47 protein-coding genes, 1 tRNA gene and 1 pseudogene (2 of these 49 cut by a window edge) are annotated in these 57,074 nt (G+C 71.1%); 21 read left to right on the top strand and 28 right to left on the bottom strand.

Annotated elements, in window-relative coordinates:
* The 3 genes from mfd to ACFY0U_RS13125 all read right to left on the bottom strand — a co-directional run.
* Positions 1 to 1,527, bottom strand: partial view of a transcription-repair coupling factor gene (mfd, locus tag ACFY0U_RS13115; protein ID WP_388634477.1) — the beginning only. The gene continues 2,004 nt to the left of window position 1, outside the view; 1,527 of the gene's 3,531 nt are visible here — the first part of the coding sequence; the start codon lies at positions 1,525 to 1,527; the stop codon falls past the left edge of the window.
* Between the two features lie 711 nt (positions 1,528 to 2,238).
* Entirely contained in the window at positions 2,239 to 4,803 is a 2,565-nt protein-coding gene (locus ACFY0U_RS13120; protein WP_388634480.1) for an ABC transporter permease, read from the bottom strand.
* Positions 4,800 to 5,588 carry an ABC transporter ATP-binding protein gene (locus ACFY0U_RS13125; RefSeq protein WP_046257571.1) on the bottom strand — a complete coding sequence of 263 codons (789 nt, stop codon included), beginning with the start codon at positions 5,586 to 5,588 and terminating at the stop codon, positions 4,800 to 4,802. Before ACFY0U_RS13125 ends, ACFY0U_RS13120 begins: the two co-directional genes overlap by 4 nt.
* A 409-nt stretch (positions 5,589 to 5,997) precedes the next feature.
* On the opposite strand from ACFY0U_RS13125, the gene ACFY0U_RS13130 reads away from it, so the two are divergent.
* Positions 5,998 to 7,503, top strand: a complete 1,506-nt coding sequence (locus ACFY0U_RS13130; RefSeq protein WP_388634484.1) for an MFS transporter — start codon at positions 5,998 to 6,000, stop codon at positions 7,501 to 7,503.
* 19 nt (positions 7,504 to 7,522) lie between these two features.
* On the top strand, positions 7,523 to 8,023 hold the full coding sequence (locus ACFY0U_RS13135; protein ID WP_388634487.1) for a GNAT family N-acetyltransferase: 501 nt from the start codon (positions 7,523 to 7,525) through the stop codon (positions 8,021 to 8,023).
* A gap of 30 nt (positions 8,024 to 8,053) precedes the next feature.
* Here ACFY0U_RS13135 and ACFY0U_RS13140 read toward each other — a convergent pair whose 3' ends face one another.
* The gene (locus ACFY0U_RS13140; protein WP_388634490.1) at positions 8,054 to 8,443 is read right to left on the bottom strand and encodes a hypothetical protein; all 390 of its coding nucleotides are present in this window, start codon (positions 8,441 to 8,443) and stop codon (positions 8,054 to 8,056) included.
* 205 nt (positions 8,444 to 8,648) lie between these two features.
* On the opposite strand from ACFY0U_RS13140, the gene ACFY0U_RS13145 reads away from it, so the two are divergent.
* From ACFY0U_RS13145 to ACFY0U_RS13155, 3 genes are all read left to right on the top strand, one after another.
* On the top strand, positions 8,649 to 11,042 hold the full coding sequence (locus ACFY0U_RS13145) for a hypothetical protein (protein ID WP_388634493.1): 2,394 nt from the start codon (positions 8,649 to 8,651) through the stop codon (positions 11,040 to 11,042).
* A gap of 198 nt (positions 11,043 to 11,240) precedes the next feature.
* Positions 11,241 to 11,651 (top strand): DUF485 domain-containing protein, encoded by a 411-nt coding sequence (locus ACFY0U_RS13150; protein ID WP_388634496.1) that lies wholly within the window; start codon positions 11,241 to 11,243, stop codon positions 11,649 to 11,651.
* Positions 11,648 to 13,267 (top strand): cation acetate symporter, encoded by a 1,620-nt coding sequence (locus ACFY0U_RS13155; protein ID WP_388634500.1) that lies wholly within the window; start codon positions 11,648 to 11,650, stop codon positions 13,265 to 13,267. Before ACFY0U_RS13150 ends, ACFY0U_RS13155 begins: the two co-directional genes overlap by 4 nt.
* A 221-nt stretch (positions 13,268 to 13,488) precedes the next feature.
* Here ACFY0U_RS13155 and ACFY0U_RS13160 read toward each other — a convergent pair whose 3' ends face one another.
* The 4 genes from ACFY0U_RS13160 to ACFY0U_RS13175 all read right to left on the bottom strand — a co-directional run bounded on the left by ACFY0U_RS13160 (position 13,489) and on the right by ACFY0U_RS13175 (position 18,897).
* Entirely contained in the window at positions 13,489 to 14,373 is an 885-nt protein-coding gene (locus ACFY0U_RS13160; protein ID WP_388634503.1) for a cellulose-binding protein, read from the bottom strand.
* A gap of 136 nt (positions 14,374 to 14,509) precedes the next feature.
* Entirely contained in the window at positions 14,510 to 14,971 is a 462-nt protein-coding gene (locus ACFY0U_RS13165; RefSeq protein WP_388634506.1) for a carboxymuconolactone decarboxylase family protein, read from the bottom strand.
* A gap of 177 nt (positions 14,972 to 15,148) precedes the next feature.
* On the bottom strand, positions 15,149 to 17,899 hold the full coding sequence (locus ACFY0U_RS13170) for an SUKH-4 family immunity protein (RefSeq protein WP_388634509.1): 2,751 nt from the start codon (positions 17,897 to 17,899) through the stop codon (positions 15,149 to 15,151).
* An 8-nt stretch (positions 17,900 to 17,907) separates the two neighbouring features.
* A complete protein-coding gene (locus tag ACFY0U_RS13175; RefSeq protein ID WP_388634512.1) occupies positions 17,908 to 18,897 on the bottom strand; it encodes an SMI1/KNR4 family protein in 990 nt (329 codons plus the stop codon).
* 312 nt (positions 18,898 to 19,209) lie between these two features.
* Here ACFY0U_RS13175 and ACFY0U_RS13180 point away from each other — a divergent pair, with 312 nt between their 5' ends.
* Together ACFY0U_RS13180 and ACFY0U_RS13185 are read left to right on the top strand one after the other, a co-directional pair.
* Positions 19,210 to 19,761, top strand: a complete 552-nt coding sequence (locus ACFY0U_RS13180; protein ID WP_388634515.1) for a YwqJ-related putative deaminase — start codon at positions 19,210 to 19,212, stop codon at positions 19,759 to 19,761.
* An 80-nt stretch (positions 19,762 to 19,841) separates the two neighbouring features.
* Complete coding sequence (locus ACFY0U_RS13185) at positions 19,842 to 20,372, top strand: SUKH-3 domain-containing protein (RefSeq protein WP_388634517.1); 531 nt, start codon at positions 19,842 to 19,844, stop codon at positions 20,370 to 20,372.
* Between the two features lie 83 nt (positions 20,373 to 20,455).
* On the opposite strand, the gene ACFY0U_RS13190 is transcribed toward ACFY0U_RS13185, so the two are convergent.
* On the bottom strand, positions 20,456 to 21,766 hold the full coding sequence (locus tag ACFY0U_RS13190; protein ID WP_388634519.1) for a sensor histidine kinase: 1,311 nt from the start codon (positions 21,764 to 21,766) through the stop codon (positions 20,456 to 20,458).
* A gap of 257 nt (positions 21,767 to 22,023) precedes the next feature.
* Here ACFY0U_RS13190 and ACFY0U_RS13195 point away from each other — a divergent pair.
* From ACFY0U_RS13195 to ACFY0U_RS13225, 7 genes are all read left to right on the top strand, one after another.
* Positions 22,024 to 22,095 (top strand) — tRNA-Gln (locus tag ACFY0U_RS13195).
* A gap of 122 nt (positions 22,096 to 22,217) precedes the next feature.
* Positions 22,218 to 23,666 carry a bifunctional UDP-N-acetylglucosamine diphosphorylase/glucosamine-1-phosphate N-acetyltransferase GlmU gene (glmU, locus tag ACFY0U_RS13200; RefSeq protein ID WP_388634522.1) on the top strand — a complete coding sequence of 483 codons (1,449 nt, stop codon included), beginning with the start codon at positions 22,218 to 22,220 and terminating at the stop codon, positions 23,664 to 23,666.
* 133 nt (positions 23,667 to 23,799) lie between these two features.
* A complete protein-coding gene (locus ACFY0U_RS13205) occupies positions 23,800 to 24,780 on the top strand; it encodes a ribose-phosphate diphosphokinase (RefSeq protein WP_388634526.1) in 981 nt (326 codons plus the stop codon).
* Positions 24,781 to 24,984: 204 nt separating this feature from the next.
* Positions 24,985 to 25,569: a 50S ribosomal protein L25/general stress protein Ctc gene (locus ACFY0U_RS13210; protein WP_388634529.1), complete on the top strand. Its 585-nt coding sequence runs from the start codon at positions 24,985 to 24,987 to the stop codon at positions 25,567 to 25,569.
* A gap of 85 nt (positions 25,570 to 25,654) precedes the next feature.
* Complete coding sequence (pth, locus tag ACFY0U_RS13215; RefSeq protein WP_388634532.1) at positions 25,655 to 26,257, top strand: aminoacyl-tRNA hydrolase; 603 nt, start codon at positions 25,655 to 25,657, stop codon at positions 26,255 to 26,257.
* 52 nt (positions 26,258 to 26,309) lie between these two features.
* Positions 26,310 to 26,825 carry a hypothetical protein gene (locus ACFY0U_RS13220; protein ID WP_388634535.1) on the top strand — a complete coding sequence of 172 codons (516 nt, stop codon included), beginning with the start codon at positions 26,310 to 26,312 and terminating at the stop codon, positions 26,823 to 26,825.
* A 134-nt stretch (positions 26,826 to 26,959) separates the two neighbouring features.
* Complete coding sequence (locus tag ACFY0U_RS13225) at positions 26,960 to 27,619, top strand: LPXTG cell wall anchor domain-containing protein (RefSeq protein ID WP_388634537.1); 660 nt, start codon at positions 26,960 to 26,962, stop codon at positions 27,617 to 27,619.
* A gap of 60 nt (positions 27,620 to 27,679) precedes the next feature.
* Here the strand turns inward: ACFY0U_RS13225 and ppc are convergent, their stop codons facing one another.
* A complete protein-coding gene (gene ppc, locus ACFY0U_RS13230; protein WP_388634539.1) occupies positions 27,680 to 30,421 on the bottom strand; it encodes a phosphoenolpyruvate carboxylase in 2,742 nt (913 codons plus the stop codon).
* 303 nt (positions 30,422 to 30,724) lie between these two features.
* Between ppc and ACFY0U_RS13235 the strand changes: the two genes are divergently transcribed.
* Positions 30,725 to 31,735, top strand: a complete 1,011-nt coding sequence (locus tag ACFY0U_RS13235) for an acyl-CoA desaturase (RefSeq protein ID WP_388634541.1) — start codon at positions 30,725 to 30,727, stop codon at positions 31,733 to 31,735.
* Positions 31,732 to 32,409: a TetR family transcriptional regulator gene (locus tag ACFY0U_RS13240; RefSeq protein WP_388634543.1), complete on the top strand. Its 678-nt coding sequence runs from the start codon at positions 31,732 to 31,734 to the stop codon at positions 32,407 to 32,409. Before ACFY0U_RS13235 ends, ACFY0U_RS13240 begins: the two co-directional genes overlap by 4 nt.
* Before the next feature lie 21 nt (positions 32,410 to 32,430).
* Here the strand turns inward: ACFY0U_RS13240 and ACFY0U_RS13245 are convergent, their stop codons facing one another.
* The 3 genes from ACFY0U_RS13245 to ACFY0U_RS13255 form a co-directional block, all read right to left on the bottom strand.
* The gene (locus ACFY0U_RS13245; RefSeq protein ID WP_388634546.1) at positions 32,431 to 32,604 is read right to left on the bottom strand and encodes a CsbD family protein; all 174 of its coding nucleotides are present in this window, start codon (positions 32,602 to 32,604) and stop codon (positions 32,431 to 32,433) included.
* A 65-nt stretch (positions 32,605 to 32,669) separates the two neighbouring features.
* Positions 32,670 to 33,056, bottom strand: a complete 387-nt coding sequence (locus ACFY0U_RS13250) for a VOC family protein (protein WP_388634549.1) — start codon at positions 33,054 to 33,056, stop codon at positions 32,670 to 32,672.
* Complete coding sequence (locus ACFY0U_RS13255; RefSeq protein WP_388634551.1) at positions 33,056 to 33,853, bottom strand: trans-aconitate 2-methyltransferase; 798 nt, start codon at positions 33,851 to 33,853, stop codon at positions 33,056 to 33,058. Before ACFY0U_RS13255 ends, ACFY0U_RS13250 begins: the two co-directional genes overlap by 1 nt.
* 88 nt (positions 33,854 to 33,941) lie before the next feature.
* Between ACFY0U_RS13255 and tamR the strand changes: the two genes are divergently transcribed.
* Positions 33,942 to 34,439, top strand: a complete 498-nt coding sequence (gene tamR / locus ACFY0U_RS13260; RefSeq protein ID WP_266891343.1) for a MarR family transcriptional regulator TamR — start codon at positions 33,942 to 33,944, stop codon at positions 34,437 to 34,439.
* Here tamR and ACFY0U_RS13265 read toward each other — a convergent pair.
* A complete protein-coding gene (locus ACFY0U_RS13265; protein ID WP_388634553.1) occupies positions 34,398 to 35,165 on the bottom strand; it encodes a LuxR C-terminal-related transcriptional regulator in 768 nt (255 codons plus the stop codon). The two genes, tamR and ACFY0U_RS13265, sit on opposite strands and share 42 nt — an antisense overlap.
* Before the next feature lie 259 nt (positions 35,166 to 35,424).
* Here ACFY0U_RS13265 and ACFY0U_RS13270 point away from each other — a divergent pair, with 259 nt between their 5' ends.
* Positions 35,425 to 35,880, top strand: coding sequence for a GNAT family N-acetyltransferase (locus tag ACFY0U_RS13270; protein WP_388634556.1), 456 nt, complete (start codon positions 35,425 to 35,427; stop codon positions 35,878 to 35,880).
* On the opposite strand, the gene ACFY0U_RS13275 is transcribed toward ACFY0U_RS13270, so the two are convergent.
* From ACFY0U_RS13275 to galT, 4 genes are all read right to left on the bottom strand, one after another.
* Entirely contained in the window at positions 35,877 to 36,554 is a 678-nt protein-coding gene (locus ACFY0U_RS13275) for a hypothetical protein (RefSeq protein WP_388634559.1), read from the bottom strand. The two genes, ACFY0U_RS13270 and ACFY0U_RS13275, sit on opposite strands and share 4 nt — an antisense overlap.
* A 201-nt stretch (positions 36,555 to 36,755) precedes the next feature.
* The gene (gene galK / locus ACFY0U_RS13280; protein WP_388634562.1) at positions 36,756 to 37,907 is read right to left on the bottom strand and encodes a galactokinase; all 1,152 of its coding nucleotides are present in this window, start codon (positions 37,905 to 37,907) and stop codon (positions 36,756 to 36,758) included.
* Positions 37,907 to 38,875 (bottom strand): UDP-glucose 4-epimerase GalE, encoded by a 969-nt coding sequence (galE, locus tag ACFY0U_RS13285; RefSeq protein ID WP_388634565.1) that lies wholly within the window; start codon positions 38,873 to 38,875, stop codon positions 37,907 to 37,909. Before galE ends, galK begins: the two co-directional genes overlap by 1 nt.
* Positions 38,872 to 39,933: a galactose-1-phosphate uridylyltransferase gene (galT, locus tag ACFY0U_RS13290; RefSeq protein ID WP_388634567.1), complete on the bottom strand. Its 1,062-nt coding sequence runs from the start codon at positions 39,931 to 39,933 to the stop codon at positions 38,872 to 38,874. The genes galE and galT overlap by 4 nt, the downstream gene beginning before the upstream one ends.
* 111 nt (positions 39,934 to 40,044) lie before the next feature.
* Here galT and ACFY0U_RS13295 point away from each other — a divergent pair, with 111 nt between their 5' ends.
* Positions 40,045 to 41,733 carry a sodium:solute symporter family protein gene (locus ACFY0U_RS13295; RefSeq protein WP_388634570.1) on the top strand — a complete coding sequence of 563 codons (1,689 nt, stop codon included), beginning with the start codon at positions 40,045 to 40,047 and terminating at the stop codon, positions 41,731 to 41,733.
* 29 nt (positions 41,734 to 41,762) lie between these two features.
* Positions 41,763 to 42,086 (top strand): hypothetical protein, encoded by a 324-nt coding sequence (locus ACFY0U_RS13300; protein ID WP_388634573.1) that lies wholly within the window; start codon positions 41,763 to 41,765, stop codon positions 42,084 to 42,086.
* Positions 42,087 to 42,153: 67 nt separating this feature from the next.
* On the opposite strand, the gene ACFY0U_RS13305 is transcribed toward ACFY0U_RS13300, so the two are convergent.
* From ACFY0U_RS13305 to ACFY0U_RS13320, 4 genes are all read right to left on the bottom strand, one after another.
* Positions 42,154 to 42,861, bottom strand: a complete 708-nt coding sequence (locus ACFY0U_RS13305; RefSeq protein WP_388634576.1) for a LuxR C-terminal-related transcriptional regulator — start codon at positions 42,859 to 42,861, stop codon at positions 42,154 to 42,156.
* A 297-nt stretch (positions 42,862 to 43,158) separates the two neighbouring features.
* Positions 43,159 to 44,988 carry a PQQ-binding-like beta-propeller repeat protein gene (locus tag ACFY0U_RS13310; RefSeq protein WP_388634579.1) on the bottom strand — a complete coding sequence of 610 codons (1,830 nt, stop codon included), beginning with the start codon at positions 44,986 to 44,988 and terminating at the stop codon, positions 43,159 to 43,161.
* Between the two features lie 55 nt (positions 44,989 to 45,043).
* Positions 45,044 to 46,804, bottom strand: a complete 1,761-nt coding sequence (locus ACFY0U_RS13315; protein ID WP_388634582.1) for a PQQ-binding-like beta-propeller repeat protein — start codon at positions 46,802 to 46,804, stop codon at positions 45,044 to 45,046.
* A 236-nt stretch (positions 46,805 to 47,040) separates the two neighbouring features.
* The gene (locus tag ACFY0U_RS13320) at positions 47,041 to 48,843 is read right to left on the bottom strand and encodes an ABC-F family ATP-binding cassette domain-containing protein (protein ID WP_388634585.1); all 1,803 of its coding nucleotides are present in this window, start codon (positions 48,841 to 48,843) and stop codon (positions 47,041 to 47,043) included.
* Between the two features lie 139 nt (positions 48,844 to 48,982).
* On the opposite strand from ACFY0U_RS13320, the pseudogene ACFY0U_RS13325 reads away from it, so the two are divergent.
* A pseudogene (locus tag ACFY0U_RS13325) lies at positions 48,983 to 50,245 on the top strand (S8 family peptidase); the annotation flags it as partial.
* A gap of 68 nt (positions 50,246 to 50,313) precedes the next feature.
* On the opposite strand, the gene ACFY0U_RS13330 reads toward ACFY0U_RS13325, so the two are convergent.
* The 6 genes from ACFY0U_RS13330 to ACFY0U_RS13355 all read right to left on the bottom strand — a co-directional run.
* Positions 50,314 to 51,411, bottom strand: coding sequence for a peptidoglycan recognition family protein (locus ACFY0U_RS13330; protein ID WP_388634588.1), 1,098 nt, complete (start codon positions 51,409 to 51,411; stop codon positions 50,314 to 50,316).
* 174 nt (positions 51,412 to 51,585) lie between these two features.
* Entirely contained in the window at positions 51,586 to 53,571 is a 1,986-nt protein-coding gene (locus ACFY0U_RS13335) for a nitrate- and nitrite sensing domain-containing protein (protein WP_388634591.1), read from the bottom strand.
* Positions 53,572 to 53,696: 125 nt separating this feature from the next.
* Entirely contained in the window at positions 53,697 to 54,476 is a 780-nt protein-coding gene (locus tag ACFY0U_RS13340) for an MHYT domain-containing protein (protein ID WP_388634593.1), read from the bottom strand.
* A gap of 253 nt (positions 54,477 to 54,729) precedes the next feature.
* A complete protein-coding gene (locus tag ACFY0U_RS13345) occupies positions 54,730 to 55,632 on the bottom strand; it encodes a 4-(cytidine 5'-diphospho)-2-C-methyl-D-erythritol kinase (RefSeq protein WP_388634595.1) in 903 nt (300 codons plus the stop codon).
* The gene (gene rsmA / locus ACFY0U_RS13350) at positions 55,629 to 56,522 is read right to left on the bottom strand and encodes a 16S rRNA (adenine(1518)-N(6)/adenine(1519)-N(6))-dimethyltransferase RsmA (RefSeq protein ID WP_388634597.1); all 894 of its coding nucleotides are present in this window, start codon (positions 56,520 to 56,522) and stop codon (positions 55,629 to 55,631) included. Before rsmA ends, ACFY0U_RS13345 begins: the two co-directional genes overlap by 4 nt.
* A gap of 52 nt (positions 56,523 to 56,574) precedes the next feature.
* Positions 56,575 to 57,074, bottom strand: partial view of a ubiquitin-like domain-containing protein gene (locus ACFY0U_RS13355; RefSeq protein ID WP_388634599.1) — the final stretch only. The gene runs 844 nt beyond the window's last position; the window shows 500 of its 1,344 coding nt (coding positions 845–1,344); its start codon lies beyond the right edge, outside the window — the gene reads right to left on this strand; the stop codon is at positions 56,575 to 56,577.

Genomic DNA, 57,074 nt, shown 5'->3' on the forward strand with positions numbered 1-57,074 from the left:
CTGCTCGTGGACGATGTAGTCGCCCGCCTCCAGGCTCAGCGGGTCGATCGTCTTGCGGCGCCTGGCGGGCATCCGGGCGCCGTCCTTGCCGGCCGCCTTCTGGCCGGTCAGGTCGGTCTCGGTGAGCACGGCGAGCTTCAGCGACGGGTCGACGAAGCCGTAGTCGATCGAGCCGCACGCCACATGCACGACGGACGGGGCGATCGCCCCCAGCTCCGACTCCAGGCGCGCGGCGATGCCCTCGCCGCCCAGCACCTCGACCGTACGGGCCGCCGGGCCGTGCGCCTCGGTCACGAAGACCGTGCGCCAGCCGTCGGCGAGCCAGCCCTTGGTGTCGGCGAGGGCCTTCGCGGTGTCGCCGCGGTAGGTCTCGGGGGCGTGCATGCCGAGCTTGAGGGTGTCCGCCTCCAGCTCCAGGTCCGCGGCGAACGGCGACACCGACCACCACATCATGTCCAGCTCGCGCGCCCGGTCCCGGACGTCCGCGATCGACCACAGGGAGGCCGCGCCGACGTCGATCGGCGCCTCGCCGCCGCCCGCCGTGGCCGCCCAGGAGGCTTGCAGGAACTCCTGCGACGTCGCCACGAGATCCGCGGCACGCGTGCGTACCCGCTCCGGATCGCATACGACGGCCATGGCGCCCTTCGGGAGTACGTCGACCAGGAGCTCCATGTCGTCGACGAGGACCGGCGCGAGGGACTCCATGCCCTCCACGGCGATCCCCTCGGCGATCTTGCCAAGCAGTTCGCCCAGCTCCGGGTGCTGTTCGGCGAGGGCACGCGCACGCGCGCGTACGTCGTCGGTGAGGAGCAGCTCGCGGCAGGGCGGGGCCCACAGGCCGTGCTCGGCGACCTCCAGGGAGCGCTGGTCGGCGACCTTGAAGTAGCGGATCTCCTCTACGTCGTCGCCCCAGAACTCGATGCGGAGGGGGTGCTCCTCCGTGGGCGGGAAGACGTCCAGGATGCCGCCTCGTACGGCGAACTCGCCGCGCTTCTCGACGAGCTCCACGCGCGCGTAGGCGGCGGCGCCGAGGGCGTCGACGATGGCGTTCAGGTCCGCGGTCTGGCCGGTGCGCAGGGCCACCGGTTCCAGGTCGCCCAGGCCCTTGACCTGCGGCTGGAGCACGGAGCGCACCGGGGCCACGACCACCGACACCGGGCCCGTCTCGGGGTCGTCCGGGCGGGGGTGGGCCAGGCGGCGCAGGACGGCGAGGCGGCGGCCGACGGTGTCGCTGCGGGGGCTGAGGCGTTCGTGCGGGAGGGTCTCCCACGAGGGGTACTCGACGATGCCCTCCTGCGGGAGCAGGGAGCGCAGGGCGGCGGCCAGGTCCTCTGCCTCGCGTCCGGTCGCCGTGACGGCGAGGACGGGGCGGCCGGACTCCCGGGCGAGTGCGGCGATGGCGAAGGGGCGGGCTGCCGGGGGGCCGACCAGGTCGACGTGCATGCGGTTGCCGTCTGCGGCCGCGGTGATCGCTTCCGCGAGGGCGGTGTCCTTGACGACGGCGTCGAGCAGACCGTGCAGGCTCATTCGGGGCGGCTTTCGTCCGGGGGTGGGCAACGCGAATCGCCCGACGCGGTGACCGGCCGGGGGGTATCCAGCGTACGTCGCTGCGGTCGCCGGTGCCGGGGCTGTGGATAACGCCGGTTCTCTCCGCACCCGCCGCCCGCGCCGGTCCCAGGCGGTTTTCGCCCCCGCCGCCCTTACCCGTTCCCATCCTCCAGGGGCGCCGCCCCTTCGACCCCGGTCCCTGGGGGCTGCGCCCCCAGACCCCCGCTGTCGGCCCTGAAGGGGCCTCGTCCTCAAACGCCGGACGGGCTGAAAGACAGGGTGGGTGGGGGATCGGGACGGCAACCCTCAGCCTCGGCCTCGCACACCGGACTCGCTGAAAGACACGGACCGGCGTCGAGAGGCGCAGCCCCCGCGGGCGGGTGGGGGATCGGGACGGCAAGCCCTCGCCCGCGAACGCCGGACGGGCTGAGAGCAGTGGGCCGGCCTTGAAGGGCTCAGCCCCCTGCGGGCGGGTGGGGATGGGGACGGAAGACCCTCGTCCTCAAGCGCCGGACGGGTTCGCCTCGGCGGGTCGGTGGTTGGGAGACGGAGCCTCCCCACGGGCTCGAAGAGACGCGAGCGCTCCCTCTGAAGCGCTCCGGACGGCAGTCCCCCGCGCAAAAAACACCCGGCGCCGAGAAGTCCCCCGTGACTTCTCGGCGCCGGGCCCTGCTCCCCCGTTCGATATGGCTATTCGGTCGCGATGGCGTTGAGGACGTTCATGCGGCCCGCGCGGAAGGCCGGGATGAGGGCCGCGAAGAGGCCGACGAAGGCCGAGCCGATGAAGACGCCGATGATGGTGGGCCAGGGGATGTCGAGGACGTTGAGGCCCTCCATGGCGAGGAGCTTCTGGGCGGTGGCGCCCCAGCCCATGCCGAGGCCGAGGCCGAGGAGGGCGCCGAAGAGGGCGATGACCACCGACTCCATGCGGATCATGCGGCGCAGCTGGCGGCGGGAGAGGCCGATGGCGCGCATGAGGCCGATCTCGCGGGTGCGTTCCACCACCGAGAGGGCCAGGGTGTTCACCACGCCCAGGATCGCCACGATGATCGCGAGGCCCAGCAGACCGTAGACCATGTTGAGGAGCTGGCCGACCTGGTCCTTCAGCTCTTCCTTGTAGTCGGTCTGGTCGCGGACCTGGTACTGCGGGTAGTCGTGGAGCGCGTCCTTGAGGGCGGCGTAGGCCTGCTTCTCCTGGCCGTCCCTGGCCTTGGCGAACATGATCGAGTTCGGCGGGATCTGGTCGGCGGGGACGTACTCCTTCATCGTCTCGATGCTGAGGTAGCGCGCCCCCTGGTCCAGCGCCCCGCTGTCGTCGGTGATGGCCGCGACCTTGAGCTTCGCCGTGTCGCCGCCCTTGAAGGCGACGGTGATGGTGTCGCCGACGTGGACGCCGTGGTCCTTGGCGTAGTCGGAGCCGACCGACATGGCGTTCCGGCCGTACGCGGCGGACAGGGTGCCCTCCGTCGTCGGGCGCCGCAGGTCCTGGGCGTACGTCGGGTCCGCCGCGGTGACGCCCTTGGTGTCCTTCTTGCCGTCGGGCGAGGTCAGGGTCGCCTCGAGTTCCTTGTACGACGTGACGTGCGCCAAGTCCGGGCTCTGCTCCATCGCCTTCTGGGCCTGCGGAACGATCCGCTGGCCGCCCTGGACGATGAAGTCCGCGCCGACCGACTTGTCGAGCTCGCTGGTGGCCGAGGCGACCATCGAGGAGCCGACCACCGAGAGGCAGGCCACCAGGGCGAGGCCGATCATCAGGGCGGCGCCGGTGGCACCGGTACGACGGGGGTTGCGCAGGGCGTTGCGCTCGGCCATGCGGCCGACCGGGCCGAAGGCCCGCAGGATCAGCGCGCTGATGACCCGTACGACCCCGCCCGCGAGGAGCGGGCCGATGACGACGAAGCCGATCAGGGTCAGCACCACGCCGCCGGCCAGCAGCAGCGAGCCGTCCTTCGCGGTGTCGGCGGTGGCGGCCGCGTAGAGGGCGTAGCCGCCGGCGCCGGTCAGGACCAGTCCGATGACGCCCCGCACCAGGCCCGCCTTGCCGTCGGCCGGCGTACCGGCGTCGCGCAGTGCGGCCATCGGGGAGACCTTGCCGGCCCGGCGGGCGGGCAGGTAGGCGGCGAGGACGGTGACCACGACACCGAGGATCATGCCGACCACCGGGGTGGTCGCCTTGACCGTGAGGTCCTCGGTGGAGAGGTTCATGCCGGCCATGCCCATGAGCTTCATCAGCCCGATGGCGATACCGACACCCGCGCCGACGCCGAGGATCGAGCCCACGAAGCCGAGGAGCAGGGATTCGACCAGCACCGAGCGGTTGACCTGCTTGCGGGAGGAGCCGATGGCCCGCATGAGGCCGATCTCCCGGGTCCGCTGGGCGACCAGCATGGAGAAGGTGTTGATGATCAGGAAGATGCCGACCAGGAACGCGATCCCGGCGAAGCCGAGCATGGCGTACTTGATGACGTTCATGAACTCGCCGACGCCCTCACGGTTCTCGTCGGCGTTCTCCTTGGCCGTCTGGATCTTGTACGTGCCGTCCAGGGCCTTCGTGACGTTCGTCTTGAGCTGGGTGTCGCTGACGCCGGCCGCGGCGGTGGCGTAGACCTGGGTGAACCGGCCCTCGGCGCCCAGGAGTTCGCGCTGTGCGGTGGCGGTGTCGAAGTAGACGATCGCGGCACCGGGGTTGGTGATCTTGAAGGTGGCGATGCCGACGATCTTCGCCTTGAAGTCACCGATGACGGAGATGGTGCGCAGCTCGTCGCCGATCTTCAGGTCGTGCTTGTCGGCGGTGTCGGCGTCGACCATCGTCTCGGTGGGCCCGCGCGGCGCGTGTCCGGAGGTGATCTCCATCGAACGCAGGTCGCTCTTCGTCCAGTTGCCCGCGATGGTGGGAGCGCCGGTCGAGGAGCCCATGTTCTTGTTGTCGCTGTTGACGACGGTCACGTTCATCGAACTGACCGCGCCCTCGGCGGACTTGACGCCGTCCGCCTTGGCCACCTGCTGAACCGTGGTGGCCGGCAGCGACTCGGGCTTGCCGTTCTGCGGGGTGTCGTCGCTCTCGGCCCCCTTCGGGGAGACCGTGACGTCGGACGCGGTGGTCGAGAAGAGCTTGTCGAACGTCGTGTTCATGGTGTCGGTGAAGACGAGCGTGCCGCACACGAACGCCACCGACAGCAGGACCGCCACGGCCGACAGGGCCATGCGTCCCTTGTGCGCGAAGAAGTTGCGCATCGAGGTCTTGAGGACGGTCATGACGTCCGTCCCCGGGCGTCGAAGTCCTTCATACGGTCCAGGACGGCGTCCGCGGTCGGCTTGTACATCTCGTCGACGATCCGGCCGTCGGCGAGGTACAGCACACGGTCGGCGTACGAGGCCGCGACCGGGTCGTGCGTGACCATCACGATGGTCTGCCCGAGCTCGGTCACCGACCTGCGCAGGAAGCCCAGCACCTCGGCGCCGGCCCGGGAGTCGAGGTTGCCGGTCGGCTCGTCACCGAAGATGATCTCGGGCCGCGCGGCCAGCGCCCGGGCCACGGCGACGCGCTGCTGCTGACCGCCGGAGAGCTGGGTGGGCCGGTGCTTGAGCCGGTCGCTCAGCCCGACGGTGTCGACGACCCGCCCCAGCCACGCCTTGTCCGGCTTGCGGCCCGCGATGTCCATGGGGAGCGTGATGTTCTCTATGGCGTTCAGCGTGGGCAGCAGGTTGAACGCCTGGAAGATGAACCCGATCCGGTCCCGGCGCAGTTGGGTGAGCTTCTTGTCCTTCAGCCCGGTGATCTCGGTGTCGTCCAGGTAGATCTGCCCGGAGGTCACGGTGTCGAGTCCGGCGAGGCAGTGCATGAGCGTGGACTTGCCGGAGCCCGAAGGCCCCATGATCGCGGTGAACTGCCCGCGTGCGATGTCCACGTCCACATGGTCGAGGGCGACGACACGGGTCTCGCCGGACCCGTACGCCTTGACGACCTGCCGCGCCCGCGCGGCAACGGCCGTAGTCCCTCCAGTGCCCCCGTGCCTGGTGATGGTCACAGCCGATGTCACGGTATGTCTCCTATGTCGGTCAGCGAGTGGCGCGCACCGATCCCTGTCGATCCGTGCCGGGTCGTACGTGCTGCTGTGTCGATGAGTCTGCTGGCAGCGAGGGGTCCGGCGCGCTGGTGCTGAGCGCCGTCTTCTGGTGGGGAAAACCCCACCCCCGCTGCTGCGGTACACCGCCCCCGAGCGGCGTAAAGCCAGGTTAAGGACGGGCCGGGTGCCCTCACGTCCTCCGGCGGTACGACCCCTCCCCCAGCCGTAGTACGGAGGTACCCCTAGGGGCGATCCACCCGCGGGTGGAGGCGATCTAGGGGTCCGCTCCACCCTCCGACCCGCTCAGGCTGCACCCTGCCGCGACGTGAGGGTCAAGTGAGAGGGTGTTGCGCGGCAGATAGATGCAGGGGGAAGGGATCTCATGGGCCAGGGCGGCACGGAGACACAGCCCGCGGCGACGGCCGGCGACCCGAGGGACTCGCGCCGCCGCGGCGCCGTCGTCGCCGCGCTGATGCTCGCCATGGCCCTGGCGGCCCTCGACTCGACGATCGTCTCCACGGCCGTCCCGCAGATCGTCGGGGACCTGGGCGGCTTCTCCGTCTTCTCGTGGCTCTTCTCCGGCTATCTGCTGGCCGTGACGGTGACCCTCCCGGTCTACGGCAAGCTCTCCGACACCTTCGGCCGCAAACCGGTGCTGATCGCGGGCGCGGCGCTCTTCCTCCTGGGCTCCCTGCTCTGCGCGGTCGCCTGGAACATGGGCTCGCTGATCGCGTTCCGCATCGTCCAGGGCCTGGGCGGCGGCGCCCTCCAGGGCACGGTCCAGACCCTGGCCGCCGACCTCTACCCCCTGAAGGAACGCCCGAAGATCCAGTCGAAGCTGTCCACGGTGTGGGCGGTGTCCGCGGTCGCCGGACCAGGCGTGGGCGGCCTCCTGGTGGCGTACGCGGACTGGCGCTGGATCTTCCTGGTCAACCTGCCGGTGGGCGCCCTCGCCCTCTGGCTCATAGTCCGCTACCTGCACGAGCCGAAACGGGAGGCCCCCGAGCGCCGCCCCCGTGTCGACTGGGCGGGCGCGCTGGCGGTGTTCGCCTGCGGAGGTGTCCTGCTGACGGCGCTGGTGCAGGGCGGGGTGGCCTGGCCGTGGCTGTCGGCCCCGTCAATGGCGTTGTTCGGTACGGGACTTGCCCTGGTCGCGGTGGTGGTCCTGGTCGAACGCCGGGCGGCCGAGCCGATCATCCCGGGCTGGGTGTGGCGCCGCCGCACGATCGCCGCGGTCAATCTGGCCCTGGGCGCGCTGGGCCTGCTGATGGTGGCCCCGACGGTCTTCCTCCCGACGTACGCCCAGTCCGTCCTCGGCCTGGCGCCGGTGGCAGCCGGCTTCGTCCTGACGATCTGGACCCTGAGCTGGCCGGTGTCGGCGGCCCTCAGCCAGCACGTGTACCGCCGCATCGGCTTCCGCAACACGGCGATGCTGGGCATGGGAGCGGCGGCGCTGATCCTCGCCGCCTTCCCCTTCCTCCCCTACCCCGGCCAGGCCTGGCAGCCGACCCTCCTGATGCTGGCCCTGGGCGCCGCGCTGGGACTCTTCCAACTCCCGCTGATCGTCGGCGTGCAGTCGACGGTGGTCTGGTCGGAGCGCGGCACGACCACGGCGTCGGTCCTCTTCTGCCGCCAGACCGGCCAGACGATCGGCGCCGCCCTCTTCGGCGCGGTGGCCAACGGCGTGCTGTCGGCACGGCTCGGCGACGCGAGCGACCTGGACTCCGTGACCCGGACCCTGGATTCGGGCGCCGGTTCGGAGCCACTGCGCCGGGCGATCGCGGACGCGGTGCACGCGGTGTACCTGGGCGCGGCGGGCGCGGCGGCACTGGCGTTCCTCGTGCTCCTGCTGCTGGCACCACGGAAATTCCCGGTGATCACGGAGTGAGATGCGTACGGTGCCGGACATGGCGGACCTGAGACTGGAACGACTGCGACCGGACCACGCGCGGGCCGTGCTGGCCTTCGAGCGGGAGAACCGGGAGTACTTCGCCCGCTCGATCCCGGATCGCGGCGACGCCTACTTCACCCCGGAGGGCTTCGCCGACCGCCACCGCGCCCTGCTGGACGAGCAGGAATCCGGCGACTGCCACTTCCACGTCCTGCTGGACGCGGAGGGCTCACTGCTCGGCCGCGTCAACCTCATGGATGTGGCGGACGGCTCGGCGGAGTTGGGGTACCGCATCGGCGAACGGGCCGCGGGACGAGGGGTCGCCACGGCGGCGGTCGGCGAGCTGTGCCGGATGGCGGGAACGTCGTACGGCCTGACCTCCCTGACCGCGAAGACGACGGCGGACAACACCGCGTCCCGAACCGTCCTCGAACGCAATGCCTTCGTGCTCACCGAACGCATCACCCTGATGGAACGCCCAGGAGTGCGCTACGCGCGCGTGCTCCTCGATCGCTGAGGACAGGGGGAGCACCCGGCCGGCGGACTCTCACCGCTCCCGGTCGAACCAGGCCGTCGACTCCGGCAGGAACAGCAGCACGACGACAGGCACCCCGAGCACGACCCGCACCGCGGCATCCAGAAACAGTCCCACCCCCACCGGCTCGCCCAGTTTCATGACGGTCGGCAACACCATGAACACCATCAGCACGATGGTCGTCGTCCGCACCCCGCCGCGGGCACTCCCGTCGTAGGTGAGGGCGAGCAGCGCACAGACCCACACCAGCATCCAGGGCGCGATCGTCTCGCCCTGCCCATAGGCGGTGAGCCCGTCCGAGAGGGCGAGCATCGAGACGACGCCGCCGACGGCGAGCGCGAACAACAGGATCTGCGCGGCCCGCAGTTGTGCGGGCATCACGGCTTCACGTACGTCGGACATCGACACCATCCCCCGGTAGAGCCCGCATCGTACCCATCCAAGTCCCCGTCCCACGACGGGATTCCGTGGCAGATCCGTCCCCCTCCGAGCTCCAGTGACCTGCGCCTTTCTCCCCACCCCTAGGGCAACCCCCAACCCCCCGTTCCGGGCCGAACCCCCCTGCCGAACGACGCCCCGCCCCCGCCCGTCCCCGTCTCCTGAATCCATGAACCTCGACCGACGTACGGCCATAGCGGCAGGCCTCGGTGCGGCGGCAGCGGCCGCCGCACCCCGAGCCACGGCAACCACCACCCCTCACCACCAGGGCTCCCGCCCCCTCCACGCCGAATCCCCCACCGACACCAACATCCCCACCGCCCGCGACCCCCGCGCCTCCAAAGGCCGCTACCTCTCCCTCCTCACCACCACCGAGCCCCCGCACCCCACCGGCTGGTACGCCACCTACCGCGTCCAAGCCCCCCACCCGGGCCCCTACGCCCTCACCGCCATCGCGACCGCCCCCGTCGAGACCCCGCACACCGAGACGACCGCCTCCTACCTCCAACTCTCCGTGAACAAAGGCGAGTTCACCGAGCTCGCCCGCTCCCAGCCCCACTGGTACGAGTCCCCGCCCGCCTGGGGCGACCTCTCCGCCCTGGACCTCGGCACCGTCGACCTCCGCCGCGGCGACAACACCCTCACCTTCCGCGTCACCGAGCCCACCGTCCTGGACGACACCGTCGCCTACGCCCTCTCCCTGGACCGCATCACCCTGCGCCCGCTCCACCCCCACCCGGCCCCACCGGCCCTCCGCGAGGCAACCGTCCCCCGTCGGCGCGCCCCGCACCCCGCCCACCTGCACCTCACCCTCGACGGCCCCGCACCCCACCCGGTCCCGGTCCGCTACACGGTCACCGACTACTTCGGACACCGCGCCACCAGCGGCCGTACGACGATCCCCGCGGGCGCGACCACCACGACCGTCGCCCTCCCCACCGATCTCCCCGCCGGCCACTACCGCGTGACAGCCGAAACCGACCACCCCCTGACCCCCGCCCTCACCACCGCCTTTGCCCGCCTCCCCTCCACGGCCCCCACCCCTACCGCCCCCTTCGGCGTGAACCTCTGGGCCTCCTCCCTCCTCCCGCCCTCCCGCCTCCCCGAATTCGCCGCCGCCCTCAGGGACATGGGCGCCACCTGGGTACGGGACGGCCAGTCCTGGCCCGCCGCCGAGCCCGTCCCCGGCACGTACGACACCGCTCACCACGACCGCACGACCCGCACCCTCCGCGCCCACGGCCTGGCCGTGCTCGACGTCCTCTCGCCCGCCCCGGAGTGGGCGATGACCGACGCCTCGCTCCCCCTCCCCGCCGACCTGCGGCACGCCCACCGCTACGCCCGCCGTCTCGCCGCCGCCCGCCCCGAGGCGCTCCAGCTCTCGAACGAACCCGACGTCGACACCACCTTCAGCACCGGCGACGCGCACGCCGCGTTCGTGAAGGCGGCCGCGCTCGGGGTCAGGGACGCGGCGGACCGGCCGCCCCTCGTCGTGCTCCCCGGGTTCGCCCAGTCCGGCCCCTTCCAGGACCTGGTGCTCGCCAACGACGTCGTGCGGTACGCCGATGCCTGGGCCTTCCACGGCTACCCCGACCCCGCGCAGGCAGGCGAGCCGGCCGTCCCCGGCGCCTCGGAGGAGCAGCACGCGCTCGCCCGGCGTCACGGGGCGAGGGTGCCGCTGTGGATGACCGAGTGCGGGGCGTTTCTCACGGCACGACCGCGACGGGACCTCCCGTACGCCCGACAGCGGCGGCAGGCACGCTACTTGGTGCGGTCGTTCGTCGAGGGGTTCGCCGCCGGCAATGCCCGCCAGTTCTGGTTCGCGGGACCGCCCCTCCACGACGACGGCGTGTACTTCGGCCTGTTCGGCAGGGACTTCGCACCGCTCCCCGCCTACAGCGCCTTCGCCGCGCTCACTTCACTGCTCGGCGCCGCCCACTACGCCGGGCCCGCCGAACAACTCCCCGCAGGGACGCGCGGGTTCGTCTTCGACAACGGGCGCGGTGAGCTGGTCACCGTGGTGTGGGCGGAACGGCCCGTACGGATCGGCACGACCATCGCGTACGACATCATGGGCCGCCGTCTGCCCGGCGGCACCGTGACCGTCTCGCTCGACCCCGTCTACCTGCTCACGCCGGGCGCGCGGACCGCCGTAGCCGCCACTCCCCCTGCCCGACCCCACCTCTCCCCCGCCGAACACATCGTGCTCAGCCAGCGCTACCCCGCCCGCAACGCCGCGCCCGGCAAACAGGACGGGGACGCGCCGGCGCCGTACGGGTACCGGCTCGGGCGGCGTACGCGCATGGCCGTCGACGTCTACAACTTCGGTGCCGAGGCCCGGTATGTGACGGTCGAGCCGGCGGCGATGAGCGACGGCTGGTCGGTGCGGGCGGTCGGCGACGCCCGCGTGCGGGTGGCCGCCGGAGGACGGGTGGGCGTCGGCTTCACGGTGCGGGCCGGACGGGCCACGCGACGACGGAAGGACGTACGCCTCACCTTCCGCGGCAGGCTCGCCGACGGCTCCGACGTACCACCGTCAGTAGCGCTCGTTCACTTGAAGTAGCCGTTCACACCGCTCAAAAATCTGAGTTAATGCGGGTAACACCCGAGGTCAGAGAAGTAAGCGCGTACCGACCAATCAGTTTGGTGAACCCTCTCCCGCATCTGGCTACCAGCGAGTAGCGTGCGTGGCTCCGCTCACCCCACCCCCCAACTCCCTGCGGTCCGCACCGGGCCCCGAGCCACGCAAGGAGCCACCGGGATGTCTTTCGACCCGGCCCCACCGCCCACCTACCCCTGGCAGCCGCCCTTCGCCCCCGAACACGCTCCCGGCCGAGCCCCCGAACACCGTCACCGTCACGAGGCACTCGGACACCACAGCGATCTGCGGATCCTGCGCAGCGCCTACCGCTGGCAACGCCGTGTCGCGACCCTCACCGCGCTCGGCTACTTCGTCCTCTTCCTCATCCTGTCCGCGTTCGCCCCGTCCTTCATGACCAGCCGCATCGGCGACGCGCCCCCGACCGGTCTGCTGCTGGCCCTGTTCCAGCTCCCGATCACCTGGCTGGCGATCGTCCTGTACGAGCGCACGGCGCGGGTCCGCGTCGACCCGCTCGCGGACCGCATCCGCAAGCAGTCCGAGCTGGACGTCAAGCGGGGGGCGACACGATGACGGGACAGACGGGCTTCAGCGACTCGGCGCAGGCGATGTCCCTGGTGGCGTTCTCGGCCACCGCCACGATCACACTGCTGCTGTGCGTGATGACCGGGCCCGACCGGGACGACCTGGACGAGTTCTACACCGGCTACGGCTCCCTGGGACCACTGCGCAACGGCCTTGCCATCGCGGGCGACTACATCTCCGCCGCGACCGTGCTCGGCACGGGCGGGGTGATCGCGCTGTGCGGCTACGACGGGATCGTGCTCGCCCTCAGCACCGCGCTGTCGCTGATGCTGCTGATGTTCCTGCTGGCCGAACCCCTGCGCAACGCGGGCCGGTTCACCATGGGCGACGCACTGGCTCGGCGCATGCCGGGGCGGTCCGTGCGGATCGCGGCGTGCGCGGTGACCCTCGCGGCGCTGCTGCCGCTGATGCTGGTGCAGCTCGCGGGGACGGGGCAGCTGCTGGCCTTCATCCTCGGCTTCTCCGGCGAGGGGCTCCAGACGGGCTGCATCATCGGGCTCGGCGTGCTGATGATCAGTTACGCGGCGATCGGCGGGATGAAGGGCACCGCCCTCATCCAGATCCTGAAGATCGTGATGCTGCTCGGTTCGGGCGCCGTGGTCGCCGTCCTGGTGCTGCAACGCTTCGACTGGAATCCCGGCGCGCTGTTCGACGCCGCCGCCGCGCAGAGCGGGGTGGGGCCGGCCTTCCTGGAGTCGGGACTCCAGTTCGCGGGCGGACCCAACCCCCGCCTCGACATGATCACTTCACAGCTGACGGTGGTCGTCGGCGGCGCCTGTCTCCCGCACGTCACCATGCGCATGTACACCGCCTCCAGCGCCCGCCAGGTGCGCCGCTCCATGTCCTGGGCGGTGTCGGCGGTGGTGCTGTTCGTGCTCGTCATCACGATCGTGGGGTTCGGGGCCACCGCCCTCATCGGACGCGCGGCGATCGCGGAGGCGGACCCGCAGGGCAACACGGCGTATCTGCTGGGTTCCCGGGCGGTGTTCGGCGCGGACGTCTCGACGGCGGAGACCCTGCTGTTCACGACGGTCACCACGGCGCTCTTCCTCACCCTGCTCGCCTCCGTCGCCGGCATGATCCTCGCCTGCGCCAACTCCCTCGCCCACGACGTGTTCGCGGTCCGGACGCGGGAACTCTCGACGCGCCGCGAGATGACCCTGGCCCGGGTCTCGGCGCTGGCCGTCGGCGTCCCGGCGATCCTGCTGGCCACGATGGTGCAGCACCGCAGCCTGCAACCCCTGGTGACCCTGTCCTTCTGCCTGGGCGCCTCGGCGATAGCCCCCGCCCTGGTCTACGGCCTCTTCTGGCGCCGCTACACCCGAACGGGCCTGCTCTGCACCCTGATCGGCGGCTCCCTGACCGTGCTCCTGCTGATGCCGGGCACCAACCTCGTCTCCGGCTCCCCCGTCTCCGCCTTCCCCGGCGCCGACTTCAACTGGTTCCCGTTCACCACCACCGGCCTCGTCTCCATCCCGGCCGGCTTCGCCTTCGGCTGGCTCGGGACGGTGGTGTCGGGGCGGCGCAAGGCGGAGGAGCAGAGGCGGCAGTACGAAGCGGTGGAGGGGTGGATTCTGGCGGGGGCGGTGCGGAGGGGGGAGTGAGCGTGTGCGGCTCGGCGCGCTTTTGCGGCGGGCGGCGCGGGAAGGGCGTGAGCGCGGGGCGCGCGTGCGCGGCGGGGACGGGCGTGCGCGTACGGCCGGGCGCCCCCGTGGCGGGGGCGCGCCGTGGAGAGGGTGCGCCGTGGAGAGGGTGCGCCGTGGAGAGGGTGCGCCGTGGAGAGGGGCGCGAACGTGAGAGTTCGCGCCCCTAGGGTGTGCGCGCCCTACTCTGCCGGCGCGCGCCCCGTCAGTGTCGTCAGGCTGTTGCGTACGAGGTCCATGTGGGCGCGTACGTCGTCCCAGCGCTCCCCGTGCTCACGCAGCACGCGCTCCGTCTCGCGGGCGATCCGGTCGTCCCGTACGCGCGCCTCGGCGAGGATCTCGGCGGCACGTACGCGTGCCTCCTCCTGGCGGTGCCGGGCGGATGCCTCCGCGTCGGCGAACGCCTGCTTCGCCTCGGACAGCGCGGCCTCGGCGCGCCTCACCTGTTCGGCGTGCCGGACGTCGAGCGCCGCGGCGCGCTCGGCCTCCTCGCGCTCCGCCTCGGCCCAGCGGTCGGCGTGCTCCTTGTCCTGTTCGGCGAGCATCCCGATGGTGCGCTGCCGTACCTCGCGCAACGCGGCGAGCGCCTCCGTGCGCCCTTCCTTCACCTCGCGCCGGGCGGCGACGCGGATCTCGTCGGCTTCGGCGCGCGCGGCGAGCAGGCGCTGGCGGGCGCGCTCCTCCGCATCGGCGCGTACGGCGTCGGCATGCGCCTGTGCCGCCTCGTGCACGCTGTTCGCGCGCGCCTGCGCCGCCTCCGCAAGGCGCCGCGCCTCGTGCCGCGCGCTGTCGACCACGGCCGCGGCCTCCTCCTGCCCGAGCTCGAAGAGCCGGCGCGCACGCTCCCCGAGCGTCTCGTACGTCTGCGGAGCGAGCCGCGCGACCCTCTCACGCAACGCCTCGCACTCCGCCTCCATCTCCTTGGCGAGCACAGTGAGGCGGGCGGCCCGCTCCCAGGAGGCGTCACGGTCCTGGGAGAGCGCCGCGGCGTACGCGTCGACCTGTTCGGGGCGGTAGCCACGCCGTACGGCCATGAAGCCGTGGGACGGGACAGGTGTGCCGCTCATCCTGGGACCCCTCTCCATCAAGATGTGTGCGAAATGATGATTTCGCGCACATCTTGATGTATCGGGCAGAAATGTGCATAACGCGACACTCCGCACACAGGTCACGGCCGTCCCTCTGCAGTCGGGCAACCGAGGCTCAGCCCCAGGTGGTGCCCGCCGGCTCCTTGATGGTCGTGTTGACGCGGTTGAACAGGTTCATGAGCGAGACGAAGAGGATCAGTCCGGAGAGCTCCTTCTCGTCGAAGTGGTCGGCCACCTCGTCCCACAGCTCGTCCGGCACGGACTCCTGCGACCGGTCCGAGAGCCGCGTCATCGCCTCGCACAGCCGCAGCGCCGCCCGCTCGGCGTCGCTGAAGAACGGCGCCTCGAACCACGCCGCGACCGCCGCGATCCGCTCCTCGCTCGTCCCGGCCTTCCGCAGATTCAGCACATGCGCGTGCACACAGGCGCTGCACCCGTTGATCTGACTGACCCGCAGTCCCACGAGCTCCGACAGTTCCTGGTCCAGACCGCTCTCGCCGATGGACTGGAAGAGCGTGCCGATGCCTTTCATCGCGCTGGGGAGGACGTACGCCGGGTTCGTCATGCGTGCCTTCATGGTCTGCCTCCTGGAGCAAGTCGTGAGCTGCTGTCACTTCACTGACGGAGCGCGGAAGGCCGATGTGACCGTGCGGGCGGCAAGACTTTCGGCGACCTCCGCGGACAGCGAGAAGCCGGGCCCGGTCGCGATGACCGGGCCCGGCTCCTTGAGATCGGTGTCAGGGAAGGCGAGGCCTCACAGCAGGCCGTCCCACATCTGCTCCAGCAGCACCGACCACCAGCTCTCCGGCGAACCGAGCGCCGCCGGGTCGAGCGAGGCCAGCTGGGCCTGGAAGTCGACGGTCCAACGGCCCGCCTGCTCCTGGTTCAGCCCGAACCTCAGCCGCCACATCCGCCCGAGCAGCGCCAGGCACCGCTGGAACTCGGGCAGCCCCGTGTTCACGAACTGCGGCGGCACCGGCGCACCGCCGGGCCCGGCCTCCACCGGCACGGCGACGATGTTCGCCGTCCCGTACTGCACACAGATCGCCTTGCCGAAGTCACTGCCCATGACGAGGTACGACCCGGCGTCCGCCGCCGGCTGCACCCCGCGCTCCTGCGCCAGTTCGGCGAGCGTGGGCACCGGCCGCCCCGGCTGGGCCTGCGCCCAGAAGAACGGGCCCATGTCCATCGGCAGCCCCGCCGCCACCAGCGAGTGCGCAACCACCGGCGGCACGCCCTGCCGGGAGACCGCGGCCTGCTCGAACCGGAACACCCCCGGCCCGAACGCCCCCGCGATCTCCTGCGCGACGCCCTCCGGCGGAATCGGCGGCGCCGGCTGCACGGGGGAAAGCGGAGCGCGAACGGGCGCCGGACGCGCCGGCCCGTCCGCCACCTGGTGCAACTCGCCCTGGTGCGCCAGCAACTGCTGCATCCCCTGCTGCCGGCTCGCGTGATCCGTGCCGTACGGCGCGATGCTCGCGATCCGCGCCTGCGGCCACTGTTCCCGGATCATCCGCGCACAGTACGCGCCCGGCAGCTCGCACGACTCCAACTCCGTGTGCAGCTCCAGCACCTGGTCCGGCGGGATGTTCATCCCCCGCAGCTCATGGAAGATCTGCCACTCCGGGTGCGGCGTGCCCGGCGCCGAACGCCGGATCAGCTGCTGCTCCGACCCGTCCTGCGCGCGGTAGCGCAGCACGGCCTGATAGCCCGGACCGACGGTCGGCTGTCCCTGCTGCGGATAGCCGTACGCCGGCGGCTGACCGGGCCCGGGCTGACCGGGCGGCGGCATGGCACCGGGGGGCATCCCTCCGGGCGGCATCGGCTGGGGGGCGCCCGGAGCCATACCCGGAACACCGGGTGCGCCGGGGGCTTGCGGCGGCGGGGGCGCGCCGGGGGCGCCCACGGGGGGCCCTGCCAGCATCGTCTCCGCGTGCTGAACCGCGCCGCGCGGGCCGCCTGAAGAGCCTTGCGTGCCGGGCATACCCGGGGCTCCCGGAGGCTGCGGGGCGCCGGGGGCGTGCGGTGCGCCAGGGATACCCGGGGCGCCGGGCGCGCGAGGGGCGCCGGGCGGCATCTGCGCGCCGGGCGCACCCGGCACGCCAGGGGCGCCCGGCGGTTGCGGCGCGCCCCCACCCGGGCCCATGCGCCCCGGGTCGGCCAGCATCGTGGCGGCATGGTGCATACCGCCCGGAGGCGTACCGCCGGGCGGATTCGGCGCACCCGGCGGAGTGGGCGCGCCCGGAACACCCGGTGCGCCCGGAGGCTGCGGCGCCCCCGGCCCGGCAGGCCCGCCCTCCGGCCCGTTGGGACCCAGCGCGGAGACGAGCTGCGTCGGCACATACCCACCCGTCGGCGCACCCGGCGCGGGCGCAGGCGTGGCACCCGGCCGCGCGCCCGGCGCCCCGGGGTTGCCCGGCGGGGGCGGCGTGGTCGAGCCGCCACCCCGACGCGGCGGAGGCGACGCCTTGCTCGTGGCGGCATCGGCGATGTCCCCGGCGTTCGGCGCGAGCGGCCGCTCCGGCGCACCCCCGGGCCCCTGCGGATACCCATAAGAAGGAGGACCCGGCACCGGCGGCGGCGTACTGCCCTGCGGCACACCCGGCGGAGGCGTACCCGGAACCGGCGCGCCCCCCGGAGGAGGCGTACCCGGCGCACCCGGATAGCCGTAAGCCGACCCACCCGGCACAGGCGCGGGCGCACCACCCGGCACCGCACCCCCCGGAGGCGGCGTGCTCCCCTGGGGCGCACCCGGCGCATGCGGATCGTCGAGCGCCGGTGCGAGCGCCGTCGGCGGAAGCTGGCTGCCGCCCGAGATGAGCGCCGTCTTGGCGTCCGGCGTGACGGGCGGCGGAGTGTCGTCGTCGGTACCGCTCAACGGCGGCGAGAACACGGTCGCGGGCAGCGGCACGGAACGGTCGTCCCCCGCATCCGCGTTGGTGTCCGTACCGGCCCACGGCGTGGCCCCGGCAGGCACCCCCGCCGGCACCCCTGCCTGCGTCTCAGGAAGCCCCCCGGACCCGACCCCGGCACCCGCCGACACCCCGGAACCCGAGCCCACGACGCCACCGCCACCGGCACCAGCACCAGCACCGGCCCCGGCCCCGGACCCGGACCGCCGATCCGGAATCCCCATCTGATCCGCCGCCTCCTGCAACCACTCCGGCGGCGTCAACAAGAAGGACGTCTGATTCAGATCGACCCGAGCCGCAGGCGCCGGCGCGGCAGCGGCCGCGTCGTCGGCGGCACGCCCGTACTCCTCCTCGTACCGGCGGATCACCTCACCCACCGGCAGCGAGGGCCACAACGTGGCCTCACCGCTGTCCCGGGCGATCACGAGCCGCTGCGCGCCCCCGTCCGAGCGCGGCCCGTCCGCACGGTCCTCCGCCCAGACGACGAAGCCGAGCTCGAACTCCCGTACCCGCACCTCACGATGCTGGTACGAGGGCACATCCCCGTTGATCCACTCTTCGGCGCGCTCCTGCGCCTGCGCGAACGTCACCATCGGTCAGTTCACTCCCCAGCCCCGGAAACCGGCACGGACCGCGCGAACCCGCCGTCCACCATCAGGTTCGCCACCGTCTCCAACTCGGGCGGATTGCCCGCCAGTCGGGACAGGAAGGCGTCGAAGTCCTCACCGCACGGCAGCAGCAGCCGTTCCACGCGGTCGGCGGGCGGCACGGAGGGATCCACGTCGCGCGCGTCGTCGTAGGCGCAGAACCACACCGATCCGATCCGCTCGCCCTTGACCTTCACGGCCAGCAGTCCGCCCTGGACGAAGCCGACACCGAGGTAGTCCTTGGTCAGATGGTCCCGGAGGCATTTGTTGACGTAGACGAGGTCGTTGACGGCGGCCTCGTCCCGCACGGTGAAGAACGGCTGGTCGACCAGGAGTCCGAGCTCCGGGTCCAGGGCCGCGCCCACGGGGGCGCAACCGCCCGCCGCCTTCAGGAACGACCGGTACGCGCCCGGCAGCCGGTACCCGAGGTCCTCCTCGACGCCCAGCACCTGCGACTCCGAGACCGCCGCACCCGACTTCGGCAGACCGAAGTGCGCGGGCCGCGTCTCCTGCAACGGCCGCGTCCCCCGCTTCCCGTGGTCCACGGCAGCCGTCGCGATACCGCCGTGGTGGCGCAGCAGTGCCTTCACCTCGACGGGCACCAGTTCGAGCCGCCGTGAGCCCACCACGTGGTGCCACGTCCAGCCGTGCGGGGTGGCCACCGCGGGCACGGTGTCCCACAGTTCATGACCGGTCGCCGCGAGGGCCGCGTTCGCCGACACGTAGTCCGTCAGCCGGAGCTCGTCGACGCCGAACCCCTCCGGTGGATCGGCGATCTCCGTGGCGGCACGCGCATACGCGGAGAAGTCCGGATAGCCGTGCTCGTCCACCCGCACCCCCCTGGGGTGACGTGCGGCCCGGACCGGATCCGGGAAATGCACGACCTGCCCGGCGTAGGCCGCGTTCGGCGGCGCGGCTTGCTGCCCGAGCCGACCTGTCGTCATGGCGGTTGCCCCCTGCGGCACTCTGTACGACCCGCGACGACCCGTCCGGTACACCCGGCTCCGACCCGCCCCAGCCCGTATCGACTTCTCCAACGCGTTGACCGCATACATGCGGGTGCCGACAGCCTATGCGGTACGACGACACCGGTCACCGGGCGCCGGTCAGCCGCCTTCCGCTTCCGTGACCAGCCGTCACCCCGTCGTGACAGCCCGCCCAAACCCGGGCGTGTCGCACCGCCCCAGCTTCCGCACCAGCCACGGCATTTGGCACTCTGTGTCGTCCGGGGGGATGCTCGGGAGGGGATGACGATCATGAACACGACGCAGACGGGACCGCACACAGGGCCGCGACCAGCCACGTCCCACGACCCGCGGACGGGAGCGTCCGGCGATCCCCGGATCGGCTGGAGCAGCACCGAGGCTCCCCACACACCCACGCTCCGCCACCGCCGCGACGGCATACTCCCGACCGTCGCCGCCGCCCTCTCCGTCCGCGGCGCCACGCTCACCGGAACCGCCGCCCGCGGCGACCAGAGCCCGCCCCTGCACCCGCTCGTACAGGACTTCCTCGACACCCTCACCTCCGCCCAGCGCGACCGCTTCACCGGCCGCTGCGCCGAGACGATCCTCATCTCCCGCCATCTCGCCGCCGCCGACGAGGCCCGCAGCAGACGCGCCGCCCGCAGACCCATGACCAACGGCGAGGCCCGCAAGGCCCTCAAGCACGCCAAACTCACCGCCCGCCGCATCCGCGAGGACGGCGACCCGCTGCACGGCAGCTTCGCCGCCCCCTGCCGCGCCTGCACCGCCCTCAGCGCCCACTTCGGCGTACGCGTCGTCGACCCGGCGGAGGCCGACGACTGACCCCCACTCCCCCGCGCACGACGAGCACGACGGCCGGCAGGCCGGGCACCACCTCAGCGAACTCGACGATCGAAGGGCAGATGCACCCCGACCGCACCTCCTCCCCCCATCCCGGCTCCGCTCGACCGGGGGGACCCCCGTCGCGCTTCCCCGTGCCCGTCGACGCCGCCCTGCGCGCGGCCGGCTGGCAGCCGGGGCGCTGGGACATCAAGCAGGCCGAGATCTGGGCCGACGCCCTGCGGGAGCACGCCTCCCCCGCGGGCCACCGGCACGCCGTCTTCCCCGCCGCCGTCGAGGCCTGGGCCGAGTTCGGCGGCCTGCACATCACACCCACCGGACCGGGCCGCCAGATCGCCCCCGCGAGCCTGCACCTCGACCCCCTGCACGGCCTCCACATGGCCCGCACCCTCGCCGACCTCGGCCGCGCCCTGGACACCGAGGTCTGTCCCCTCGGCACCGAGACCGAGACCGCGGCGCTCCTGGCCATCGACGCCGAGGGCCGCGCCTACGCCCTCGACCACACCGGCGACTGGTACCTCGGCCCCGACGTCGACCAGGCCCTGGCCGCCCTGGTCGCGGGCATAGAACCGGTACGGCTCACGGCGGGCTGACGTACCGAGAAGTACAAGGAACGAGCGCCCACGACGACCTGACCGGCGCAGCTACGACGGAACAGGCGCCGACAACCGGGTGGTCACGCCGCCGGAATGACCGCCGACACCCGATAACCCCCCGCGTCCGTCGGCCCGGACACGAACACCCCGCCCAGCGCGACGACCCGTTCCTTCATCCCGACCAGGCCGTTCCCCCCGGACGGCAACCGCGCCGAGGACGCCACGGACACCTCCGGCGGCGGTTCGTTCTCCACCTGCATCGCGATCTCGGACACCCGGTGCGCGAGCCGCACATGCGTCTTGGCGCCCGCCGCGTGCTTGTGGACGTTGGTCAGCGCCTCCTGGACGACGCGGTACGCGGTCTGCTCGATGTCGGCGCCGTAGTCGCGGGTGTCACCCTCGACGGCGAGGTCCACGACCATCCCCGCGGCGGCCGACTGCCCGATCAGCTCCTCCAGTTCGGACAGACAGGGCCCGTCCGACTCGTCGGCGGCCCGCGAGGCGGCGGCGGCCGCGGCGACGCCGACGGCGGCGAGCGGCACGGAGTCGGGCGACCGGACGCTCTTGACGCCCTCCCCGCTGCGCAGCACCCCGAGCATCTCGCGCAGTTCGGTGAGCGCCTGGCGTCCCATGTCCCCCACGAGGGCGGCGTTCTTGACGGCCTTCTCGGGGTCCTTGCGGGCGACGGCCTGCAGGGCGGCGGCATGCACGACCATCAGGCTCACCCGGTGCGCGACGACGTCGTGCATCTCGCGGGCGATCCGGGTCCGCTCCTCGCTGCGGGCCCACTCGGCCCGTTCCTCGGCCCGCTCGGCGAGCAGTTGGAGCTCCCGCTCCAGGCTGTCGGCCCGTTCCCGCAGGCTCTCCATCAGCCGGCGCCGGGCACCGACGTACAGTCCGAGGAGCAGCGGGGGCGCGGTCAGTCCGATGGCGATGGTGATCGCGGCGAAGGGGACGAACCAGTCGCCGAGCTCCCAGCCCCCGCGGGTGGTGCCCTGCCGTATCCGCACGAACATCACGATCAGCTGCCCGACCAGCGACATTCCCGCGAGGGAGCCGATGATCCGGCGGGGCAGTTCGGAGGCGGCGAGGGTGTAGAGGCCGACGATGGCCATGAGGTAGCCCATCTGGGCGGGCGTGATGGCGATGGAGACGAGCACGACGGCGATGGGCCACTTCCGCCGTACGAGCAGTGCGGACCCGGCGAGAACGCCGAACACGATCCCCGCGGCCCGGGGGATCCCCGCGTCCCCCGCGAACCGGTACCCCTCCGCCCCGCACTCGACGACGGACGCGAAGGCCAGGCTCACGTCCAGTACGGCACTGCGCCACCGATCCCACCACCAGGGCCCTGGCCGGGCCGCGGCGTGGTCTTCCCCCGTCGTGGTCATGTCTCCAGCCTACGGGCGGGCGGCGCGCGTTTTCCGGTGAGTTTCCGGGATTGGCCTACACCACACAGCGTGACCGTCCGGATGCGAAACAACCCGATATCCCTCGAACTGCCGAATCGCTCACCGTTCAATCCCGGAAGATCGAATTCCGCCCGGGCGACGACGACTTGTACCGTCGCATGAAAGGGGCCCGGTACGGCATAGTGTTGGGTGGCCGCTCGGCGACCTGACCGGATGTCCGGTCCAGTCGAGTTCCATCCCCCGTGGTGTAATTGGCAGCACCGTGGCTTTTGGTGCCATTTGTCCGGGTTCGAGTCCTGGCGGGGGAGCACACGCGCAGATCGGGCCCTGACCGGTGACAGCACCGTCAGGGCCCGCTCCCATGTCCCCCATGAAACGCCCCGGTATCCTGCGGATGTCACCCACCCCCTCCACAGCCGAAGGGCATCCCGTGAGCGCCATTCGCCCGGCAGCCGTCGTCGTTCTCGCAGCGGGTGAGGGCACCCGTATGAAGTCGGCCACACCCAAGGTCCTGCACGAGATCTGTGGCCGCAGCCTCGTGGGTCATGTGCTCGCCGCAGCGCGGGAGTTGGACCCCGAGAATCTCGTCGTCGTCGTCGGCCACGCGCGCGAGAAGGTCACCGAGCACCTCGGCGTCATCGACCCCGGCGTCCGCACCGCCGTCCAGGCGCAGCAGAACGGCACCGGGCACGCCGTACGCATGGCACTCGAAGAGCTGGGCGGTGTCGTCGACGGAACCGTCGTCGTGGTGTGCGGGGACACCCCCCTGCTCACCGGCGAGACCCTGCGCGCCCTCGCCTCCACCCACACCACCGACGGCAACGCCGTCACCGTGCTCACCGCCGAGGTCCCCGACGCCACCGGCTACGGCCGTATCGTCCGCGACGGGGTCTCCGGCGCCGTCACCGCGATCGTCGAGCACAAGGACGCCTCCGAGTCGCAGCGCGCCATCCGGGAGATCAACTCCGGTGTGTTCGCGTTCGACGGGCAGCTGCTCGCCGACGCCCTCGGCAAGGTCCGCACCGACAACTCGCAGGGCGAGGAGTACCTCACGGACGTCCTCGGGATCCTGCGCGAGGCCGGTCACCGCGTCGGCGCCTGCGTGGCCGGCGACCACCGTGAGATCGCCGGGATCAACAACCGGGTCCAGCTCAGCGAGGCCCGCCGCATCCTCAACGACCGGCTCCTGAACCGCGCCATGCTCGCCGGTGTCACCGTCGTCGACCCGGCCACGACCTGGATCGACGTCACCGTCACCTTCGAGCAGGACGCCCTCGTCCACCCCGGCACCCAGCTGCACGGCGCCACCCACCTCGGCGAGGGCGCGGAGGTCGGGCCCAACAGCCGGCTCAAGGACACCGTGGTCGGAGCCGGCGCCCGGGTGGACAACACCGTCTCCGACGGCGCCCATGTCGGCCCGGACGCGACCGTGGGGCCGTACGCCTATCTGCGGCCCGGCACCCGCCTCGGCGCCAAGGGCAAGATCGGGACGTACGTCGAGACCAAGAACGCCTCGATCGGGGAGGGCACCAAGGTGCCGCACCTGTCCTACGTCGGGGACGCCACCATCGGCGAGTACACCAACATCGGTGCCGCGAGCGTCTTCGTGAACTACGACGGGCAGGACAAGCACCACACCACCGTCGGCTCGCACTGCCGCACCGGTTCGGACAATATGTTTGTGGCTCCCGTCACGGTCGGGGACGGTGCGTACACCGCCGCCGGGTCCGTGATCACGAAGGACGTGCCGCCCGGTTCGCTCGCTGTGGCCCGTGGTCAGCAGCGGAATATCGAGGGTTGGGTGGCTCGCAAGCGTCCGGGGAGCGCCGCGGCGAAGGCCGCCGAAACGGCCTCCCGCCAGGGCGAGAGCGAGGACTGACCGGAAACAGGTGCGTCAAACACGGCGTACCGTGATAAGTGCACACCCGCACCCACCAGCTGAGACGGCCCCGTCGCGCCCAGCGGCGAGGTCTCTCGACAGTCGGCTGAGACACCTCTGAGGAGACAGTGCTGTGACCGGGATCAAGACGACCGGCGAGAAGAAGATGATGTTCTTCTCCGGCCGCGCCCACCCCGAGCTTGCCGAGGAGGTCGCCCAGCAGCTGGGTGTCGGGGTCGTCCCGACCAAGGCCTTCGACTTCGCCAACGGCGAGATCTACGTCCGCTACGAGGAGTCGGCACGTGGTGCGGACTGCTTCGTGATCCAGAGCCACACGGCTCCGATCAACCAGTGGATCATGGAGCAGCTCATCATGATCGACGCGCTCAAGCGCGCGTCGGCCCGCTCCATCACGGTCATCGTGCCGTTCTACGGTTACGCGCGCCAGGACAAGAAGCACCGCGGGCGTGAACCGATCTCGGCGCGTCTGATCGCGGACCTGATGAAGACGGCGGGTGCCGACCGCATCCTCACCGTCGATCTGCACACCGACCAGATCCAGGGCTTCTTCGACGGCCCGGTCGACCATCTCTTCGCCCTCCCGCTGCTCGCGGACTACGTGGGCAAGAAGGTCGACCGCGACAAGCTGACGGTCGTGTCCCCGGACGCGGGCCGGGTGCGGGTCGCCGACCGCTGGTGCGACCGTCTCGGCGCGCCCCTGGCCATCGTGCACAAGCGGCGCGACAAGGACGTGGCGAACCAGGTGACCGTCCACGAGGTCGTGGGTGAGGTCAAGGGCCGCGTGTGCGTCCTCGTCGACGACATGATCGACACCGGTGGCACCATCTGCGCGGCCGCGGACGCCCTGTTCGCGCACGGCGCCGAGGACGTCATCGTCACCGCCACCCACGGTGTGCTCTCCGGTCCGGCCGCGGACCGGCTCAAGAACTCGCGCGTGAGCGAGTTCGTCTTCACCGACACGCTGCCGACGCCGGGCGAGCTGGGCGAGGACCTGGACAAGATCACGGTCCTCTCCATCGCGCCGACGATCGCGAGCGCGGTGCGTGAGGTGTTCGAGGACGGTTCGGTGACGAGCCTCTTCGACGAGCAGTAGGCCTTCCGCCCCAGCGGCTGAACGCTTCTGCATGATCGATTTTTCTACGGCCTCCCCCGCCGAGTAGACTGCGCGAGTTGCTCGGCGAGGGAGGCCGTACCCGTTCACGCGGGTGTCGGCGGTCCGTTATCGACGCGCTCTTCGTAGCAGGCCGATTGTTTGGCCGGGTGACCACCTTCCCCAACTGTTCTACGAGGAGTGACCATGGCCGACGTCAAGCTCACCGCCGAGACCCGTACCGAGTTCGGCAAGGGTGCGGCCCGCCGTATCCGCCGTGACAGCAAGGTTCCCGCCGTTGTCTACGGGCACGGTGCCGAGCCGGTCCACATCACGCTGCCGGGCCACGAGCTGAACCTCGCCCTGCGCACCCCGAACGTCCTGCTCACCCTGGACATCGAGGGCAAGAGCCAGCTGGCGATCCCGAAGGCCGTCCAGCGCGACGCCATCAAGGGCTTCCTGGAGCACGTCGACCTGCTCCTGGTCAAGCGCGGCGAGAAGGTCAACGTCGAGGTCTACGTGCACACCGAGGGCGAGCTGGCGGCGGGCCCGTACCTGCTCGAGCACGTGCTCAGCACCCTGAACGTCGAGGCCGAGGCCACGCACATCCCGGAGTCGGTCACCGTCTCCATCGCGGGCCTGGAGGCCGGTGCCTCCATCCTCGCCAAGGACATCCCGCTGCCCGAGGGCACCACGCTGGCGACCGACGAGGACGCGGTCGTCCTCCAGGTCCTGGCCGCCCAGGCCGAGGAGGCCCCGGCGGAGGCCGAGGCCGAGGCCACCGAGGCCTGATCCTCCCCGGAATACCGACTGCCGGCCGCCGCTCCCCTCGGGGGCGGCGGTCGGCGTGTATCAAGGGACCGCGTAGCAAGGAGAGATGGACGTGACGACCCCCGCCAATGCCCCCTGGCTGATCGTCGGCCTCGGCAATCCCGGCCCGGAGTACGCGGCCAACCGCCACAACGTCGGTTTCATGGTGGCCGATCTGCTGGCCGATCGGATCGGGGGCAGGTTCAAGCGGGCCGGCAAGGCGCAGGCGCAGGTCGTGGAGGGGCGGATCGGGCCGCCCGGTCCGGCCAACCGCCGGGTGATCCTCGCCAAGCCGATGTCGTACATGAACCTGTCCGGCGGGCCGGTGAACGCGCTCAAGGACTTCTACAAGGTGCCCGTCGCCAACATCGTGGCGATCCACGACGAGCTGGACATCGACTACGGCACGCTGCGCCTCAAGCTCGGCGGCGGCGACAACGGGCACAACGGGCTGAAGTCGATGACGAAGGCGTTCACCGCGGAGTACCACCGGGTGCGGTTCGGGATCGGGCGGCCGCCGGGGCGCATGCAGGTCGCCGACTTCGTGCTGAAGGACTTCTCGTCGAGCGAGCGCAAGGAGCTCGACTACTTCGTGGACCGGGCCGCGGACGCCGTGGAGTGCCTGGTCATCGAGGGTCTTGAGCGGGCGCAAAGCACGTACAACTCCTGACTTGTCCGGCCGCCGAAACGGCCGAAGTTGACGGGCCGTTCAGGCATGGCCAATGATCCCCGCCATGCCTGCCACCGCCACCAAGTCCCGTCAGGCCGCCCGCCCCGCCTCGGTCGCCGCCCTCCGCCTCGGACGGCTCGCGGCGATGGGTACGGTCGCGGCGCTGATCCTGATCGCCGGGGTGTGGGCGTCGTGGGGCACCGCGCAGCACGTGATGCTGACCAAGGGCCGGGAGAGCGGCACCATCGAGGTGACGCGGTGCGGGGACGACACCTGCACCGGGCCCTACACGCCGATCTCCGAGGGGTCCACGCCGCGTGCGAAGGTCGTCATCGAGAAGACGGTCGCGGTGCGCAAGGGCGAGACGTACACCGTCGTCATGAAGCCCAGCAGTGACGACGTCGTACGGTCCGGGCCCGCGGGCATCCTCTACGCCTGGGTTCCGCTGGGTGGCGCGCTGCTGCTGGCGTCGGTCGTCGTCGCGGGCGGACTGGGGCGCACGCGGGGCGCGTGGGTCATGGCGGGGGCGGGCATCGCCCTGCTCACCGCCGCTTTCGTGACCATCTGACGGCTTTCGGGGTTCTCCACATCTGTGGAGGACCTGAGCGTTGCCCGTTCGTGATTGACCTTGGGTCAGGCGGGGCTGGAAGCTGAGCCGCCCCCTCCACATCTTCCCTGTCACATCTCGAAGATGGACTGCCCATGCGTACCCTCACCCGCGCCGGCGCCCTGTCCGCCGCCGCCGTGGCCGCCCTGCTCGCGGCCCCCTCCGCCCACGCCACCCCGCCCGGTGACAACGGCACCGTCAAGATCCACGACGCCTCGACCGACGAGGAACCGCGTCGCAACGAACCGCACGTCTGCACCTTCTACCTGGACGCCTTCGGCTTCGACAGCGGCCAGCAGGTCGACTGGCACATCGAGTCCTGGGCCCCGACGGCCGGCGTCAAGGGCGAGACCGTGAAGTCCGGCGAGATCACCCTCGACGCCGAGGGTCATGGCCGTACGGAGGACCTGTCGCTGCCGGACGGGCACTACAAGCTGTTCTGGAACTTCGACGGCGAGCACGGCTCCGCCAAGCACAAGGTGTTCTGGACGGACTGCGAGGACACCGACGAAGGCAAGCCGGGTGACGGTACGGCGACACCGTCCGCCTCCGCCTCGCCGTCGGCCTCCGCCTCGGAACCCGCCGGGGTCGCGGGCTCGCCGTCCGCCTCCTCGTCCCCGTCCCCCCAGGGCGGCGGCAGCGAGGGCGACCTCGCCGAGACCGGCAGCGGTGCCCCCGTCGGACTGCTGAGCGGCGTCGCTGCGGCGCTGGTCGCGGCGGGCGGCTACCTGGTGTTCCGGCGTCGTCAGGCATAACCGTGGAGACGACGGTGCCCCCGAGGACGAACCTCGGGGGCACCGTCGTATCGGCGACTGTCAGCCGGTGTTGCGCAGACCCGCCGCCACACCGTTGACCGTCAGCAGCAGGGCGCGGGCCAGCGTCGGGTCCGGCTCCTCGCCCGCGGCGGCCGCGTCGCGCTGGCGCTTGAGGAGGGCGACCTGGAGGTAGGAGATCGGGTCGAGGTAGGCGTCGCGGATGGCGAAGGTCTGCCTCAGGACGGGCTGGGCGTCGAGGAGTTCGGTCTCGCCGGTGACCTTCAGGACCTCGCGCACGGTCAGCGCGTGCTCGGCCTCGATGTCGGCGAACACATGCTGGAGCTCGGCCGGGACCAGCGTCTCGACGTAGTGGCGGGCGATCCGCAGATCGGTCTTGGCCAGGGTCATCTCGACATTGGAGATGAAGTTCTGGAAGAAGTGCCACTGCTCGTGCATCTCGTCGAGCACGGTGTCCAGGCCCGCCTCGCGCAGCGCCTTCAGGCCGGAGCCGACGCCGTACCAGCCGGGGACGATCTGGCGGGACTGGGTCCAGCCGAACACCCACGGGATGGCGCGCAGGCCGTCGAGGGAGACGCCCGAGCCGGGGCGGCGGGAGGGCCGCGAGCCCAGGTGCAGGTCGGCGAGCTGGTCGACCGGCGTCGACGCGAGGAAGTACGTCGGCAGGTCGGGGTCCTCGACGAGCTTGCGGTAGGCGGCGTGCGCGGCGTCCGACACGACGTCCATCGCGGCGTCCCAGCGGGCCAGCGCCTCGTCCGACTGACGCGGAGCCGTGTGCAGGGCGGAGGCCTGGAGGGTGGCCGCGACCGTGAGCTCCAGGTTCTCCCGGGCCAGCGAGGGGACCAGGTACTTGTCGGAGATGACCTCGCCCTGCTCGGTCACCTTGATCTCGCCCTCCAGGGTGCCCCAGGGCTGGGCGAGGATCGCGTCGTGCGAGGGACCGCCACCGCGGCCCACCGTGCCGCCGCGGCCGTGGAAGAGCCGCAGGCGCACGCCGTAGCGGTGCGCGACGTCACGCAGCCGGCGCTGGGCGCGGTGGATCTCCCACTGGGAGGTGGTGATGCCACCGAACTTGGAGGAGTCGGAGTAGCCGAGCATGACCTCCTGCACGTCCCCGTTCAGCGCGACCAGACGCCGGTAGGACGGGTCGGAGAGCATGTCCTCCAGGATGGTGTCCGCGGACTTGAGCTCGACCGTGGTCTCCAGGAGCGGCACGATGCCGATCTTGGCCCAGCCGGCGTGCAGATCGATCAGGCCCGCCTCGCGCGCCAGGACGGTGGCGGCGAAGACGTCGTCGGCGCCCTGGCACATCGAGATGATGTACGACTCGATGACCTCGGGTCCGAAGACGTCCAGGGCGCGCTTGACGGTGTGGAAGACGCCGAGGGTCTTCTCGCCGGCGGCGTCCAGCGGGGCGGGGGTCGGGGCCAGCGGGCGGCGCGACCTCAGCTCCTTGGCAAGCAGCTTGCCGCGGTACTCGCGGGGCATGTCGGCGTAGCGCCAGGACTCCTCGCCGAGCCGGTCGAAGAGCTGGCCGAGGGCGTGGTGGTGGGCGTCGGCGTGCTCGCGGACGTCCATGGTGGCGAGCTGGAGGCCGAAGGCGGCGAGCGTACGGATCGTGCGGTTCATCCGGCCCTCGGCGATCAGACCGCCGCGGTGTTCGCGCAGGGAGGTCTGGATCAGCGTCAGGTCCTGGAGCAGCTCGGCGGTGCCGAGGTAGTCGCGGCCGTCCTCGTGCGGGGTGTTCTTGGCGAGCCGCTGCTTGGTGTTCTCCAGCTTCTGGCGGATCGCGGTGGCCTTGAGCCGGTAGGGCTCCTCGGCGTTGAGGCGCTTGTAGCGGGGGCTGATCTCCGGCAGGCGCTCCAGGTCGGCCTGGAGGGAGGTGAGCAGCTCCTCGGTGGCGCCGGTGTAGCGGATGGAGTTCGAGAGGAAGCCGCGCAGCTCGTCGATCAGGTCGAGCGCGTCGTTGATGCCGTGCTCGTGCTGGAGGATCAGGACGTCCCAGGTCACCTGGGGGGTGACATTGGGGTTGCCGTCGCGGTCGCCGCCGATCCAGGTGCCGAAGGTGAGCGGGCGGGTGTTCTCGGGGAGGGTGACGCCGACGCGCTCCAGCTCGGCGGTCAGGTCCTCCAGGACGTCACCGACCGCGTTCGCGTGCAGCTCGTCCAGGTAGTAGATGGCGTTGCGGGACTCGTCGGTCACCTCGGGGCGTACGACCCGCAGCTCGTCGGTCTGCCACACCAGGTCGATGTTCTCGGCCAGGCGGGTGTCGTAGCGGCGGCGGTCGGTCTCCAGGACCGGGGTCTCCAGGAGCGCGGCGATACGGCGGAGCTTGTTCAGGACGCTGCGGCGGGCGGCCTCGGTGGGGTGGGCCGTGAACACCGGACGAACGTTGAGGTTCTGCACGGTCTGGCGCAGGTGCTCGGGGTCGGCGTCCTTGAGGCGGTCGGCGGTACGGGCGAGCAGACCGCCCTCGGCGGCCCGCCTGGCTCTGAGCTCGCGGCCGCGGTGGACCTGCTCGGTGACGTTGGCCAGGTGGAAGTAGGTCGAGAAGGCGCGCACCAGCTTGGCGGCGGTCTCCAGCTCGGTGCCCCGCAGCAGTTCGGCGGCGGCGTCACCGTCCTCACGGGTGAGGCTGCGGACCCTCTCGACGAGTTCCAGCAGCTCCGGGCCTTCCTGGCGGACGAGGGTCTCGCCGAGGAGGTCACCGAGTCGCCTGATGTCGGCGCGCAGCTCGGTGGAGGTGGTCTCCTGAGAAACGGTCTGGTCGTCGGCACTGCTCACAGGTGCGGCTCCTTGCAGTGTTGAAGCTCGTCCGGGAGGGGAACCCGGTATCGGTCACACGGCGGCTGCCGCATACGGACCGGACATCCGGGAAGAAATGAGAGCGGACCGCGCTGTCCGAACGACTCCAGGATAGGTGTCCGTGCGGACGCGCAGACTCTCGGGCTCTTGCCGTCGGGCGACGCGCTGCCATACTTACGATGCCGTAGGTTACGGAACCGTAGGGAAGTCCCGCTTTACTTCCATGGGCTCCGTTGACCAGGCCCTTGTCACAAAACCCTCGAACCCCACAGGGGACGCCCCATGACCACAAGCTCCGATGTGATCGAAGACGCCCCGGACGCGCCCGACGATCCCTCGATGCCGTCCGCAACCCTGGGCGGCGAGCAGAAGCGTTCGCTCGAGCAGATCACCCTGCTGCTCTTCATCATCGTCCCCTTCCTCGCCGTGCTCGCGGCCGTGCCGCTGGCGTGGGGCTGGGGAGTGAGCTGGCTGGACCTCGGTCTGCTCGTCTTCATGTACTTCCTCGGCTGTCACGGCATCACGATCGGCTTCCACCGCTACTTCACGCACGGCTCCTTCAAGGCCAAGCGCCCGCTGCGGATCGCGCTGGCGCTCGCGGGGTCGATGGCGGTCGAGGGGCCCCTGGTCCGGTGGGTCGCCGACCATCGCAAGCACCACAAGTTCTCGGACGCGGAGGGTGACCCGCACTCCCCGTGGCGGTTCGGCGAGACGGTTCCGGCGCTGATGAAGGGCCTGTGGTGGGCGCACATCGGCTGGATGTTCGACGAGGAGCAGACCCCGCAGGACAAGTACGCGCCGGATCTGATCAAGGACCCGGCGATCCGCCGGATCTCCCGTGACTTCATCTTCTGGACGATGCTCTCCCTGGCCATCCCGCCGCTGGTCGGCGGTCTGGTGACGATGTCGTGGTGGGGCGCCTTCACGGCGTTCTTCTGGGGCTCGCTCGTCCGCGTCTGCCTCCTGCACCACGTGACCTGGTCGATCAACTCGATCTGCCACGCGGTGGGCAAGCGGCCGTTCAAGTCGCGGGACCGCTCGGGCAACGTGTGGTGGCTGGCGGTCCTGTCCTGCGGTGAGTCGTGGCACAACCTGCACCACGCCGACCCGACCTCCGCGCGGCACGGGGTGGAGCGCGGTCAGATCGACTCCTCGGCGCGTCTGATCCGCTGGTTCGAGATGTTCGGCTGGGCGTACGACGTCCGCTGGCCGTCACGCTCACGTATCGATTCACGCCGTAACACCGACGAAGGCGGCTCCCGACGCGGGAAGGAGCCCGCGAAGGCGGCATGATTGACGCCGTGGCGACCGACTCAAGCAGCAACGAGAGCAATGAGAAGCCGAGGCGCACGCGCCGCACCCGGATGACGGGGGCCGAGCGCCGTCAGCAGCTGCTCGAGATCGGTCGCACCCTCTTCGCCGCCAAGGGCTTCGAGGGCACGTCGGTGGAGGAGATCGCGGCGAAGGCCGGGGTGTCCAAGCCGGTGGTGTACGAGCATTTCGGCGGCAAGGAAGGCCTGTACGCGGTCGTCGTGGACCGTGAGATGCGGCGCCTGCTCGACATGGTGACGAGTTCCCTGACGGCCGGCCATCCGCGCGAACTCCTGGAGCAGGCGGCCTTCGCGCTCCTGGACTACATCGAGGAGTACACGGACGGCTTCCGCATCCTGGTCCGTGACTCGCCCATCCCGCAGTCGACGGGTTCCTTCGCCTCGCTGATCTCGGACATCGCCACCCAGGTGGAGGACATCCTGGGCCGTGAGTTCAAGAGCCGCGGCTTCGACCCGAAGCTGGCCCCGCTGTACGCGCAGGCCCTGGTCGGCATGGTCGCCCTGACCGGGCAGTGGTGGCTGGACGTGCGCCGCCCGAAGAAGGCGGAGGTCGCCGCGCACCTGGTGAACCTGTCGTGGCACGGGCTGGACGGCCTGGAGCAGAAGCCGCACCTGATAGGGCGCCGGAAGAGCTGAGCCCTCCGGCGCCCCGCTGAGTCACCGCTTGAAGGCGTCCTTGGTCTTCTCCTTGGCCTGACGCACGTCGCCCTTGGCCTGTTCGGTGCGGCCCTCGGCGGTCATCCGCTCGTTGCCGACCGCGCGGCCCATGGTCTCCTTGGCCTTGCCCTTGGCCTGTTCCTTCTTCGCCCGGGCCTTCTGTTCCTTCGCCACGTCACTCACTCCCGGCTGGATCGTCCCCCCGCTGTCACTCCAGCGAGTGGCCTGCGCGGGGCGGCTCAAACAACCGGCTCCAGAAACTCCAGCCGGTTGCCGACGGGGTCGTCGGCGTAGAAGCGCCGGTGTCCCGGCAGGTCGGCGTCCCAGGTCACCGTCGCACCGCGGGCCTCAAGCCTTGCCTCGTACGTCTCGATGTCCGTGACCCGCAGCCCGGGGTGGGCCTTCCGGGCGGGCCGACAGTGACATTTTCCGCCTCCGGCGGGGGCCTCCTCGATGCCCAGATGCAGCTGCACGGCCCCCGCCCGGAACCAGCACCCGCCGCGCGCGGCGAGCACCGGCGGCTTGGGGACCTCGGTCATGCCGAGCACTCCGACGTAGTACGCCCGCAGCCGCTCCTCCGAGCCCGGGGGCGCGGCGAGCTGGACGTGGTCGACGGCGGTGAGCATCACGCGGCCTTGCGGGCGACGGCGAAGATCCGGCGGAACGGGAAGGGGGTGCCGTGCGCTCCCGCCGGATAGGCCTTGCGCAGGGCGTCGCGGTAGCGGTGCACGAAGTCGTCGCGGGCCTCGGGATCGTCGGCGAGCGCGGTGAGGACGGGCCGCAGTCCCGTTCCCTTCACCCAGTCCAGGACCGGGTCCTCGCCGGTGAGGAGATGGATGTACGTCGTCTCCCACACGTCGGCCGTGCAACCGAGGGCGGTGAGGTGCTCCAGGTAGGTCTCGGGGGTCAGGACGGCGTCGTCGTGGCGCAGCAGGTCGCCGAGCCCCGCGGTGTGGGCGAGTTCGCGCATCAGCTGGTGGCTGGGGGCGCCGAAGTTCCCGGGCACCTGGAAGGCGAAGGTGCCGCCCGGCGCGAGCCCCGCGATCCAGTCGGCGAAGCGCTCCACATGGCCGGGGACCCACTGGAGCGTGGCGTTGCTGACGATGAGGTCATACGGCTGCGCGGGCGCCCAGGTGCGGACGTCGGCGTGGGCGAAGTCGAGGCGGCCGCCGCCCGGGGTGGGGCCCTCGTGCTCGGCGCGGGCCCGGTCGAGCATCTCGGGCGAGTTGTCGTAGCCGGTGATGCGGGCGGTGGGCCAGCGGTCGGCGAGGACGGCGGTGACGTTGCCGGGGCCGCAGCCGAGGTCGGCGATGCGGGGCGCCTGTTCGGCGGGCAGGCCGGGGACGCGGGCGAGGAGGTCCGCGAAGGGGCGGGCGCGGTGGTCGGCGTGGCGCAGGTACTGGGCGGGGTCCCAAGTCGTCATGGCTCCACTGTGACTCCCGATTTATCTTGACGTCAAGAGACTTCACGTCAAGAGACTCCACATCGACACAACCACTAGACTGATCGCCATGGAGGACGAGGTCGATCGGCTGGTCGCAGCATGGCGCCGGGAGCGCCCTGACCTCGACGTGGAACCGCTCGAGGTGCTCAGCCGGGTGAGCCGGCTGGCCCGGCACCTGGACCGGGCACGTCGGCTGGCCTTCTCCGAGCACAGCCTGGAGCCCTGGGAGTTCGACGTCCTCACCGCGCTCAGGCGCGCGGGAACGCCGTATCAGCTCTCCCCGGGGCAGCTGCTGACGCAGACTCTGGTCACCTCGGGCACGATGACCAACCGCATCGACCGGCTGACCAAGAAGGGCCTGGTGGAGCGGCTTCCGGACCCCTCGGACCGCCGTGGCGTGCTGGTCCGGCTGACGGACGAGGGCCAGGACCGCGCGGACCAGGCCCTCGCCGGACTGCTCGACCAGGAGCGCGCGATCCTCGCGGAGCTCTCCCGGGCCCAGCGGGGCGAACTGGCGGGTTTGCTACGCCAGTTGACCGCCCCGTTCGACAACATCCCCGGCTAGGTCGACCGGGCCCACCCCGGCACGGCGGGCGAGTGCGACGGCGGCCAGCGTGGAGTGCACGCCGAGCTTGCCGAGGACGTTCTGCATATGGGTGCGGACGGTGTGCGGCGAGAGGAACAGCCGCTCGGCGACGGCCTTTCTGCCCAGACCGGCGACCATGCAGCGCAGCACCTCCCGCTCGCGCGGGGTCAGGGACTCCACCAGCCGCTCGCTCTCGGTGCGGTGCTTGCGTGCGGCGGTGAGCTCCCTGAGGACCCCCGTGAGCAGGGCGGGCGGCAGATGCGTCTCGTCCCTCAGCACCCCTCGTATGACGGTGAGCAGTCTGGACAGCGAGCAGTCCTTGGCCACCCACCCCGACGCCCCGGCCTGCAGGGCGAGCGCGGCACGGCGCTGGTCGTCCTTCTCGGCGAGGACGACGATACGGACCCCGGGCTGCGAGGAACGCACCCCGGCCACCAGCGAGATGCCGTCGACGACCCCGTCCTCATTGCCCTCCTGTACGGGCACGGCGGGCCGGATGCCCTGGACATTGCCGCCCAGATCGGCGTCGACGAGCAGCACGTCGTAGCGGCGCCCCTCGGCGGCCGCGCGCTCCAGACTGCGCAGCGCGGCGGGACCGCTGCCGGCGGCGGAGACGTCGACGTCGGGCTCGGCGGCCAGGGCGGCGGCGAGCGACTCGGCGAAGATGCGATGGTCGTCGACGACCAGGACTCGGATGCGAACCACGAAACCCCCTTCCCCAAGCTCTGTAAGAGCAGGGGATACCCCATCGTCGGGAGACGGAAAAGACCGGCGCAGGTACGACGTCCGAAGCGCGATGGCCGCACGGCCGCCGCCGTGCACGAACTGCTACCCCCACTTCGGGCGCCGTACCCGACTGTCTCGCCCCCTGATCAGCACCGGCCCCCACCGGTGCTGTTCATCAGGGTACGGCCGGGGGCCGGGAGCGGAAGGTAATTTGCAGAACTGGCTGTCCAGCACGTTTATGGTGAGCCGCATGTTTCGCATTGAGACAGAAGTCGACAGAGGCCGACGCGATCTGCTCCACCGACGGCTCCGCGACACGAACACGGCGGCCTCCCCGATCCTGCGCGCCCTGCGCGGAACCCCAGGTGAACGCGAACTTCCGCTCCACGTCTGGGCCTTGGACGGGACGGGCGAAGTGGCGGGCGGTCTGGTCGGCCACACCTGGACGGCATGGCTGCATGTCACCTACCTGTGGGTGGACGACCGGTGGCGGGGGGCGGGCCTGGGTTCGCAGTTGCTCGCGACCGCGGAGGCCGTCTCCCGCGACGAGCGGGGGTGTGTGAACTCGCGTCTGGAGACCTGGGACTTCCAGGCACCGGAGTTCTACCGGAAGCGGGGGTACGACGTGGTGTGCGTGATCCCCGACTATCCGCCGGGGATCACCGAGTACACGCTGACGAAGCGGATCGGCTAGAGCCCGCGGCCGCAGACGGTGTCGTACGGCCGTCCCACCACGATCGTCAGTTGGATGGGGTCGGTGGTGCCGGAGGGGCACCGGGCGGTGGCGGCCTCGACGAGCCCGAGCACCTTGAGGTCACCGGGACCCGCCCGGTCGCACGCGATCTCCTTGACGTCCGCGGCGACACAGTCCCCCTTCACCAGCTGCCCGCCGCCCGCGCCCGCGTCACCGGGGTGGTCGTCGGAGAGGTTGCGTCCGCAGACGGTGTCGGTGGGGATGCCGCCGCCCGTCCCCTCGTCGGACCCGAAGCTCATCGACACCTCGATGATCACGTCCGTGCCCGCCGGGCACTGGACCGCGGCGGGCAGGATGCTGCCGTCCATGATCTTCAGCGCCTTGAAGGTGGCCTCGGAGTCGTCGCAGTCGAACGCCCGGTACCCGCGGGGAGCCCGGTCCGGATCGGGACCACCGCAGTCCCCGACCTTCCACTCCCCCGAACTGCCACCGCCGTCCCCGGTGGCCGAGGCGGACACCGACGGCGCGGAGGAGGCCTCGTCGTCGCCGTCCTTGCCGCCCGTGAACCACCAGATCGCATAGACGATCCCGATGAACACGACCAGGGCCACCAGCCCCCTCAGACACCCCGGCTCCTTGCGCGGTGGATCCTGAGGACCGTCCTGCACAGCCATGACATCCCCCTCCGCTCACGGCGATATGCCCCACGGTCACACGGAACGGGCGGTTCTGGCCGGGGAGTTACGGTCTCCGAACGACTCGGGGACAATCCCCACATCGTGTTCGCACGCACCGGGCCCCGGGCGGGTTCGGGCAGAACAAGGGTCAGCCCCACGCTCGGTGAGGAGCACGGGGCTGACGGGAAGCGGAGAACCTCAGGAGACCCTGCGCGCCCCCGGCGACGGCACCGCCTCGAACACGCGCGGCGCCGTGAACCCGGCGGTGGCGAAGGCCTCTTCGACCGCCTTGGTGATGGTGTCCACGTCGGCGACGTCCGCCAGCACGATCGCCGAGCCGCCGAAGCCGCCGCCGGTCATCCGGGCGCCCAGGGCGCCGGACGCGAGGGCCGTGTCGACGACCAGGTCCAGCTCGGGGCAGGAGATACGGAAGTCGTCCCGCAGGGAGGCGTGGCCCTCGACCAGGACCGGGCCGATCGCGCGGGTGTCGCCCGACTCCAGCAGGGACACCACCCGCTCCACGCGCTCGTCCTCCGTCACGACGTGCCGCACCAGCCGTACGACCTCTTCCTCGTCGCCCAACCGGGCCAGCGCCGCGTCCAGTTCGCCGTACGGCACGTCCCGCAGCGCGTCCACGCCCAGCAGTGCCGCGCCCTTCTCGCAGCCCGCGCGGCGCTTGCCGTACTCGCCCTCGCTGTGGGAGTGCTTGACCTGGGTGTCGACGACCAGCAGGCGCATGCCCTCGGCCGCCAGGTCGAAGGGGATCTGCTTCTGGGACAGGTCGCGGGTGTCGAGGAAGAGCGCGTGGCCGTCCTCGCAGCAGGCGGAGGCCGTCTGGTCCATGATGCCGGTCGGGGCACCGACGTAGACGTTCTCCGCGCGCTGGCACAGACGGGCCAGCTGCCAGCGCTCCAGGCCCAGTTCGAACAGGTCGTTGACGGCCAGGGCCACCACGACCTCCAGCGCCGCCGACGAGGACAGGCCCGCGCCCGCCGGGACCGTCGACGACAGATGGATGTCGGCGCCGGTCACCGCGTGCCCGGCCTCGCGCAGGGCCCAGAGCACACCGGACGGGTACGCCGTCCAGGCGCGGTCCGACTCCGGCGTCAGCTCGTCGAGACGCAGCTCCACGACACCGCCCTCGACGTCCGCGGAGTGCAGCCGCAGGACGCCGTCCGTGCGCCGCGAGACCGCCGCGACGGCGGTGTGCGGCAGCGCGAAGGGCATCACGAAGCCGTCGTTGTAGTCGGTGTGCTCACCGATGAGGTTGACGCGGCCCGGCGCCGACCAGACACCTTCGGGTTCGGTTCCGTAGAGCTCGACGAAACCGTCCCGCACCTGCTGCCCCACTACTGCTCCCTTGCGATCTTCTGCGTGAACTCCCACGCGTCCGCGACGATCCCCGCGAGATCCGCGCGGGACGGGTTCCAGCCCAGCTTCTCGCGGGCGGCGGCGGCCGACGCCACCAGGGTCGCCGGGTCGCCGCCCCGGCGGGGGGCCACGACCTCGGGGATCGGGTGGCCGGTGACCTGACGGACGGTCTCGATGACCTGGCGGACGGAGAAGCCCTCGCCGTTGCCGAGGTTGCAGATGAGGTGCTCGCCCGAGGTGGCCGCCTTCAGGGCCAGCAGATGGGCCTCGGCCAGGTCGGCGACGTGGATGTAGTCGCGCACGCAGGTGCCGTCCGGCGTCGGGTAGTCCTCGCCGAAGACGGAGATCGCCTCCCGCTTGCCCTGTGCGACCTGGAGGATCAGCGGGATGAGGTGCGACTCCGGGTCGTGGCGCTCACCCTGCTCGCCGTACGCGCCCGCCACGTTGAAGTAGCGCAGCGACACCGCGCCCAGGCCGTGGGCGGCCGCCTCGCCGGTGATCATGTGGTCGACGGCGAGCTTCGAGGCGCCGTAGGGGTTGGTCGGCTTCGTGGGCGCGGACTCGACGATCGGCACCTGCTCCGGCTCGCCGTACGTGGCCGCCGTGGAGGAGAAGACGAGCGTGCGCACGCCCGCCTCGCGCATGGCGCCGAGGAGCGCCATCGTGCCGCCGACGTTGTTGTCCCAGTACTTCTCGGGCTTCACGACCGACTCGCCGACCTGCGAGAAGGCGGCGAAGTGCAGGACGCCGTCGTAGGAGCCGTCCAGCCACTTGCCCGCGTCGCGGATGTCGCCCTCGATGAAGGACGCGCCGGCCGGGACGCCCTCGCGGAAGCCGGTCGTCAGGTTGTCGAGGACGACGACCTCGTGGCCCGCCTCCAGCAGATGCTGGGCGACCACGCTGCCGACATAGCCCGCGCCACCGGTGACCAGGTACTTACCGCTCATGAACTCGCTACCTCTCGCAGTCGCTCGGCCGCGGCCTCCGGCCGGATGTCGTTGATGAACACGTTCATGCCGGACTCGGAACCCGCGAGGAACTTCAGCTTGCCGGGCGTACGGCGGATGGTGAAAAGCTCCAGGTGGAGCGCGAAGTCGTCACGGCTGACGCCCTCGAACTCCTCCAACGCGCCGAACGGGGCCTGATGCCAGGCCGCGATGTAGGGCGTCTGAGGCTCACCTTCGCCGAAGATCCGGTCGAAGCGCCTCAAGAGTTCCAGATAAACCTTGGGGAATTCTGAGCGCGCGTCCTCGTCGAGGCCGAGCAGATCCGGGACGCGGCGCTTGGGGTACAGGTGGACCTCGTAGGGCCAGTGCGCGGCGTACGGCACGAAGGCCACCCAGTGTTCACCCTCCAGGACGACCCGCTCATCGGCGAGTTCGCGCTCCAGGACGGCGTCGAAGAGGTTCTCCCCGCCCGTCGCCTCCTTGTGGGCGGCGACCGACCGCAGCATCTGGGCGGTGCGGGGGGTGGTGAAGGGGTACGCGTAGATCTGCCCGTGCGGGTGACCCAGGGTCACACCGATCTCGGCACCGCGGTTCTCGAAGCAGAACACCTGTTCCACGGAGGGCAGATGAGACAACTCCGACGTCCGGTCCGTCCACGCGTCGAGAACCAGCCGCGCCTGTTCCTCGGTGAGGTCGGCGAACGACGCGTTGTGGTCGGAGGTGAAGCAGACGACCTCGCAGCGGCCCGAGTCGCCGGCCAGCGAGGGGAAGCGGTTCTCGAAGACCACGGCGTCGTACGACGAGTCCGGGATCTCGCTCAGCCGCTCGCCCTGCGAGGGGCACAGCGGGCACTCGTCGGCCGGCGGGTGGTAGGTGCGGCCCTGGCGGTGCGAGGCGATCGCGACCGAGTCGCCGAGCAGCACGTCACGGCGGACCTCGGACGTGGTGACCGTCCTGTCCAGCGGACGGCGGTCCACCGCGTCCCGCACGGTGTCGTCGCGCAGGTCGTAGTAGATGAGCTCGCGACCGTCGGCCAGTCGGGTCGAGGTCTTCTTCACCGCCGGACTCCTTCACTCAAACAGAACTAAACACAAGTAACCATAACTCGACAGTCGCGTCAACGGCGGAATCAAACAAAGTGCACCAGCGGAAGGGTTGAATGGCTGCTCATGCAAACCATTACAAATGGCACATATCTAGCGGCCGAGCTACGGCTCCCCACCAACTGGCTCGACTACACGATTCTCGGCATCTACTTCGTGGTGGTCCTGGGCATCGGCTTCGCGGCCCGCCGCTCGGTGAAGACCAGCCTCGACTTCTTCCTCTCGGGGCGCTCCCTGCCCGCCTGGATCACCGGCCTGGCCTTCATCTCCGCCAACCTGGCCGCCACCGAGATCCTCGGCATGGCCGCCAACAGCGCTCAGTACGGCGTCTACACCGTGCACTGGTACTGGATCGGCGCCATCCCGGCCATGGTCTTCCTCGGCCTGGTGATGATGCCCTTCTACTACTCCTCCAAGGTCCGCTCGGTCCCCGAGATGCTGCTGCTGCGCTTCGACAAGTGGGCGCACCTGCTGAGCTCGGCGCTCTTCGCCTTCGCCGCGATCCTGATCTCCGGGGTCAACCTGTACGCCCTCGCGATCGTCGTCGAGGCCCTCCTCGGCTGGCCGCAGTGGGTGGCGATCGTGGTCGCGGGCGCGTTCGTGCTGGCGTACATCACGCTCGGCGGTCTGTCGTCGGCGATCTACAACGAGGTGCTCCAGTTCTTCGTGATCCTCGCGGCCCTCATCCCGATCGTGGTGCTGGGCCTGAAGAAGGTGGGCGGCTGGGGCGGCCTGACGGACAAGCTGACGGCCGAGCACGGCGCCGACTTCACGACGGCCTGGGGAGGCACCGGCATCGGCTCGGACAATCCGCTCGGCGCGAACTGGCTGACGATCGTGCTGGGCCTGGGATTCGTGCTGAGTTTCGGCTACTGGACGACGAACTTCGCGGAGGTCCAGCGAGCGCTGTCGGCGAAGAACCTGAGCGCGGCCCAGCGGACCCCCCTGATCGCCGCCTACCCCAAGATCTTCATCGTCTTCCTGGTGATGATCCCGGGCCTGACGGCCGCGGCCCTGATCCCCGGCTTCGGTACCGAGGAGTCCGGCTACCAGTACAACGACGCGATCCCCTACCTGATGGAACAGCTGCTGCCCAACGGTGTCCTGGGCATCGCGGTGACCGGTCTGCTGGCCGCGTTCATGGCGGGCATGGCGGCGAACGTGTCGTCCTTCAACACGGTGTTCACCAACGACATCTGGGCGCGGTACGTGGAGCAGGGCCGCGAGGACACCTACTACGTGCGCTTCGGCCGCCTGATCACGGTGATCGGCGTGGCGGCGTCGGTGGGCACGGCGTTCCTGGCGTCGTCCTTCTCGAACATCATGAGCTACCTCCAGACGCTGTTCTCCTTCTTCAACGTGCCGATGTTCGTCGTCTTCATCGTCGGCATGTTCTGGAGGCGCGCCTCCGCGAAGTCGGGCTTCTGGGGTCTGCTGGCGGGCACGGTGGCGGCGATGGTGAACTACTTCTGGATCTACAAGCAGGGCATCGTCGACATCCCCTCGGACCAGGGCGCCAACTTCGTCTCGGCGATCGTGGGCTTCGTGGCGGGCGCGGTGGTCATGGTCGCGGTATCCCTCTTCACCGCTCCGAAGCCCGCCGAGGAGCTCCAGGGCCTGGTCTACGGCACCCGCTCCCCCGGTATGTCCGAGGCGCCGGCCGAGGGCGACGACGCCTGGTACCGCAAGCCGGCCCTGCTGGGCTGGGGCGCGGTGATCCTGGCGGCCGCCTGCTACATCCCGTTCTCGTTCTGACCGTGCCCCGGAAGGGAGCCTGAGAGACCATGTCCGACCACTCCGGATACTCCGACAAGGACGTCCAGCGGGAAGTCGCCGAACTACAGGCCAAGTCCGCCACCGCGGCCCGCATCTTCGACCTGCGCCTCATCATCGGCGGCCTGTTCGTCCTCTACGGCGTCATCGTCACGATCGCCGGCATCAACCCGTCCGACGCCACCCTCGACAAGGCCGAGGGCGTCAACATCAACCTCTGGACCGGCCTCGGGATGCTGCTCCTCGGCATCTTCTTCCTGGTGTGGCTGAAGCTCCGCCCCACACCACCGCCGGTCGTGCCCGAACTCTCGGAGAACGAGAACCCGACCGAGTAGCGGCACCCGACAGGGCCGGAGTCCACGGGGGCTCCGGCCCTGTCGCACGTCCCGCGCGGACGCCGGGTCAGAGCTCCAGCCCCCCGCCCGTCTCCGGAGACGCGTGCGGTACCGGGCCCGCCCGGTCCAGGAGTCCGGTGCGGGCCGCCAGGGCCGCCGCCTCCAGTCGTGATCCGACGCCCAGCTTCATCAGGACCCGCTGGACATGGGTGCGGGCGGTGGAGGGGGCTATGCCCATGCCGGCCGCGATGAGCCTGGTGTCCTCGCCGTCGGCGACGCGCACCAGGACCTCCACCTCCCTCGGGGTGAGCATCTGGAGCAGGCGCTGGCCCTCGTCGTCGGGCTGGGCGGCCGGGTTGAGCAGTTCGCTGAAGGCGCCTTGCAGGAGCTGGGGCGCGACCGCCGCCTCGCCCGCCCGCGCCTTCATGATCGCCCGCTCGACGCCCTCGATGCGCTCGTCATGGCGTACATAGCCGGAGGCACCGGCCGCGAAGGCCGCCGCGATGCCCCGCGGGCTCGGTACCGGGCCCAGCACCAGGACCGCCACCTGCGGACGGTCCCGCTTGATCTTCACCACCGGGTCGAAGATGCCCGGTTCGGCCGGTGTCGCCGTGCCCAGGAGGCACACCTCGGGCGCCCGGGTGATCACCAGTTCCGCCGCGCCCGCGGCGGGTGCCGCCGCGGCGAGCACCCGGTGCCCGCGCAGCTTCAACGCCGAGGCCAGCGCCTCCGCGAGCAGACGGTGGTCGTCGACCACCATGAGCCGCACTCCCATCGAGCAACCCCCCAGTCCCCCCAATGGATCCCCATGCAACGATCCCCATGCCCCGCCGTGGCTGCTCCCCTATGGATGCCCACTGATCGCACGGACAGAAGCCCCCTCCCGGCTCCCCCGCTCTTCATGCCCCCGGAAGCTACACGCTTGTTCGACGTTGCGCTCCCCCTACTGGTGAGAAGTGCCCCGGATCGACGGAATTTCCGGCATTCGAGATTGATGGGTGGTACGCGCACGGCCCCGCCCCTGAGCAGGGACGGGGCCGTGGCCACCAGCGGATTCACACCCGCTGAGCGATCACTTCGCTCCGAAGGCGACCGCGAGGTACTCCTTCTCGGTCGAACTGCTGCCGAAGTCGCTCGCGTAGACCTGCGCCATGTACAGCCGTCCGTCGTGGTAGAGGATCTCGGAGTACTCGGGGAGCATGCTCGTCTCCACGTCGCGCACCGCCTCCGTCGCCGGGTTCTCCAGGAGCTTCGTCTCCTTGAAGGTGCCGCCGTCGATCGTCACGATCTGACCGCCCTTGTCGTACGGCGGCCGCTTGTACGCCAGCACGTTGCCGCCGTCCATGCGCAGCGGGGAGAGCGTGTAGCCGTCGCCCGCGTCGGCGCGCTGGCCGGTCTCCTTGCCACTGGCCAGGTCGATGGCGACGATCGAGTTGGTCCGGGAGTAGTCGCTGCCGGTGACCTCGCGCTCCTCGGTCGGCAGGTAGATCCGGTCGTTGCCGACCACGATCTGGGAGCAGTACTCGATCTTGGTGATGCCGTCGCAACGGGCCACGTACTTCTCGGGATCCACCGAGATGCGCGAGCGCAGCTTGCCGGTCTTGTTGTCGATGGCGAAGACGTCCGAGATGCCCTGCGCGCCCTCGACCTCGCCGACCTCGGCGGCCACCACGAGCGGCTCGGTGGAGACGATGCTCGCGTACTCGATGCCCGTCGCCATCTTGTACTCGGAGATCACCTTCCCGGAGGCCGGGTCGATGGTCTGGATCTGTAGCTGGCGCTGGCCGTAGGAACCGCACTTGCGGACCGCGACCAGCTTCTCGCCGCCGCCGTAGCCCGCGTCGTAGCAGGTGTCGGTCGGCTTCGGGGCCCACAGCGACTTGCCGCTGTCGATGTCCCAGGCGCCGCCGCCGCTGGTGCTGCCCGCGGCGACGGTGTTCGCGCTGACGGTGACGTTGTCCCAGGGGATCAGCCGGTCACCGGACTTGGCGGTCTTGGTCCACAGCTTCTTGCCCGCGTTCAGATCGATCGCCGCGACCTGGCTGCAGCCGGCCGTACGTTCCTTCGTCGGCATCGCGGGCTCGTAGGCGATGGCCGTCAGCCCCTTCTCGGTGGCGTGGCGGCTGGCCTGGCACACCGGGCCGGGCAGCTTGATCGTCCACAGCTTGGTGCCCTTGGCGGGGTCGTAGCCGACGATCTCGGCGATGCCGCTCTTGGCGTAGACCGTGTCGGTCAGCCAGGAGCCGTTCACCGTGTACGTGGTGTCGACCGGCGGCTTGGGCTGCGGGACCTGGAAGAGGACGGACGCGGCCGTGCTGGCCGGGACTTTCTCGTCGCCCTTGCTGGAGGTGCCGCCGGTGCCGCCCTTCTCGTCGCCGCCACCGCCGGTGCCGCCGCTGGTGCTCGCGGTGTCCTTCTTGTCGTCGCCGGAGGAGGAGGCGTACCAGACACCGCCGCCCACGATCAGCGCGATCGCCACGACCGCCGCGACGATGATCGCCAGCTGCGGACTGATCTTCCGCCCGCCGGCCGGCTGACCGGGCTGGGGGTGCAGCGGCATGGTCGGCTGCGGGTAGCCGTAACCGGGCTGCTGGCCGTAGGGGTTGGGCGGCTGGCCGTAGCCGCCGGGCTGCTGTCCGTACGGGTTCGGCGGCTGGCCGTACGAGGGCTGCTGCTGGCCGGGGTAGCCGTAGCCCGGGTCCGCGGGCGGTGCCTGCGGGGGCGGGGGTGTCTGCGGGGCGCCCTGCGGCGGCGGGGGTGCCTGGGGGTATCCGTAACCGGGCTGCTGGGCGGGCGGCTGCGGGGCTCCGAAGCCGGGCTGCTGCGGCGGCTGGTCCTGCGGCGGGCCGAACCCTCCCCCGGGCGGGGGCTGGTTGGGCGGCGGGGGCGGCGGCTGGGTCATGACGCGGGTACCTCGAGAAGTGGGGACGGCGGCGGGAACGTGACGGGGTGCGGGGCTACTTGCCGTAGGCGAGCATCAACTTCTCCTGCGTGTCGTCGTTGCCGCTCAGCCGTGTGGTCGAGAGGTAGAAGCGCCCGTCGACCCAGTCGACGGCCTTGGAGTAGAAGCCGTCCTCGATGTCGGCGATGCCCGCCGGGTTCTGGAGCAGCTTGACCGGCTTGTGGTCCGAGCCGGTGGTGGCGAGGGAGACGATCTGGCCGCCCGCGTCGTACGACGGCTGGACGTAGGCGATGAGCTTGCCGTTCTCGATCTTCAGCGGCAGCATCGACTCGTCCACCGGGGACTTCACCCGCCACTTCTCCTTGCCGTTGGAGAGGTTGATCGCCACGATCTCGTTGGCGCTGGAGGTGGCCTCGGTGGGCAGGTAGAGCGTGTCCGCGTCGGCGACCGCGCCCGTGCAGCCCGTCAGGTCACGCGCGAAGATCGCCCAGTCGCAGGCGGGGGCGAAGTCCTCGTCGAAGGCGACCTGGGAGCGGAACTTGCCGCCGTCGGTGAACGTGGAGATGTTCCAGCTGTTCTTGTCCTCGTTGGTGCTGTAGATGACCAGCGGGTCGAGGGAGTAGGCGCGCGCGACCCGCCAGCCCTTGTCGAACTTCTGGGTCCACTTGACCTTGCCGGTCGTCGGGTCCAGCTCCTGGACCTCGTCGTGCTCGTTGTCACCGGAGGCGTCGCAGGAGGAGACGGCGATCAGCTTGGCACCGCCCGCGAAGGCGCTGGGGAAGCAGGCGTCGCCGTACTTCGCCTTGTCGAAGAGCTTCTTGCCGGTCTCGACGTTGTACGCGGTGCCCGACATCGAGCGTCCCACCATCAGCGTCTTACCGGTGACGGACAGTTCGATCTGGAGGGTGCTGTCGAAGAGCTCGCCGTCGCCGACCTCGCCGCTCCAGCCCTTCTCGCCGGTGTTGAGGTCGATCTCCTGGAGCTGGTTGCACTCCGCGCGGTCGCTGCTGCCGCTCATGTAGGCGACGACGATCTTGCCGGCGGCCGTCTGCTGCGGGGTGGTCGCGCAGATCTTCTGGTCGAAGGTGATCGGGTCCCAGGAGGGCTTGCCGTCACCGACGTTGTAGGCGAAGAGCTGCTTGTAGGCCGCCTTCACCGCGGTCTTGTCGGTGATCCACATGCCGGGGGCGTCGGCGCCGTTGCCGGGGGCGTCGGGTGCGTCCTTGTACCAGAGCACCTTCGACTCGCCGGACTGGCGCCCCTCGTTGAGGTCCGTCTGCTCCTCGCCGCCGCCACCGTCGCCGTACCCCGGGTTGACCGGGTCGTCGGAGGCGGACGGCTTGGCGCTCTCGCTCTCCTTGGCGACCGGCTTCTTCGGGTCGTCGTCGCCGCTCGCGACCGCCCACACGGTGCCGCCGACCACCAGCAGCCCGGCCACGGCCGCGGCGATGACGAGGGCTGGCTTGCCCTTGAAGGGGTTTCGCGAACCGGACGGCGGGGTGCCGGGGCCGCCGGGGTACTGCGGCTGGGGCGGATAGCCATAGCCGGGCTGGCCGTAGGGGCCGGGCGGCTGGGGCTGACCGTAGGGACCGGGCTGGCCGTAGGGGCCCGGCTGCTGGGGCTGGGCGTACGGCCCCGGCTGCTGAGGCTGGCCGTACGGGCCGGAAGGAGGCTGCTGGGGATAGCCGTAGCCGGGCTGCGGCGGTCCCTGCGGTGGCGGCGGCGTCTGCGGCGGCCCCTGTGGAGGCGGCGGCGCGCCGAAGCCACCCTGCGGCGGCTGGTCCTGCGGTGCTCCAAAACCGGGCGGCTGGGTCATCAGCGCGTTCCCCCTCGTTCACTGATTTTTAGCCACGCCCTGAGGTACGTAACGGACTCAGAGTCGTACTCAGAAAGTTCTCAGACGGCTCTTTCTATCACTCGGCACCGACACAGCACCGGGCCGTATCACCCCCTGTGTCCAAGGGAGTACGGCCCCGTGATGCCCCCGTTATGCGCCTTCACGCCCCCTTCACACGGCGCGCGCGCCGCCCACCAGCGCCGCCCTGCCGATCCTCACGCGTCCTCGGCGAGTTCCAGCCAGCGCATCTCCAGCTCCTCGCGCTCACCGGCCAAGTCCCGGAGCGTGGCGTCGAGTTCGGCCACCTTCGCGAAGTCCGTGGCGTTGTCGGCGATTTGGGCGTGCAGCTTGGTCTCCTTCTCGGAGATCTTGTCGAGCTGCCGCTCGATCTTCTGGAGCTCCTTCTTGGCGGCCCGCTGGTCGGCGGCGCTCCGGTCGGGCGCGGCCTTCTGGACGACCGGCGCGGCGGCGGCCGCGGCCTCCTCCATCTTGTGGCGGCGCTCGATGTACTCGTCGATACCGCGCGGCAGCATCCGCAGGGTGGCGTCGCCGAGGAGGGCGAAGACCCGGTCGGTGGTGCGCTCGACGAAGAAGCGGTCGTGGGAGATGACGATCATCGAACCGGGCCAGCCGTCGAGGAGGTCCTCCAGCTGGGTCAGGGTCTCGATGTCGAGGTCGTTGGTGGGCTCGTCGAGGAAGAGGACGTTGGGCTCGTCCATCAGCAGGCGCAGCAGCTGGAGCCGGCGCCGCTCACCACCCGACAGATCGCCGACCGGCGTCCACTGCTTCTCCTTGTTGAAGCCGAACGTCTCGCACAGCTGTCCGGCGGTCATCTCGCGCCCCTTGCCGAGGTCGACGCGCTCACGCACCCGCTGCACGGCCTCCAGGACCCGCAGGTTCGGGTCGAGTTCGGCGACCTCCTGGGAGAGATAGGCGAGCTTGACCGTCTTCCCGACGGCGACCCGCCCGCCGGCGGGCTGTGTCTCGCCCTCGCTGCGCCAGGCGTCGCGCATGGCGCGCAGCAGGGAGGTCTTGCCGGCGCCGTTGACACCGACCAGGCCGATGCGGTCGCCGGGGCCGAGCTGCCAGGTGATGTGCTTGAGCAGCACCTTGGGGCCGGCCTGGACGGTGACGTCCTCCAGGTCGAAGACCGTCTTTCCGAGCCGCGAGGACGCGAACTTCATCAGCTCGCTGCTGTCGCGCGGCGGCGGCACGTCCTTGATGAGCTCATTGGCGGCCTCGACGCGGAAGCGCGGCTTGGAGGTGCGGGCCGGGGCGCCGCGGCGCAGCCAGGCGAGCTCCTTGCGGACCAGGTTCTGCCGCTTGGTCTCCTCGGTGGCGGCGATGCGCTCCCGCTCCGCGCGCGCGAAGACGTAGTCGGAGTAGCCGCCCTCGTACTCGTAGACAGCGCCCTTCTGCACGTCCCACATGCGGGTGCAGACCTGGTCGAGGAACCAGCGGTCGTGGGTGACGCAGACGAGCGCGGAGCGGCGCTCGCGCAGATGGCGGGCGAGCCAGGAGATGCCCTCGACGTCGAGGTGGTTGGTGGGCTCGTCGAGGACGAGTAGGTCCTGCTCCTCGATGAGCAGCTTGGCGAGCGCGATACGGCGGCGCTCACCGCCGGAGAGCGGGCCGATGACGGTGTCCAGGCCCTGCGGGAAGCCGGGCAGGTCGAGGCCGCCGAAGAGACCGGTCAGCACATCGCGGATCTTGGCGTTGCCCGCCCACTCGTGGTCGGCCAGGTCCCGGATGACCTCGTGGCGGACGGTCGCGGTCGGGTCCAGGGAGTCGTGCTGGGTGAGGATCCCGCTGCGCAGCCCGCCGGAGTGGGTGACGCGGCCGGTGTCGGCCTCCTCCTGCTTGGCGAGCATGCGGATCAGGGTGGTCTTGCCGTCACCGTTTCGGCCGACGACACCGATGCGATCGCCCTCGGAGACGCCGAGCGACACGCCGTCGAGCAGGGCACGGGTGCCGTACACCTTGCTGACGTTCTCGACATTGACCAGATTGACGGCCATTTCTCTCCTGACAAGGGGGATGCTCGACCCTCCAGGGTAGTCCGGCCGCCGGTCGACCCTCCCCACGGCCGTTACCCGGACGTAGGGATTCCCCAATTGACGTGACCTCATCAAACCGCCCGGAAGGGGCCCCACCCCCATGTTCGTGCAGCAGTCCCCCGCACTCCGACGCAGACGCGGAGCCCTCGCCGCGCTCGTCTCCGCCGCCGCCCTGCTCGCGGTCGGCGCCACCGCTCCCGCCTCCGCCACCCCCGCCGAGGGCGTGCTCCTGGGCGCCGACGCCCGGGGCGCCATCAAGGACAGCTACATCGTCACCCTCAAGCCGGACACGAAGGCCGCCTCCGCCAAGGGCAAGGCGGTCGCCACCCGCTACGGCGCCGAGGTCACCCGCACCTACAGGAAGGCGCTCAACGGCTACGCGACCGACATGACCGAGGCCGAGGCCAAGCGGCTCGCCGCCGACCCGGCCGTCGCCTCGGTCACCCAGAACAAGACGGTCCACATCACCGACACCCAGACGAGCCCGACCTGGGGCCTGGACCGCATCGACCAGGCGGACCTGCCGCTGGACTCCTCCTACACCTACCCGTCCAGCGCGGGCGGTGGCGTCACGGCGTACGTCATCGACACCGGCGTCCGCATCACCCACACCGACTTCGGCGGCCGCGCCTCCTACGGCTACGACGCCGTCGACGACGACTCCACCGCCCAGGACGGCAACGGCCACGGCACCCACGTCGCCGGCACCGTCGCGAGCGCCACCTACGGGGTCGCCAAGGCCGCGAACATCGTCGCCGTCCGCGTCCTCGACGACGACGGCTCCGGCACCACCGACAGCGTGGTCGCGGGCATCGACTGGGTGACCGAGAACGCCCGGTTCCCGGCGGTCGCCAACATGTCGCTGGGCGGCGACGCGGACTCCGTCCTTGACGCGGCGGTCGCCAACTCCGTCGCCGCGGGCATCACCTACGCGGTCGCGGCGGGCAACGACAGCACCACCGCGTCCTCCAACTCCCCGGCCCGGGTCTCGACGGCGATCACGGTGGGCGCTTCGACCAGCGCGGACGCGCGCGCGAGCTACTCCAACTACGGCTCCGCACTGGACCTGTTCGCGCCGGGATCGAGCATCACCTCGACGCACAACACGTCCGACTCCGCCACCGCGAGTCTTTCCGGTACGTCGATGGCGTCCCCGCACGTGGCCGGCGCGGCCGCGGTCTTCCTGGGCGAGAACCCGGGCGCCACACCGGCTCAGGTCTCCTCGGCACTGGTCTCGGCGGCCTCCGCCTCCACCCTCACCGGCGTCGGCACCGGCAGCCCCAACCTGCTGCTCCAAGTCACCGGCACCGCCCTCGAGTCGACGACCGACGTGTCCGTCCCGGACGCGGGCTACATCAACAGCAGCTGGAAGCTGACGTTCTAGCGGCGGGTGTGCGCCCCGGGAGCACGACCGCCCGGGGCGCACGACTGTCAGCGGGCGGCCGCCGCCCGCACCTCGGTCAGCAGGTCGTACATCGTCTGCCCGGGGCAGTCCGTCTGGAGCCAGTCGCGGTGGCCGCTGACCGTCTCGACGTCCTTGGTCACCCCGTTGACCGGGTTGGTGAAGGTGACCTTCGCCTGCGGGTCCAGGCCCTTGAAGCGGGAGATCACCTTGATCAGACGGACCAGCGAGGCCTTGGCCGCGTCCGTCGGACCCTGGTCGGTGAGGGTGCCGAGCAGGGCGATGCCGAGGTTGCCGGAGTTGTAGCCGGCGGTGTGGAAGGCGGTGACGAGGTCGCCGTCGGCGTTGAAGGCGGGGACGTTGTCGTCACCGGAGTAGCGGCCCTCGTAGACGGTGCCCGCCTCGTCGATGAGGAAGTGGTAGCCGATGTCGCCCCAGTCGAGGGTGACCGCGTGGTACTCGTAGATCGCCCGGACGGTCGCGGCGGGATCGGCGTCGCCGTTCGGGGTGTCCGAGTGGTGGACGGTGATCGTCTGCAACGCGTAGTACTTCTCCGGCGAGTTGACCACGCCGTTCTTGTACCGCTTCGACTCGTCCGCGCCCCACGCGGGCCGCGAGAGGTAGCGCACGCCGCGCACGCGCGTGGGCTCCGAGGGCACCTTGAAGGTGCGCTTCGGGCCGTCGGTGGTGTCGATCGCGAGCGAGCGCACGTCCGTCGTGCCGTCCGCCGCCCTCACCTCGTACGACGTGGTGGAGCCGGCCGCGACCAGGGCCGTACCGCCGTCGTCGACGGTGGCGCAGCCGCCGCTCAGCGTCCGCCAGTCGCCGTCCGGGAGCCGCAGGGCGGCGCCGTCCTGGGCGCCGGCCCAGCGGACCCCGACGTAGGAGGCGGCGAAGGCGGTGGTGGCCGTGCCCGCGCCGGTGGCCGCGTCGGAGCGGGTCGTGGGGAACGTCTCCGGCGTCGTGCCGGACGCCTCGGGCTGCGAACCGGAGTCGGAGTCGGTGGCCGCGAAGACCACCGGGGTCAGGGCGGCCCCGGCGGCCACGGCTCCGGCGGCTCCGATCACGCCACGACGGGACAGGGGCCGCTTCCTGCGGTGGGAGGCGGGGGTGGGGGATTCGGACACGGACGTGCCTTCCGATGCGTTCACTTGAAGGGCGCCGGCGGCACCTCGCGGGGTGCTGGTGGCACCTCGCGGGGCGTCCGTGGCGCTTGAAGTATCAAGTGACCCTAGGGGCCCCTGGTGTCCACCACGTACTGCGTCCGCAGTAGATCGTGTGGAGATCGGGCGAAGACCGCGTCAGGCCCCGGCGCCGGTGATCCGCTGCTGCGGGATCAGCGCCGCGGCCGGGGCAAGTCCGCGCCCGCCGAAGACCTGCTCACCGACCGGCATGTCGTCGCGCGTCAGGGGCTCGGGGATGAAGACCGCCGCGGTGACACCGCCGCCCGGCGAGGCGCGCAGCTCCACCCGCAGCCCCTGGCGCTCGCGCAGCCGGTTCACCACGAACAGGCCGATCTGCTTGGCGTCGAGGAGGTCGACCTTCTCGGACTGGATCTTGCTGTTGGCGTCCGCGAGGGCCTGCTCGTTCATGCCGAAGCCGCTGTCCTCGACCTCGATGAGGACGCCGTCGCGCATCCGGGCCGCACGCAGCTGCACCTTGGTGCTGGGCGGCGAGAACGCCGAGGCGTTCTCGACGAGTTCGGCGAGCAGATGGATGACGTCGGCGACCGAGCCGCCCACCACGGACACCTTCGGCACCGCCCAGATCTGCACCCGGGACGAGTTCTCGACCTCGGCGACCGCGGCCCGCAGCACGTCGGCCAGCGGGATCGGGTCCCGCCAGCCGCGGCCGGGCGCGATGCCGGACAGGATGAGCAGGGACTCGGAGTGGCGGCGCATCCGGGTGGCCAGGTAGTCCACGCGGTACAGGTCCTGGAGCTCGTTCGGGTCCCGCTGCCGGCGCGCCATTCCGTCCAGCAGGTCGAGCTGGCGGTGCAGCAGGACCTGGCTGCGGCGGGCGAGGCTGACGTACACGCCGGAGATGCCGCTGAGGAGTTCGGCGCGCTCGGAGGCGGCCTTGAGCGCGGCGCGCTGCACCGCGGTCAGCGCGGTGCCCACCTGGGCGAGTTCATCGCCGACGAGGCGGCGCATGGGGGCCTCGGCATCGATGTCGACGCCCTGCCCCGCGTGCAGTTTGCGCATGGCCTGCGGCAGCCGGCGCCCGGCCACCTCCAGGGCGTCGTTGCGCAGGTCGAGCAGTTCGACGATGAGGCCGCGTCCGACGAGGACGGACACGAGCAGCGACAGCAGCACACCGACGAGGCCCAGCACCACGGCGACACCGGAGGCGCCGAGGGTGTCCCAGCCGAACGGGTCGGCCTTGGCGGTGGCGCCGATGCCGGCCGCGCTCTCGGCCGCGGTCAGCTCCTTCAGCACCCCGGCCGACGCCGTGTCCCAGCCGGTCAGCAGCCCCGAGGCCACGGCCGAGGCACCGGGACCGGCGCTCTGCACCCGGTTCTCGACCGCCTGGAGCCCGGCGTATCCGTCGCCGGACAGGATCTCCTCGTACGCCGCCTGGTGCGCGGGCTTGAGGTCGTCGGCCGCCGGCTGAAGCAGTTGCCGCTGGGTGGCGACCGCGCCGACGAACTGCGCGTACTCCTGCCGCGTCAGCGTCCCGGCGGCCTGAGCGGCCCCCAGCAGCGCCTGCTCCCGGGCCAACGCCTCGCGCGCCCGGGAGAGTTCGAGCACCACGCGCGCGTCGGAGGCGGCGTCGGTGCTCTGGTCGCCGGTCAGACCGCCCGCGACCGAGAAGGCGTGCTCGATGACCGCGGTGTACGTCGTGTACGCCGTCGAGGGCTTCGCGGCCGCCTCGGTACGGAGCTGGGCGAGCCGGCCGGCCTCGCCCTTCAGGGTCTCGATGCGCCGCGGCAGGCTCGCGTCGAGGAGGGCCGCGTCCGAGCTGGAGGCGTTGATGCCGTCCAGCAGGGCGGTCGCGGCCTTGTCGGTGGCCTTGCGGGCGGTGGCGTACGCGGCGGGCGCGTCCTCGCGCCGCATGACGGCGGTGCGCTCGGCCTGGAGCGCGGTGACGAACCCGCTGACGGGGGTGAGGAGTTCGGCGTTGACGTCCTTGGCGCGTTCGGTGTCCCCGATGCTGGACGCGGTCGTCACGGCGGCGAAGCCCCACAGCGCCATGAGGGACACGATGGGCAGCATCAGCAGGGAGACGATCTTCGCCCGGACGGATCTGGGCCGGAGTCTGCCGGTCGTGGTGCGGAGAACGCGCATGGGGAACCTCGTTCAAGGGAATTACGGTGCGTACAACGCGCCCCAAAGGGGCGCGGGGAACTGCGCGACCAGCCACAACGGACCCGCGGACGCCGAAACCCAAGGCGTGGCAGGTCCGTTGGCGCTCAAGCAGTCGCGAGCTCGACCTCACGGAGAATCTCCGCAGCGATGGCCGACTCATGCCGCTTCCCGGTCGGCGACAGAGCGACGTACGCGGCGGCGAGGAACAGGAACGACCCGAGCAGCACGGCCAACGGGAAGATGAACTCCGTCGGCGTCGCCCCCGGCAACGCCGCACTGCTGGGCGCGAGCGAGATCTCGACCGCGTACATCGCGGTGTAGTGCATGCTGCTCACCGCGAGCCCCATGACCAGCGCGGCCAGCACGGCGAGCACCCCGCCCCGCACGACCAGCGTCAGCGTCAGCGCGGCGGTCGCGGCGACGACGGCGATCGCGACGGAGGCGATGACGAGGGCGGGGTCGTAGTCGACCTGGCCGTGCAGATTGAGTGCGGCCATGCCGGTGTAGTGCATGGCGGCGACACCGACGCCGGTGCCCAGACCGCCGAAGACGACCGAGGTCACCCGGGACTTGCCGTACCCCGCGGTGAAGACACCGGCCGCGACCACGCCGACGGACATCAGCAGGCTGAGCACCGTGAGCGGGACGTCGTAGCGGATCGGCGTGCCCTCGACGGTGAAGCCGAGCATGGCGATGAAGTGCATGGTCCAGATGCCGGAGCCGATGGCGACGGAGGCGAGCGTCAGCCAGTTCCGTTTCGAGGCGCCGTCCGACTCGAGGGCCCTGAGGGTGCAGCGCAGTCCCAGCGCCGAGCCGACGCACGCCATGACATAGGAAAGGACGGGGGTGACCCATCCGGCACTGAAGTGATCCATGTGACCCATGGGGTATTTCCTCTCGCACGTGGCACGGGCGGGGGGTCGCCGCGCACACGGAAGTACCGCCGGTAACAGAGGACCGGGGTTGGCTGATCATGCCAGCCCCGGCCATGGCACAGAAGGGTGCGAAAAGGGCCTTGGAGGCTATTGATGAACATTAAAACATTGTGGCGTAGGTAACATCTGACCTGCATATATATGCAGTCAACCCCTACCGCGTGAAGGGTTTGAGGAGGAGCCGGGGATTGTCAGGGGAACGTCAGGATCCAGCCACCACGGTCGCCCCCGGCGCGGGCCCCGACGCGGTCCGCACGGTCCGGCACGTACCGGACGCCGTCAGCGCCTCGGCCACCTTCAGCGCGGCCTCCGGGTCGCGGGTCAGGAACGCCGTCGTGGGGCCCGAGCCCGACACCAGCGCGGCGAGCGCACCGGCGGTGCGGCCGGCCGCGAGGGTGTCGGCGAGCTCCGGGAAGAGCGAGAGGGCGGCGGGCTGAAGGTCGTTGGAGACGGCCGCGGCCAGCGCGTCGGGGTCGCCCTTCGCGAGCGCGTCGATCAACTCCTGCGAGGCGACGGGCTCGGGGACGTCGAGCCCCTCGGCCAGCCGGTCGAACTCCCGGAAGACGGCCGGGGTGGACAGCCCGCGCTCCGCCATCGCGAAGACCCAGTGGAAGGTCCCGCCGACGTCGAGCACCCGCAGCCTCTCCCCCCGCCCGGTCCCGAGCGCGGCCCCGCCCACCAGGCTGAAGGGCACATCGCTGCCCAACTCGGCGCAGATCTCCAGCAGTTCCGCACGCGAGGCGTTGGTGCCCCACAGGGTGTCGCAGGCGAGCAGCGCCGCGGCCCCGTCCGCGCTGCCGCCGGCCATGCCGCCGGCGACGGGGATGTCCTTGGCGATGTGGATGTGCACGGCGGGTTCGACACCGCGGCGCCCGGCGAGGGCCAGCGCCGCGCGCGCCGCCAGATTCGTACGGTCGAGAGGCACCTGCCCCGCGTCCGGCCCCGCGCAGGTGACGCGCAGTTCGTCGGCCGGGGTGACCGTCACCTCGTCGTAGAGGCCGACTGCGAGGAAGACGTTGGCCAGGTCGTGGAAGCCGTCGGGGCGGGCGGCGCCGACCGCGAGCTGGACGTTGACCTTGGCGGGGACGCGGACGGTGACGCTCACGGGCGGTTCGGCTCCTCGGTGTCGTGCTCGACGCGGTTCTCGGCGATACGGGCGAACTCCTCGACGGTGAGGGACTCCCCGCGCGCCTGCGGCGAGACCCCGGCGGCGACGAGCGCGGCCTCGGCGGCGGCCGCGGACCCGGCCCATCCGGCGAGGGCGGCCCGCAGCGTCTTGCGGCGCTGCGCGAAGGCCGCGTCCACGACGGCGAAGACCTCGCGCCGGGAGGCGGTGGTCTTGATCGGCTCGGCGCGCTTGACCAGCGACACCAGCCCGCTGTCGACGTTGGGCGCGGGCCAGAAGACGTTACGGCCGATGGAGCCGGCCCGCTTGACCTCGGCGTACCAGTTGGCCTTCACGGAGGGCACGCCGTACACCCGGGAGCCGGGCCCCGCGGCGAGCCGGTCCGCGACCTCCGCCTGCACCATGACGAGGGTCCGCTCGATGCTCGGGAAGGTCTCGAGCATGTGCAGGAGGACGGGTACGGCGACGTTGTACGGCAGGTTCGCCACGAGCGCGGTGGGCGCCGGGCCCGGCAGCTCGCCGACCAGCATCGCGTCGGAGTGCACCAGCGCGAACCGGTCGGCCCGGGTGGGCAGGCGGGCCGCGATGGTGGCGGGCAGCGCGCCGGCGAGCACGTCGTCGATCTCGACCGCGATCACCCGGTCCGCCGCTTCGAGCAGCGCGAGGGTGAGGGAGCCGAGCCCCGGACCGACCTCGACGACGACGTCGTCCGGCCCGACGTCTGCGGTACGGACGATACGGCGCACGGTGTTCGCGTCGATCACGAAGTTCTGCCCGCGCTGCTTGGTCGGCCGCACACCGAGGACTTCCGCGAGTTCACGGACGTCGGCGGGGCCGAGAAGGGCGTCGGGGGCGGGGCTGCTGCTCACGGCCACAAGGGTACGGGGCGCTGCGGGCGCCGCGGGCGCTGCGGGGCACCCCTCACCCGTGCAACCGCCTCCCGCAGTGCGGCCACGGACTGGCGCCCCGCTGCACATACAGCTTCTTCGCCCGGAAGGTCTGCTCGGCCGCCGGTGCGTCCTGCGGCCGTCCGCTGCCGCCCAGCCCCTGCCAGGTCCGGGTGTCGAACTGGTACAGCCCGCCGTACGTCCCCGACGGGTCCACCGCGTCGGGCCGGCCCCCCGACTCGCACCTCGCCAGCTGCTGCCAGTCCAGCCCGTCCGCACCCTGCACGGACATCGGCAGCGGCTTGGTGCCCACCTTCACGATCTGCGTCCGCGCCTCCCGCACCACCTCGGCCTTGATGCGCCGCGGCTTCTGCTTGACGCCGTTGACGGTCCGCACGGAGTACGTGACCCGCCGCAGCCCCGCCCGCCCCGCCTGCTCGACGACCTCCGTGCCCTTGAACAGCGAGGGGTCCTCGGTCCGCGCCACCCGGAACGGGATCACCTCGTCGCGGACCTCCCTGGTCCCGGTGATCC

Origin of the sequence: Streptomyces sp. NPDC001536, from assembly GCF_042894505.1 — a bacterium.
In the GTDB taxonomy this organism is placed as follows: Bacteria; Actinomycetota; Actinomycetes; order Streptomycetales; family Streptomycetaceae; genus Streptomyces.

Bases quoted from the DNA above. Each gene is read 5' to 3' on its own strand.
- ACFY0U_RS13120 (WP_388634480.1), bottom strand. From the start codon at position 4,803: ATGACCGTCCTCAAGACCTCGATGCGCAACTTCTTCGCGCACAAGGGA.
- ACFY0U_RS13130 (WP_388634484.1), top strand. From the start codon at position 5,998: ATGGGCCAGGGCGGCACGGAGACACAGCCCGCGGCGACGGCCGGCGAC.
- ACFY0U_RS13135 (WP_388634487.1), top strand. From the start codon at position 7,523: ATGGCGGACCTGAGACTGGAACGACTGCGACCGGACCACGCGCGGGCC.
- ACFY0U_RS13140 (WP_388634490.1), bottom strand. From the start codon at position 8,443: ATGTCCGACGTACGTGAAGCCGTGATGCCCGCACAACTGCGGGCCGCG.
- ACFY0U_RS13145 (WP_388634493.1), top strand. From the start codon at position 8,649: ATGAACCTCGACCGACGTACGGCCATAGCGGCAGGCCTCGGTGCGGCG.
- ACFY0U_RS13150 (WP_388634496.1), top strand. From the start codon at position 11,241: ATGTCTTTCGACCCGGCCCCACCGCCCACCTACCCCTGGCAGCCGCCC.
- ACFY0U_RS13155 (WP_388634500.1), top strand. From the start codon at position 11,648: ATGACGGGACAGACGGGCTTCAGCGACTCGGCGCAGGCGATGTCCCTG.
- ACFY0U_RS13160 (WP_388634503.1), bottom strand. From the start codon at position 14,373: ATGAGCGGCACACCTGTCCCGTCCCACGGCTTCATGGCCGTACGGCGT.
- ACFY0U_RS13165 (WP_388634506.1), bottom strand. From the start codon at position 14,971: ATGAAGGCACGCATGACGAACCCGGCGTACGTCCTCCCCAGCGCGATG.
- ACFY0U_RS13170 (WP_388634509.1), bottom strand. From the start codon at position 17,899: ATGGTGACGTTCGCGCAGGCGCAGGAGCGCGCCGAAGAGTGGATCAAC.
- ACFY0U_RS13175 (WP_388634512.1), bottom strand. From the start codon at position 18,897: ATGACGACAGGTCGGCTCGGGCAGCAAGCCGCGCCGCCGAACGCGGCC.
- ACFY0U_RS13180 (WP_388634515.1), top strand. From the start codon at position 19,210: ATGAACACGACGCAGACGGGACCGCACACAGGGCCGCGACCAGCCACG.
- ACFY0U_RS13185 (WP_388634517.1), top strand. From the start codon at position 19,842: ATGCACCCCGACCGCACCTCCTCCCCCCATCCCGGCTCCGCTCGACCG.
- ACFY0U_RS13190 (WP_388634519.1), bottom strand. From the start codon at position 21,766: ATGACCACGACGGGGGAAGACCACGCCGCGGCCCGGCCAGGGCCCTGG.
- ACFY0U_RS13210 (WP_388634529.1), top strand. From the start codon at position 24,985: ATGGCCGACGTCAAGCTCACCGCCGAGACCCGTACCGAGTTCGGCAAG.
- pth (WP_388634532.1), top strand. From the start codon at position 25,655: ATGGACGTGACGACCCCCGCCAATGCCCCCTGGCTGATCGTCGGCCTC.
- ACFY0U_RS13220 (WP_388634535.1), top strand. From the start codon at position 26,310: ATGATCCCCGCCATGCCTGCCACCGCCACCAAGTCCCGTCAGGCCGCC.
- ACFY0U_RS13225 (WP_388634537.1), top strand. From the start codon at position 26,960: ATGCGTACCCTCACCCGCGCCGGCGCCCTGTCCGCCGCCGCCGTGGCC.
- ACFY0U_RS13235 (WP_388634541.1), top strand. From the start codon at position 30,725: ATGACCACAAGCTCCGATGTGATCGAAGACGCCCCGGACGCGCCCGAC.
- ACFY0U_RS13240 (WP_388634543.1), top strand. From the start codon at position 31,732: ATGATTGACGCCGTGGCGACCGACTCAAGCAGCAACGAGAGCAATGAG.
- ACFY0U_RS13250 (WP_388634549.1), bottom strand. From the start codon at position 33,056: ATGCTCACCGCCGTCGACCACGTCCAGCTCGCCGCGCCCCCGGGCTCG.
- ACFY0U_RS13255 (WP_388634551.1), bottom strand. From the start codon at position 33,853: ATGACGACTTGGGACCCCGCCCAGTACCTGCGCCACGCCGACCACCGC.
- tamR (WP_266891343.1), top strand. From the start codon at position 33,942: ATGGAGGACGAGGTCGATCGGCTGGTCGCAGCATGGCGCCGGGAGCGC.
- ACFY0U_RS13270 (WP_388634556.1), top strand. From the start codon at position 35,425: ATGGTGAGCCGCATGTTTCGCATTGAGACAGAAGTCGACAGAGGCCGA.
- ACFY0U_RS13275 (WP_388634559.1), bottom strand. From the start codon at position 36,554: ATGGCTGTGCAGGACGGTCCTCAGGATCCACCGCGCAAGGAGCCGGGG.
- galE (WP_388634565.1), bottom strand. From the start codon at position 38,875: ATGAGCGGTAAGTACCTGGTCACCGGTGGCGCGGGCTATGTCGGCAGC.
- ACFY0U_RS13295 (WP_388634570.1), top strand. From the start codon at position 40,045: ATGCAAACCATTACAAATGGCACATATCTAGCGGCCGAGCTACGGCTC.
- ACFY0U_RS13300 (WP_388634573.1), top strand. From the start codon at position 41,763: ATGTCCGACCACTCCGGATACTCCGACAAGGACGTCCAGCGGGAAGTC.
- ACFY0U_RS13305 (WP_388634576.1), bottom strand. From the start codon at position 42,861: ATGGGAGTGCGGCTCATGGTGGTCGACGACCACCGTCTGCTCGCGGAG.
- ACFY0U_RS13310 (WP_388634579.1), bottom strand. From the start codon at position 44,988: ATGACCCAGCCGCCGCCCCCGCCGCCCAACCAGCCCCCGCCCGGGGGA.
- ACFY0U_RS13315 (WP_388634582.1), bottom strand. From the start codon at position 46,804: ATGACCCAGCCGCCCGGTTTTGGAGCACCGCAGGACCAGCCGCCGCAG.
- ACFY0U_RS13320 (WP_388634585.1), bottom strand. From the start codon at position 48,843: ATGGCCGTCAATCTGGTCAATGTCGAGAACGTCAGCAAGGTGTACGGC.
- ACFY0U_RS13335 (WP_388634591.1), bottom strand. From the start codon at position 53,571: ATGCGCGTTCTCCGCACCACGACCGGCAGACTCCGGCCCAGATCCGTC.
- ACFY0U_RS13340 (WP_388634593.1), bottom strand. From the start codon at position 54,476: ATGGGTCACATGGATCACTTCAGTGCCGGATGGGTCACCCCCGTCCTT.